The organism is Kitasatospora sp. NPDC018619, assembly GCF_044391605.1.
GTDB lineage: Bacteria > Actinomycetota > Actinomycetes > Streptomycetales > Streptomycetaceae > Kitasatospora.
The window spans coordinates 1-55,785 of the sequence record NZ_JBISAI010000033.1; the positions used below are offsets into that span (position 1 = coordinate 1).

The 55,785-nt window shown below is 73.2% G+C and carries 52 protein-coding genes, 2 tRNA genes and 1 other RNA gene (1 of these 55 only partly in view); 26 read left to right on the top strand and 29 right to left on the bottom strand.

Annotated elements, in window-relative coordinates; translation table 11 throughout:
- Positions 1-344 precede the first annotated feature (344 nt).
- Positions 345-1,019: a Crp/Fnr family transcriptional regulator gene (locus ACH5AR_RS32200; protein WP_030288117.1), complete on the top strand. Its 675-nt coding sequence runs from the start codon at positions 345-347 to the stop codon at positions 1,017-1,019.
- A 58-nt stretch (positions 1,020-1,077) separates the two neighbouring features.
- On the opposite strand, the gene ACH5AR_RS32205 is transcribed toward ACH5AR_RS32200, so the two are convergent.
- The 5 genes from ACH5AR_RS32205 to ACH5AR_RS32225 all read right to left on the bottom strand — a co-directional run bounded on the left by ACH5AR_RS32205 (position 1,078) and on the right by ACH5AR_RS32225 (position 3,743).
- Positions 1,078-1,911, bottom strand: a complete 834-nt coding sequence (locus ACH5AR_RS32205; protein WP_396305067.1) for an MBL fold metallo-hydrolase — start codon at positions 1,909-1,911, stop codon at positions 1,078-1,080.
- A complete protein-coding gene (locus ACH5AR_RS32210) occupies positions 1,908-2,081 on the bottom strand; it encodes a hypothetical protein (protein ID WP_396305068.1) in 174 nt (57 codons plus the stop codon). Before ACH5AR_RS32210 ends, ACH5AR_RS32205 begins: the two co-directional genes overlap by 4 nt.
- A gap of 57 nt (positions 2,082-2,138) precedes the next feature.
- A complete protein-coding gene (locus ACH5AR_RS32215) occupies positions 2,139-3,005 on the bottom strand; it encodes an NUDIX hydrolase (protein ID WP_396305069.1) in 867 nt (288 codons plus the stop codon).
- Between the two features lie 115 nt (positions 3,006-3,120).
- The gene (locus ACH5AR_RS32220; RefSeq protein WP_396305070.1) at positions 3,121-3,588 is read right to left on the bottom strand and encodes a RidA family protein; all 468 of its coding nucleotides are present in this window, start codon (positions 3,586-3,588) and stop codon (positions 3,121-3,123) included.
- Complete coding sequence (locus tag ACH5AR_RS32225; RefSeq protein WP_094743074.1) at positions 3,585-3,743, bottom strand: DUF4177 domain-containing protein; 159 nt, start codon at positions 3,741-3,743, stop codon at positions 3,585-3,587. The genes ACH5AR_RS32220 and ACH5AR_RS32225 overlap by 4 nt, the downstream gene beginning before the upstream one ends.
- Positions 3,744-3,955: 212 nt before the next feature.
- Here ACH5AR_RS32225 and ACH5AR_RS32230 point away from each other — a divergent pair, with 212 nt between their 5' ends.
- Positions 3,956-5,029: an ArsA-related P-loop ATPase gene (locus tag ACH5AR_RS32230; protein ID WP_396305071.1), complete on the top strand. Its 1,074-nt coding sequence runs from the start codon at positions 3,956-3,958 to the stop codon at positions 5,027-5,029.
- Entirely contained in the window at positions 5,026-6,195 is a 1,170-nt protein-coding gene (locus ACH5AR_RS32235) for an ArsA family ATPase (RefSeq protein WP_396305072.1), read from the top strand. Before ACH5AR_RS32230 ends, ACH5AR_RS32235 begins: the two co-directional genes overlap by 4 nt.
- Before the next feature lie 43 nt (positions 6,196-6,238).
- Here the strand turns inward: ACH5AR_RS32235 and ACH5AR_RS32240 are convergent, their stop codons facing one another.
- Positions 6,239-6,562 (bottom strand): WhiB family transcriptional regulator, encoded by a 324-nt coding sequence (locus ACH5AR_RS32240; protein ID WP_033333275.1) that lies wholly within the window; start codon positions 6,560-6,562, stop codon positions 6,239-6,241.
- A 501-nt stretch (positions 6,563-7,063) separates the two neighbouring features.
- Here ACH5AR_RS32240 and ACH5AR_RS32245 point away from each other — a divergent pair.
- Complete coding sequence (locus ACH5AR_RS32245) at positions 7,064-9,358, top strand: transglycosylase domain-containing protein (RefSeq protein WP_396305073.1); 2,295 nt, start codon at positions 7,064-7,066, stop codon at positions 9,356-9,358.
- Between the two features lie 245 nt (positions 9,359-9,603).
- On the opposite strand, the gene ACH5AR_RS32250 is transcribed toward ACH5AR_RS32245, so the two are convergent.
- Positions 9,604-10,056, bottom strand: coding sequence for a GatB/YqeY domain-containing protein (locus ACH5AR_RS32250; protein WP_396305074.1), 453 nt, complete (start codon positions 10,054-10,056; stop codon positions 9,604-9,606).
- Positions 10,057-10,894: 838 nt separating this feature from the next.
- On the opposite strand from ACH5AR_RS32250, the gene ACH5AR_RS32255 reads away from it, so the two are divergent.
- The 4 genes from ACH5AR_RS32255 (at position 10,895) to ACH5AR_RS32270 (ending at position 14,135) form a co-directional block, all read left to right on the top strand.
- Entirely contained in the window at positions 10,895-12,205 is a 1,311-nt protein-coding gene (locus ACH5AR_RS32255) for a helix-turn-helix domain-containing protein (protein WP_396305075.1), read from the top strand.
- Positions 12,206-12,307: 102 nt separating this feature from the next.
- Entirely contained in the window at positions 12,308-13,018 is a 711-nt protein-coding gene (locus ACH5AR_RS32260; protein WP_396305076.1) for a CGNR zinc finger domain-containing protein, read from the top strand.
- Complete coding sequence (locus ACH5AR_RS32265; protein ID WP_396305077.1) at positions 13,018-13,962, top strand: metallophosphoesterase; 945 nt, start codon at positions 13,018-13,020, stop codon at positions 13,960-13,962. The genes ACH5AR_RS32260 and ACH5AR_RS32265 overlap by 1 nt, the downstream gene beginning before the upstream one ends.
- A gap of 99 nt (positions 13,963-14,061) precedes the next feature.
- Positions 14,062-14,135 (top strand) — tRNA-Pro (locus tag ACH5AR_RS32270).
- Between the two features lie 241 nt (positions 14,136-14,376).
- On the opposite strand, the gene ACH5AR_RS32275 is transcribed toward ACH5AR_RS32270, so the two are convergent.
- Positions 14,377-17,193 (bottom strand): AAA family ATPase, encoded by a 2,817-nt coding sequence (locus ACH5AR_RS32275; RefSeq protein ID WP_396305078.1) that lies wholly within the window; start codon positions 17,191-17,193, stop codon positions 14,377-14,379.
- A 211-nt stretch (positions 17,194-17,404) separates the two neighbouring features.
- On the opposite strand from ACH5AR_RS32275, the gene ACH5AR_RS32280 reads away from it, so the two are divergent.
- The 4 genes from ACH5AR_RS32280 (at position 17,405) to ACH5AR_RS32295 (ending at position 22,452) form a co-directional block, all read left to right on the top strand.
- Positions 17,405-17,782 carry a nuclear transport factor 2 family protein gene (locus ACH5AR_RS32280; RefSeq protein ID WP_396305079.1) on the top strand — a complete coding sequence of 126 codons (378 nt, stop codon included), beginning with the start codon at positions 17,405-17,407 and terminating at the stop codon, positions 17,780-17,782.
- 161 nt (positions 17,783-17,943) lie between these two features.
- Entirely contained in the window at positions 17,944-19,518 is a 1,575-nt protein-coding gene (locus tag ACH5AR_RS32285; protein ID WP_396305080.1) for an MFS transporter, read from the top strand.
- Positions 19,519-19,978: 460 nt separating this feature from the next.
- The gene (locus ACH5AR_RS32290) at positions 19,979-21,835 is read left to right on the top strand and encodes a S9 family peptidase (RefSeq protein ID WP_396305081.1); all 1,857 of its coding nucleotides are present in this window, start codon (positions 19,979-19,981) and stop codon (positions 21,833-21,835) included.
- The gene (locus ACH5AR_RS32295; protein WP_396305082.1) at positions 21,832-22,452 is read left to right on the top strand and encodes a hypothetical protein; all 621 of its coding nucleotides are present in this window, start codon (positions 21,832-21,834) and stop codon (positions 22,450-22,452) included. The genes ACH5AR_RS32290 and ACH5AR_RS32295 overlap by 4 nt, the downstream gene beginning before the upstream one ends.
- 26 nt (positions 22,453-22,478) lie before the next feature.
- Here the strand turns inward: ACH5AR_RS32295 and ACH5AR_RS32300 are convergent, their stop codons facing one another.
- From ACH5AR_RS32300 to ffs, 10 genes are all read right to left on the bottom strand, one after another.
- Positions 22,479-23,276, bottom strand: coding sequence for an SURF1 family protein (locus tag ACH5AR_RS32300; protein ID WP_396305083.1), 798 nt, complete (start codon positions 23,274-23,276; stop codon positions 22,479-22,481).
- A gap of 116 nt (positions 23,277-23,392) precedes the next feature.
- Positions 23,393-24,484 (bottom strand): hypothetical protein, encoded by a 1,092-nt coding sequence (locus ACH5AR_RS32305; RefSeq protein WP_396305084.1) that lies wholly within the window; start codon positions 24,482-24,484, stop codon positions 23,393-23,395.
- Between the two features lie 271 nt (positions 24,485-24,755).
- The gene (locus ACH5AR_RS32310) at positions 24,756-25,301 is read right to left on the bottom strand and encodes a SigE family RNA polymerase sigma factor (protein WP_350517356.1); all 546 of its coding nucleotides are present in this window, start codon (positions 25,299-25,301) and stop codon (positions 24,756-24,758) included.
- A 324-nt stretch (positions 25,302-25,625) separates the two neighbouring features.
- Positions 25,626-26,729 (bottom strand): aspartate-semialdehyde dehydrogenase, encoded by a 1,104-nt coding sequence (locus ACH5AR_RS32315; RefSeq protein WP_396305085.1) that lies wholly within the window; start codon positions 26,727-26,729, stop codon positions 25,626-25,628.
- A gap of 60 nt (positions 26,730-26,789) precedes the next feature.
- On the bottom strand, positions 26,790-28,070 hold the full coding sequence (locus ACH5AR_RS32320) for an aspartate kinase (protein ID WP_396305086.1): 1,281 nt from the start codon (positions 28,068-28,070) through the stop codon (positions 26,790-26,792).
- A gap of 444 nt (positions 28,071-28,514) precedes the next feature.
- Positions 28,515-29,228 carry a DUF5063 domain-containing protein gene (locus ACH5AR_RS32325; protein ID WP_396305087.1) on the bottom strand — a complete coding sequence of 238 codons (714 nt, stop codon included), beginning with the start codon at positions 29,226-29,228 and terminating at the stop codon, positions 28,515-28,517.
- Complete coding sequence (gene recR, locus ACH5AR_RS32330; protein ID WP_350575393.1) at positions 29,221-29,820, bottom strand: recombination mediator RecR; 600 nt, start codon at positions 29,818-29,820, stop codon at positions 29,221-29,223. Before recR ends, ACH5AR_RS32325 begins: the two co-directional genes overlap by 8 nt.
- Before the next feature lie 323 nt (positions 29,821-30,143).
- On the bottom strand, positions 30,144-30,482 hold the full coding sequence (locus ACH5AR_RS32335) for a YbaB/EbfC family nucleoid-associated protein (protein ID WP_396305088.1): 339 nt from the start codon (positions 30,480-30,482) through the stop codon (positions 30,144-30,146).
- Positions 30,483-30,641: 159 nt separating this feature from the next.
- Positions 30,642-32,864, bottom strand: a complete 2,223-nt coding sequence (locus ACH5AR_RS32340; RefSeq protein WP_396305089.1) for a DNA polymerase III subunit gamma and tau — start codon at positions 32,862-32,864, stop codon at positions 30,642-30,644.
- Positions 32,865-32,931: 67 nt separating this feature from the next.
- Positions 32,932-33,022, bottom strand: an RNA gene (gene ffs / locus ACH5AR_RS32345) — signal recognition particle sRNA small type.
- 111 nt (positions 33,023-33,133) lie between these two features.
- Between ffs and ACH5AR_RS32350 the strand changes: the two genes are divergently transcribed.
- A tRNA-Ser gene (locus tag ACH5AR_RS32350) sits at positions 33,134-33,218 on the top strand.
- A gap of 111 nt (positions 33,219-33,329) precedes the next feature.
- Here ACH5AR_RS32350 and ACH5AR_RS32355 read toward each other — a convergent pair.
- Together ACH5AR_RS32355 and ACH5AR_RS32360 are read right to left on the bottom strand one after the other, a co-directional pair.
- Positions 33,330-33,926: an ImmA/IrrE family metallo-endopeptidase gene (locus ACH5AR_RS32355; protein ID WP_396305090.1), complete on the bottom strand. Its 597-nt coding sequence runs from the start codon at positions 33,924-33,926 to the stop codon at positions 33,330-33,332.
- Between the two features lie 3 nt (positions 33,927-33,929).
- Positions 33,930-34,379, bottom strand: coding sequence for a helix-turn-helix domain-containing protein (locus ACH5AR_RS32360; protein WP_396305091.1), 450 nt, complete (start codon positions 34,377-34,379; stop codon positions 33,930-33,932).
- A 122-nt stretch (positions 34,380-34,501) separates the two neighbouring features.
- Between ACH5AR_RS32360 and ACH5AR_RS32365 the strand changes: the two genes are divergently transcribed.
- The 3 genes from ACH5AR_RS32365 to ACH5AR_RS32375 are packed head-to-tail and all read left to right on the top strand — an operon-like array spanning position 34,502 to position 36,515.
- On the top strand, positions 34,502-34,780 hold the full coding sequence (locus ACH5AR_RS32365; RefSeq protein WP_396305092.1) for a multiubiquitin domain-containing protein: 279 nt from the start codon (positions 34,502-34,504) through the stop codon (positions 34,778-34,780).
- Positions 34,777-35,163 (top strand): hypothetical protein, encoded by a 387-nt coding sequence (locus ACH5AR_RS32370; RefSeq protein WP_396305093.1) that lies wholly within the window; start codon positions 34,777-34,779, stop codon positions 35,161-35,163. Before ACH5AR_RS32365 ends, ACH5AR_RS32370 begins: the two co-directional genes overlap by 4 nt.
- Entirely contained in the window at positions 35,160-36,515 is a 1,356-nt protein-coding gene (locus ACH5AR_RS32375; protein ID WP_396305094.1) for a ThiF family adenylyltransferase, read from the top strand. Before ACH5AR_RS32370 ends, ACH5AR_RS32375 begins: the two co-directional genes overlap by 4 nt.
- Positions 36,516-36,933: 418 nt before the next feature.
- Here the strand turns inward: ACH5AR_RS32375 and ACH5AR_RS32380 are convergent, their stop codons facing one another.
- Positions 36,934-37,056 carry a hypothetical protein gene (locus ACH5AR_RS32380; protein ID WP_396305095.1) on the bottom strand — a complete coding sequence of 41 codons (123 nt, stop codon included), beginning with the start codon at positions 37,054-37,056 and terminating at the stop codon, positions 36,934-36,936.
- 29 nt (positions 37,057-37,085) lie between these two features.
- A complete protein-coding gene (locus ACH5AR_RS32385) occupies positions 37,086-38,096 on the bottom strand; it encodes a tyrosine-type recombinase/integrase (protein WP_396305096.1) in 1,011 nt (336 codons plus the stop codon).
- Here ACH5AR_RS32385 and ACH5AR_RS32390 point away from each other — a divergent pair.
- From ACH5AR_RS32390 to ACH5AR_RS32415, 6 genes are all read left to right on the top strand, one after another.
- Complete coding sequence (locus ACH5AR_RS32390) at positions 38,050-38,862, top strand: XRE family transcriptional regulator (protein WP_396305097.1); 813 nt, start codon at positions 38,050-38,052, stop codon at positions 38,860-38,862. The two genes, ACH5AR_RS32385 and ACH5AR_RS32390, sit on opposite strands and share 47 nt — an antisense overlap.
- Positions 38,859-39,428, top strand: coding sequence for a peptide deformylase (locus tag ACH5AR_RS32395; RefSeq protein WP_396305098.1), 570 nt, complete (start codon positions 38,859-38,861; stop codon positions 39,426-39,428). Before ACH5AR_RS32390 ends, ACH5AR_RS32395 begins: the two co-directional genes overlap by 4 nt.
- Before the next feature lie 444 nt (positions 39,429-39,872).
- The gene (locus tag ACH5AR_RS32400) at positions 39,873-40,262 is read left to right on the top strand and encodes a HEPN domain-containing protein (protein WP_396305099.1); all 390 of its coding nucleotides are present in this window, start codon (positions 39,873-39,875) and stop codon (positions 40,260-40,262) included.
- Positions 40,259-42,877 carry a tyrosine-protein kinase family protein gene (locus tag ACH5AR_RS32405; RefSeq protein ID WP_396305100.1) on the top strand — a complete coding sequence of 873 codons (2,619 nt, stop codon included), beginning with the start codon at positions 40,259-40,261 and terminating at the stop codon, positions 42,875-42,877. The genes ACH5AR_RS32400 and ACH5AR_RS32405 overlap by 4 nt, the downstream gene beginning before the upstream one ends.
- A gap of 807 nt (positions 42,878-43,684) precedes the next feature.
- Complete coding sequence (locus ACH5AR_RS32410) at positions 43,685-43,966, top strand: hypothetical protein (RefSeq protein WP_396305101.1); 282 nt, start codon at positions 43,685-43,687, stop codon at positions 43,964-43,966.
- A gap of 295 nt (positions 43,967-44,261) precedes the next feature.
- The gene (locus ACH5AR_RS32415; protein ID WP_396305102.1) at positions 44,262-44,498 is read left to right on the top strand and encodes a hypothetical protein; all 237 of its coding nucleotides are present in this window, start codon (positions 44,262-44,264) and stop codon (positions 44,496-44,498) included.
- A gap of 53 nt (positions 44,499-44,551) precedes the next feature.
- On the opposite strand, the gene ACH5AR_RS32420 is transcribed toward ACH5AR_RS32415, so the two are convergent.
- On the bottom strand, positions 44,552-46,105 hold the full coding sequence (locus ACH5AR_RS32420; protein WP_396305121.1) for an MFS transporter: 1,554 nt from the start codon (positions 46,103-46,105) through the stop codon (positions 44,552-44,554).
- A gap of 267 nt (positions 46,106-46,372) precedes the next feature.
- Between ACH5AR_RS32420 and ACH5AR_RS32425 the strand changes: the two genes are divergently transcribed.
- Both ACH5AR_RS32425 and ACH5AR_RS32430 read left to right on the top strand, forming a co-directional pair.
- Complete coding sequence (locus ACH5AR_RS32425) at positions 46,373-47,365, top strand: Lrp/AsnC family transcriptional regulator (protein WP_396305103.1); 993 nt, start codon at positions 46,373-46,375, stop codon at positions 47,363-47,365.
- A gap of 79 nt (positions 47,366-47,444) precedes the next feature.
- The gene (locus tag ACH5AR_RS32430) at positions 47,445-47,846 is read left to right on the top strand and encodes a VOC family protein (protein WP_396305104.1); all 402 of its coding nucleotides are present in this window, start codon (positions 47,445-47,447) and stop codon (positions 47,844-47,846) included.
- A 7-nt stretch (positions 47,847-47,853) separates the two neighbouring features.
- Here the strand turns inward: ACH5AR_RS32430 and ACH5AR_RS32435 are convergent, their stop codons facing one another.
- Both ACH5AR_RS32435 and ACH5AR_RS32440 read right to left on the bottom strand, forming a co-directional pair.
- Positions 47,854-48,567, bottom strand: coding sequence for a helix-turn-helix domain-containing protein (locus ACH5AR_RS32435; RefSeq protein ID WP_396305105.1), 714 nt, complete (start codon positions 48,565-48,567; stop codon positions 47,854-47,856).
- A gap of 166 nt (positions 48,568-48,733) precedes the next feature.
- Positions 48,734-50,299, bottom strand: a complete 1,566-nt coding sequence (locus ACH5AR_RS32440; protein ID WP_396305106.1) for an MFS transporter — start codon at positions 50,297-50,299, stop codon at positions 48,734-48,736.
- Between the two features lie 277 nt (positions 50,300-50,576).
- Between ACH5AR_RS32440 and ACH5AR_RS32445 the strand changes: the two genes are divergently transcribed.
- On the top strand, positions 50,577-51,341 hold the full coding sequence (locus ACH5AR_RS32445) for a TetR/AcrR family transcriptional regulator C-terminal domain-containing protein (RefSeq protein WP_396305107.1): 765 nt from the start codon (positions 50,577-50,579) through the stop codon (positions 51,339-51,341).
- Positions 51,342-51,460: 119 nt separating this feature from the next.
- On the opposite strand, the gene ACH5AR_RS32450 is transcribed toward ACH5AR_RS32445, so the two are convergent.
- The gene (locus ACH5AR_RS32450; protein ID WP_396305108.1) at positions 51,461-52,264 is read right to left on the bottom strand and encodes an isocitrate lyase/phosphoenolpyruvate mutase family protein; all 804 of its coding nucleotides are present in this window, start codon (positions 52,262-52,264) and stop codon (positions 51,461-51,463) included.
- Positions 52,261-53,667 (bottom strand): hypothetical protein, encoded by a 1,407-nt coding sequence (locus tag ACH5AR_RS32455; RefSeq protein WP_396305109.1) that lies wholly within the window; start codon positions 53,665-53,667, stop codon positions 52,261-52,263. The genes ACH5AR_RS32450 and ACH5AR_RS32455 overlap by 4 nt, the downstream gene beginning before the upstream one ends.
- Before the next feature lie 175 nt (positions 53,668-53,842).
- Here ACH5AR_RS32455 and ACH5AR_RS32460 point away from each other — a divergent pair, with 175 nt between their 5' ends.
- Entirely contained in the window at positions 53,843-54,682 is an 840-nt protein-coding gene (locus ACH5AR_RS32460) for an ArsR/SmtB family transcription factor (protein WP_396305110.1), read from the top strand.
- A 52-nt stretch (positions 54,683-54,734) separates the two neighbouring features.
- Here the strand turns inward: ACH5AR_RS32460 and ACH5AR_RS32465 are convergent, their stop codons facing one another.
- Together ACH5AR_RS32465 and ACH5AR_RS32470 are read right to left on the bottom strand one after the other, a co-directional pair.
- Positions 54,735-55,244, bottom strand: coding sequence for a DinB family protein (locus ACH5AR_RS32465; RefSeq protein WP_396305111.1), 510 nt, complete (start codon positions 55,242-55,244; stop codon positions 54,735-54,737).
- A 60-nt stretch (positions 55,245-55,304) separates the two neighbouring features.
- Positions 55,305-55,785 carry the 3' portion of a VOC family protein gene (locus ACH5AR_RS32470; RefSeq protein WP_396305112.1) on the bottom strand. Its footprint extends 317 nt past the window's final position, so the window shows 481 of its 798 coding nt (coding positions 318-798); its start codon lies beyond the right edge, outside the window; the stop codon is at positions 55,305-55,307.

Here is a 55,785-nt window from a genome sequence, read left to right on the forward strand (position 1 = left end):
GCCCGTGTGCGCCTCACCAGCGGGATCGAGGTCACCGCTTACATCCCGGGCCCCCCGCCGTCCGCCGCGGCGCCGGCCCCGCACCGCCACGCCACCGCCGCCGCCACGCCGACGAATCCCTGTTCGGGCAGGGCGGACGGGCGTTCGCCGGACCGGTCCCGGAGGGCTTCCACCACCGGCCCCGGCCGGTGGCCCGCCGGTACGAATGGCCCCGCACGGCACCCCTCGGCACACCCCCTCCTCATATGATCGGAGCGACATGCGCCATGCTTGGTGACGCAGGACACTGAACGGAACTTGCGCCGGACGGCCCACCAGCCGTTCGGCCGAGAAGGAGGAAGCACGTGGACGACGTTCTGCGGCGCGCCGCACTCTTCGCGGCACTCGACGACGAACAGGCCGGCGAGCTGCGCGCTTCCATGACCGAGGTCACCCTCGCCCGTGGGGAGTCGCTGTTCCACGAGGGCGACCCGGGCGACCGGCTGTACGTCGTCGCCGAGGGCAAGGTCAAGCTGCACCGTGCCTCGCCGGACGGCCGCGAGAACATGCTGGCCGTGCTCGGCCCCAGCGAGATGATCGGCGAGCTGTCGCTGTTCGACCCGGGCCCGCGCACCGCCACCGCCAGCGCGCTGACCGAGGTCAAGCTGCTGGGCCTCGGCCACGGCGACCTCCAGCCCTGGCTGCACGCCCGCCCCGAGGTCTCCATCGCGCTGCTGAGGGCCATCGCCCGCCGTCTGCGCCGCACCAACGACGTGATGTCCGACCTGGTCTTCTCCGACGTGCCCGGCCGCGTCGCCAAGGCGCTGCTGGACCTCTCCCGCCGGTTCGGCGTGCAGTCCGAGGAGGGCATCCACGTCGCCCACGACCTCACCCAGGAGGAGCTGGCCCAGCTGGTCGGCGCCTCCCGCGAGACGGTCAACAAGGCGCTCGCCGACTTCGCCGGCCGCGGCTGGCTGAAGCTGGAGGCCCGCGCGGTGGTCCTGCTGGACGTCGAGCGGCTGTCGCGCCGATCGCGCTGACGCCCGCGAACGCGCAGGGGCCCGTCCGATCCGGACGGGCCCCTGCGCGTTCGCCGGATCAGTCGGACCCGGGGATCAGCCCGTGGCCCTCCAGGTACTCCAGCTGGGCCCGCACCGACAGCTCGGCGGCCGGCCACAGCGCCCGGTCCACGTCGGCGTACACCCGGGCCACCACCTGGGGCGCCGTCCGGCAGCCCGCCTCGACCGCCGTCTCCACCTGGGCGAGCCGGGCGGCCCGGTGGGCCAGGTAGTAGTCGACGGCGCCGAGCGCGTCCGCGAGCACCGGGCCGTGGCCCGGCAGCACGGTCCGCACGCCCTGGTGGGAGGCCATCGCGTGCAGCCGGCGCAGCGAGGCCAGGTAGTCGCCGAGCCGCCCGTCGGGGTGCGCGACCATCGTGGTGCCGCGGCCGAGCACGGTGTCCCCGGTGAGCACCGCGCCGTCGTCCGGCAGGTGGAAGGTCAGCGAGTCCGAGGTGTGCCCCGGGGTGGCCACCACCCGCAGGTCCAGGCCGCCGACGTCCAGGCGCTGGCCGCCCACCAGACCCTCCGAGCCCAGCCGGTGCGCCGGGTCCAGCGCCCGTACCTCGGTGCCGGTCAGCTCGGCGAAGCGGGCCGCGCCCTCGGAGTGGTCGGCGTGGCCGTGGGTGAGCAGGGTCAGCGCGATCCGCTTGCCCCGCTCCCGCGCGAGGTCGACCACCCGGCGCAGGTGGCCCTCGTGCAGCGGCCCCGGGTCGACCACCACCGCGAGGTCCGAGCCCGGCTCGGAGAGCAGCCAGGTGTTGGTGCCGTCCAGCGTCATCGGCGACGGGTTCGGGGCCAGCACGCACAGCGCCCGAGGGGTGGCCTCGCCGCCGACGACGGCGGCGGGGTCGCCCGGCAGGAGCCCGCTCACCGGCCGCCTCCGGTGTCCCGGTGCAGGGCCCGCGTCGGCAGCGCCCGGACGAGGGCGCGCGGGGCCGCCTCCTCGTACGGGGCCTGGCCGGCGCAGGCGGGCTCACGGGGCGTCAGGCGGCGGGCGGGCAACTCGGGTGCCGTCCGGCGCGCCACGTCGTCGTGGGTCATCGGGCGTCGGTCCTCTCTCTGCGTCGGTACGGGGCCGCGGGGCCGCTCGGTGAACGGTCAGGCCCCCGCGGGGAACTCCCCGTCGATGGTCAGCTCCTCGTAGCCGGGCCAGCGGACCGTCAGGCGGTCGCCGCGGACCTCGGCCCGGCCCAGCACCGGCGTCAGCGGGCGGTCCGCGGCCGCCGCCAGGGCCTCGGCGGCGGTGCGCACCGAGGACAGCTCGCGCAGCACCGTCACGGTCGGCGGCAGCATCCCGAAGCGGCCCTCCCGGTGCCCCCGTACCGCCTCGGCCGGGGCCAGCCAGGCGACCCGGTCGGCCTCGCCGACCTCCAGGGCGGCGCGCTGGCCGGCCGGCAGCGCGGCGACGAAGAACCAGGTGTCGTAGCGCCGTTCCTCGAACTCCGGGGTGATCCAGCGGGCCCAGCCGCCCAGCAGGTCGCTGCGCAGCACCAGTCCGTGGTCGCGGAGGAACTCCGCGAAGGACAGCCGGTGCGCCTCCAGCGCGGCCCGCTCGGCGGACCAGTCGCGGGGCGCCGCCACGCTGTCGGCGTCCGGGCCGGCCAGCAGCACGCCGGCCTCCTCGAAGGTCTCGCGGACGGCCGCGCAGACCACCGCCCGGGCGGTGCCGGCGTCCACGCCGAGCCGCCGCGCCCACTCCTCGGGCGCCGGCCCGGCCCAGCCCGGCTCGACCTCGGCGTCCCTGGGGTCCACCCCGCCGCCCGGGTAGGCGTACATCCCGGCCGCGAAGGCCATGGAGGTGCGCCGGCGCAGCAGGTAGGCCTCCGGCCCCCCGGCGGCGTCGCGCAGCAGCACGACGGTCGCGGCGGCCCTGGGCACCGGCGGGGTCACCGCGCCGGATGCGACCGCCCGGATCCGGGCGGGCCAACCGGGCGGCATCGGGAGCGTCGTCGCTCGATGGTCCATGCCCGGATGCTAGGGCGTGCCCGGCGATTCCCGCCAGGCTCCCCGGTCGGCCGGGCCCGCCCCGGCAGCACGGAGGCGGGGCCGGACGGTCCCGGCCCCGCCTCCCACGACAGGCTCAGGCGGCCTCGACGCGCACCACGAGCTCGACCTCGACGGGCGCGTCCAGCGGCAGCACCGCGACGCCGACGGCGCTGCGGGCGTGCACGCCGGCGTCGCCCAGCACCCGGCCGAGCAGCTCGCTGGCGCCGTTGACCACGGCCGGGACACCGATGAAGTCGGGGGCGGCGGCGACGAAGCCGACGACCTTGACGACCCGCTCGATCCGGTCGAGGTCACCGATCACCGACTTCACGGCGGCCAGCGCGTTCAGCGCGCAGATCTGCGCGAGGTCCTTGGCCTCCTCCGGGGAGACCTCGGCGCCGACCTTCCCGGTGGTCGGCAGCTTGCCGTCGACCACCGGGAGCTGGCCGGAGGTGAAGACGAGGTCGCCGGAGTGCACGGCCGGCACGTAGGCGGCGACCGGGGCGGCCACCGGCGGCAGGGTCAGGCCCAGCTCGGCGAGCTTCTCCTCGACCCTGCTCATGCGTTCTTCTCCCGCTTGAAGTAGGCCACCAGCTGCTCCGGGTTCGGGCCGGGCACGACCTGGACGAGCTCCCAGCCGTCCTCGCCGAAGTTGTCCAGGATCTGCTTGGTGGCGTGCACGAGCAGGGGCGCCGTCATGTATTCCCACTTGGTCATGGCCAGACTCTAGACGAGCCGCCGCGGCGATCCGCGCCGCCCGCCGCGAGGCGTGTGAGGTGGGGCACAAAGAGGGCATGATCGGGCCTGACGGCCCAGGTGCTCCGGGCATCCGGTGCGCTCCCTGGTTACGCTCGCGGGAGGGCACCCTGGTGAGGGGCACCCTCGTCAGGAGGGGACGCCCGTAGGACGGAGACGGACGGAGACGGAGCGTGGCACGCACCCCCGGCCAGGCGGCCCGGCGCGACCCCGACTGGGAGGGCGTCCGGCTGCACGTGGTCAGCGGCAAGGGCGGCACCGGGAAGACCACGCTGGCCGCGGCGCTGGCCCTGGCGCTCGCCGCCGACGGCGGGCGGGTGCTGCTGATCGAGGTCGAGGGCCGGCAGGGCATCGCCGAGCTGTTCGGGATCGCCGCGCTCCCCTACGAGGAGCGCCGGATCGCCTCGGTCTCCCGCGCCCAGCTGGGACTGCCGCCCGGCCCGGGCGGGCCCGGCGAGGTCTTCGCGCTGGCGATCGACACCGAGCTGGCGCTCCTGGAGTACCTGGAGATGTTCTACAAGCTCGGCCGGGCCGGGAAGGCGCTCCAGAAGGTCGGCTTCGTCGACTTCGCCACCACCATCGCGCCCGGCGTGCGGGACGTCCTGCTCACCGGCAAGGCCTGCGAGGCGACCAGGCGCAAGGACCAGGACGGGCGGCGGCGCTACGACGCGGTGGTGATGGACGCCCCGCCGACCGGGCGGCTGACCCGCTTCCTGAACGTCAACGCCGAGGTCGCCGGGCTGGCCCGGATCGGCCCGATACACACCCAGGCGCAGGCCGTGATGCGGGTGCTGAAGTCGCCGGAGACCGCGGTGCACCTGGTCACCCTGCTGGAGGAGATGCCGGTGCAGGAGACGGTCGACGGCATCGGGGAGCTGCGCGAGGCGCGGCTCCCGGTGGGCGGGGTGATGGTCAACATGGTCCGGCCGCCGGTGCTGGACGCGGCGGCGGTGGCCGCGGTGGACGGGGACCACCGCGAGGAGGTCGCCCTGGCGCTCGGGGAGGCCGGGCTCGGCGGCCGCAGCCGCACCGGGGAGAAGGTCCGGGCCGCGGTGGAGCCGCTGCTCGACCCGCTGCTGGAGCAGGCCAGGGAGCACGCCGAGCGGGTCGAGCTGGAACGCGCCCAGCGCGCCGACGTCCAGCAGCTGCGGCTCCCGACGTACGAACTGCCGCTGCTCGGCGAGGGCGTGGACCTCGGCGGGCTGTACCGGCTGGCGGGCGAACTGAAGCGGCAGGGGGCGGCATGACCTCGAACGGGGTGCGGAGCACCGGACGGCGGCTCGCGGTGGACGAGCTGATCGACGACCCGAAGACCAGGATCATCGTCTGCTGCGGCTCCGGCGGCGTCGGCAAGACCACCACCGCCGCGGCGCTCGGCCTGCGGGCGGCCGAGCGCGGCCGCAAGGTCGTGGTGCTGACCATCGACCCGGCCCGCCGGCTCGCCCAGTCGATGGGCCTGACCGAGCTGGACAACACCCCCCGGGTGGTCAAGGGGGTGAACGGCACCGGGGAGCTCCAGGCCATGATGCTGGACATGAAGCGGACCTTCGACGAGGTCGTGCTGGCCCACGCCGAGCCCGAACGGGCCAGGGCGATCATGGAGAACCCCTTCTACCAGTCCCTGTCGGCCGGCTTCGCGGGCACCCAGGAGTACATGGCGATGGAGAAGCTCGGGCAGCTGCGCGCCGCCGAGGAGTGGGACCTGATCGTCGTGGACACCCCGCCGTCCCGCTCGGCGCTGGACTTCCTGGACGCGCCCAACCGGCTCGGGTCCTTCCTGGACGGCCGGGTGATCCGGATCCTCACCGCCCCGGCCAAGGTCGGCGGGCGCAGCGCGATGCGCTTCCTCAACGCCGGGGTGGGGCTGCTGACCGGCACCCTGGGCAAGATCTTCGGCGCCCAGCTGCTCACCGACGTGCAGACCTTCGTCAGCGCGATGGACTCGATGTTCGGCGGCTTCCGGGAGCGCGCGGACCGCACGTACCAGCTGCTCAAGGCGCCGGGCACGGCGTTCCTGGTGGTGGCGGCACCGGAGCGGGACGCGCTGCGCGAGGCGGCGTACTTCGTGGACCGGCTGGCCGCGGACCGGATGCCGCTGGCGGGGCTGGTGCTCAACCGGGTGCACGGCACGGGCGCACCGCAGCTCACCGCGGAGCGGGCGCTGGCGGCCGCCGAGGCCCTGGAGGAGAACGGCTCGGAACACGCCTCGCCCGAGGCGGAGCTGCTCGCGGCGGGGCTGCTGCGGCTGCACGCCGAGCGGATGCAGATCCTGGGGCGCGAGCGCCGTACCCGCGACCGCTTCGTCTCGGTGTACCCGGACGTGCCGATCGTGGAGGTGCCGGCCCTGCCCGGGGACGTGCACGACCTGGCCGGACTGCGGGCCGTCGGGGACCGGCTCAACGGCGCGGCGTAGGGCCTGGGGGCCGACGGGCCCGGACCGCGCGGTGCGGCCGGGCTCAGCCCGCCTGGGCGTAGTCGGTCAGTATCACTCCGGTCGCGAGGGACTCCTCGTACTCGGTGCGTGCCGTCTCCAGCAGCCTCCGCCACGACATGACCGTCGGGCGGCGGCGCAGCAGCGCCCGGCGCTCGCGCTCCGTCATCCCGCCCCACACCCCGAACTCCACCCGGTTGTCCAGGGCGTCCGCGAGGCACTCCGTCCGGACGGGGCAGCCGCTGCACACCGCCTTCGCGCGGTTCTGCGCCGCCCCCTGGACGAACAGTTCGTCCGGATCACTCGTGCGACAGGCGGCCTGCGCACTCCAGTCGTCAACCCAGCCCATGCCGGCGCCGTCCTCTCCCGTATCGAGGCTCCCCCACGGCGGCAACGGCATATTCACCGTTGCCAGTTGAGGACGTTACGGAAGAACGACAGCTTGCAACAGCCCCTTCGGGCTCAATCTCGCATGACCCAATCGGACTATGGGTGGCCATCAGCTCACTCGTTGGAGTGATCGCAGGTCGCGCGCCTTGCCAAAGGCCAGGCCCCCACTCTCGCCGCAGGCGTCATCACGGAGTGCAACCGGCCACACGGGTACAGCAGGCCACAGCTGCCTCAAAACCCCGCCATCAACGGGCAATCCGGGCAAGTCTTGTCGCCCACAGGAGTGATGGATGTTGACGCACCGAAGCTGTCGCAAGCTTGTGACAAGCCTAGGCGAACACCTGCCCCGGTGTGCGGTAATCCGCGACGTAGGGTTCTCCTCATGGCACCGAAGCGCCCCCAGGCATCCCAGCCCCCAGGCAACACCGGAGCTCCGCGCGGCAGGAGCGGCGGATCACCGATGGAACACGCCGGCAACGGCGTGAAGTTCCTGGGCGTCAGCGTGCTCTCCGGAGTCCTTCTGGCCGGCCTCGCGCTGCCCGCCGTCGGCGCCATCGGGCTGACCGCCAAGGACACGGCGGAGAGCTTCGACAACATCTCGGACGACTTCAAGACCCCGCCGCTCACCCAGGCCACCCAGATCTTCGACGCCAAGGGCGGCCTGATCGCCAAGGTCTACGAGCGCGACCGCACCGTCATCACCGCCGACCAGATGTCGCCGTTCATGCGCCACGCCCAGGTCGACATCGAGGACGCCCGCTTCTACGAGCACGGCGCCGTCGACCTCAAGGGCGTGCTGCGCGCGATCAGCAAGAACGCCGAGAGCGGCACCGCCTCCCAGGGCGCCTCCACGCTGACCCAGCAGTACGTGAAGAACGTCAACGTGGAGAAGGCCGGGGACGACCAGGCGGCGGTCCTGGAGGCCCAGCGCAAGACCCTGGGCCGCAAGATCCAGGAGCTGAAGGTCGCCATCAAGCTGGAGGAGGACCTGTCCAAGGACCAGATCCTCACCAACTACCTCAACATCACCTTCTACGGCCACCAGGCCTACGGGGTGGAGGCGGCCTCCCAGCGCTACTTCAGCAAGAGCAACAAGGACCTGACCATCGCCGAGGCCGCCACCCTGGCCGGCATGGTGCAGAACCCGTCGTCCTACGACCCGGTGCGCTACCCCGAGAACACGGTCAAGCGCCGCAACGTCGTGATCGACAAGATGCTCGAGAACAAGCACATCACCCCCGAGCAGGCCCAGGAGGCCAAGGCCGCCCCGCTCGGGCTGAAGTACAAGGACCCGCAGAACGGCTGCATCACCGCCCAGGCCGGCATGGGCTTCTTCTGCGACTACGTCCGCCACGTGATCAAGCAGGACCCGGTCTTCGGCAAGAACGCCGACGAGCGCAAGAAGGTCTGGAACACCGGCGGCCTGAACATCTACACCACGCTGGACCCGGACAAGCAGGCCGCCGCCCAGAACGCCGTCACCAAGAAGGTCAACGTGACCGACCAGGTGTCGGCCGCCGCGACGATGATGGAGCCGGGCACGGGCAAGATCCTGGCGATGGCCCAGACCCGCCCGTACGGCCTGGACCCGAACAAGAACCAGACCGTCGTCAACCTCAACGTGGACGCCGCGATGGGCGGCGGCAACGGCTTCCAGACCGGTTCGACGTTCAAGCCGATCCTGGCCGCGGCCGCGCTGGAGTCGGGCATGTCGAACACCCAGGCGTTCCCGTCCGAGAACAAGATCGAGTACCCGCAGATGTCCACCTGCTCGGGCACCTGGAAGAACACCGTCAAGCCCAAGGAGACGGTGAAGAACGAGCAGGACAGCGAGGTCGGGCCGTACCAGCTGAAGGAGGCCATGGCCCGCTCGGTCAACACCTACTTCGTCCAGATGGAGCAGCAGGTCGGCCTCTGCGCGATGAAGCAGATGGCGAACAAGCTGGGGATCACCCAGTCCGCCAAGGGCGACGCCTTCCAGGAGGTGCCCTCGATGGTCCTCGGCACCCTGGAGCTCTCCCCGCTGACCATGGCGAACGTCTACGCGACCTTCGCGGCCCGGGGCAAGTACTGCACCCCGATCGCGATCAACAAGATCACCACGGTGGACGGCAAGGACGTCCCCGTCCCGCAGTCCCAGTGCAGCCAGGCCTTCTCCGAGCAGACCGCGGACTCGCTCAACGCCGTCCTGCTGAACGTGACGGAGAAGGGCACCGCGGCCGCGCTGACCATGGACGACGGCCGCAAGATCGCCGGCAAGACCGGGACCACCGACGAGAAGAAGGCCGCCTGGTTCAGCGGTTACACCCCGTCGCTGGCGACCGCGGTCTGGCTCGGCGGCCCGGCCGGCGGCGTCAAGATGAAGAACATCACCATCGGCGGCAAGTACTTCCCCGAGGTGTTCGGCGCCGACGGCCCCGGCCCGATCTGGGCGATGGCGATGAACCAGGCGCTCAAGGGCTCGCCGCTGGAGCCCATCCAGACCGCCAACATCCCGGACCCGCAGCCGGCCGCCCCCACCCCGGGCGCCACCCCGCCCGCCGACCCGAACGCCCAGCCGCCGGCGGGCAACCCTCCGCCGCCGCAGCAGGGCGGCGCGGCCGGTCAGCCCGGCGGTCAGCCCGGCGGTCAGCCCGGTGGCGGCCAGCCGGGCGGTCTGCCCGGCGGCCTGCCCGGCGGGTTCACCTTCCCGGCCTTCCCCGGGAACGGGAACGGGAACGGTGGCCGGCACGGCGGCGGCAACGGGAACGGCTGACCGGGCTTCCGGCTGACCGGCCCCGGCGGGTCGGCCTCGGCGGGCCTGGGGATCGGCGGATCGGCGGCGGGCCTGCGGGCCTGCGGCCGAGGAGCAGATGACGAAGGGGCGCCCTCCGTACGGGAGGGCGCCCCTTCGGCGTGCTGCCGGAGCCCGGCGGCGGGGTGGCGACGGGCAGCGGCGGGGCAGCGGTAGGGCGGCGGCGGGGTCGGGCCGGGGCGGCCTCCACCGCCGCTACAGCGGGGTCAGGCCAGCGCCGCCTTCACCGCGGCGGCGACCCGGCCGCCCTCGGCCAGACCGTCGACCTTGGGCTTCACCAGCTTCATGACGGCGCCCATCGCCTGCGGGCCGCTCGCGCCGCTCTCGGCCACGGCGGCCGCCACGATCGCGGCCAGCTCCTCGTCGGAGAGCTGCTTGGGCAGGTACGTCGCCAGCACCTCGCCCTCGGCCAGCTCCCGGGCCGCCTGCTCCGTCCGCCCAGCGGTCTGGAAGGCCTCGGCCGCCTCCCGGCGCTTCTTCGCCTCGCGGCCGATCACCTTGAGCACGTCGGCGTCGGACAGCTCGCGCTTCTGCTTGCCCGCCACCTCCTCGCTGGTGACGGCGGACAGCGTCAGCCGGATGGTGGACGCGCGCAGTTCGTCGCGGTCCCTGATGGCAGCCGTGAGGTCTTCTTGCAGTTGCTCCTTGAGCGTTGTCATTTCCTCTTCTTATCCTTCGGCTGTGGGTGGGCTCAACCGGTTTCCCGTCGGCGTCCACCGGGGTTTCCGCAGTTGAACGAGTATCTCCCGAACTCCCGACCACCCTCGCCGCTTGTCACCCGGGCCGCCGTACGGACCGCGGCCACCGGGTGCCCGCGGCCTCGGCGCCGGCGGCGGCGCCAGGGTTCCGGGGTGGCCCGGAGCGGCCCCGGGGTGGCCCCGGGGTGGTCCCGGAGCGGCCCCGGAGCGGACCGGACCGGAGGCCGGAGCGTGCTCCAGGCCGCAGCCCGGACCGTGCACCATGTCGAATCCGTGAACAGTCGATGGCCCGGACCGGGAAACCGGCGGCGGGATTCGGCCACCGTGGCCGATAACGTCCGGACAATCTCGGTCGAAATGCCGAGAATTTCCGGATCCGGAGCGAAGTTGCCGGTACCGGAGGGGCAAATCGAACGTTGCGACTGCTTCTTCGAAAATACTCCGCGTAGTACACTCGTTCGCGCATCGCCGGAGCGGCCCGAAGACGGCGGCACCTCACCGACGAATCATCATCGAATCCCCATCGAATCACCGCCGAAGGTCGCTCCGAGCAGCTGCGGTAAACCGTCATCAGTCCTCGATTCATTATTCCACAGCACTGACCCACTGCCGCCCGGACGCCTCGCGGCCCCGCCGCCTCGCACCCCGGGCGCCTTGCGGCCGCTGCCCGGTGCGGGCGCTCACGCCCGTGCTCCAGCCGGACGGCCGGCCGCGCCGCCTGGCGGAGTGATGGGCGCCGCACGGCGGTGCATCGAGTTCTGACTTTTATTCTGCTCACGACGGCAGGAAGCGCGGGGGAATGGACAACAATCAGCTTCGCTCGATGTTGGTGACCCAACGGAAGATGGTCGGATGGAGCCAGGAGCAATTAGCCGAGCACTCCACCGTCAGCGTCCGCACCATTCGCAACCTGGAAACCGGCGCCATCAAGAACCCGCGGCGCAGTTCGGTGGAACTCCTGGTGGGGGCGCTGTTCTCCGCGGCGACCAGCCGGGAGGACCCGCTGCTCTCCCGGGCCGTCCGGGCGGGCGGGCCGGCCGGGCTGCTGCCCGCCCGCCCCGACCCGGAGCCGTCGACGCGCGTCACCGTGCTCCCGGAGAACGCCCGGTGGCAGGGCCTGCGGCCCAAGACGGACAGCACCGTCGGCCGCCAGGCCGACCTGCTGCACGTCGTGACGGCGCTGCGGCCGGGCCGTCCGCTGGTGCTCACCGGTCCGGCCGGGGTCGGCAAGACCCGGCTGGCGCTGGACGCGGCCGCCCACCTGCTGGACCGCTTCCGGGACGGCGTCGTGGTCCTGGAGCTCGGCTCGGTCACCCCCGAGGGCGTCGACCCGGCGGCCGCCGCGACCGAGGCCCAGCGCGCGCTCGACAGCCTCTTCCGGGGCCTCGACCGCGACCCGAGGACCAACCCCGAGCTGCGGATGCTGCTGGTCGTCGACAACGCCGAGCACGTCATCGACACGGTGGCCCGGCAGGTCAGGGCGCTGCTGGCCCGGCACCCCGCGCTCCACATCATGATCACCTCGCTGCGGGCGCCCGCCGGCGTCCCGGCCGACCTGTGGGAGGTCTCGCCGCTGTCGGTCGACCACCCGGACGGCCCGTACGGCTGCCCGCCCGCCGCCGAACTGTTCTGCCGGCGGGTGCACTCGGTCGTCCCGACCCTCGACCTCGGCGACCAGATGCCGCAGGTGGTCGAGGTCTGCCGACGCCTCGGCGGCCTGGCGCTCGCGATCGAGAACGCCGCCGTACGGATGCGCTCGGTGCCCCTGCACGTCCTGGTGGACGAGTGCCGGGTGCTCCCGATCCTCGGCCAGGAGGAGGTCGGGGGGCTCTCCCACCACCGCTCCCTGCACCGCAGCCTCGCCTGGGCGTACGGGCTGCTCGACGAACGGCAGCGCCGGGCGCTCAGACGGCTCGCGCGGTTCCCCGAGGAGTTCTCCATCGACGACGTCCGGCGGGAGCCGGTCGACGGCGGCCGGGAGCCCTCCCGCAACCTCGACGTACTGGCCGAACTGGTCGACTTCTCCGTCGTCCAGGTGAAGCGCGGCCACCAGTACGCGTACCGGGTCCCCCGGATGATGCGGGAGTACGTCAACGCCATCCCGGCCTGAGCCGGGCGCCGGCCCGGGGTGCGGCGCCCCGGGCCTGCGGGCGCACCGCTGCGGACCCTGATCCGGTAACCCCTTGAGCCGGTTACTCCTATCCTGGGCCGCATGACCGACGCAGACGACGCGGCTCCCGGAGGCCCCGCCCCCGCCGCCCCGCCCGGGCTGGTCCTCACCACCCCCGCCGGCGGCCGCTTCCACTTCGACCCCGGCGCCCTCTGCCTGGAGCTGCTCACCACCGGCGGCCCCGGCCCGTACGCCCGGTACGAGGTGCTGCACCGGCCCGCGGACCTCGCCGCCTGGCTGGCACCGTCCCGGCTGCGGCTGCCCGCCGACGCGGTGCGGATCACCCCCGCCCACCTCGCCGCCGCCCGCACCCTGCGCGACGCCCTGTGGCGCCTGGCCGCCGCCCGCGCCCACGGCGTCCCGGGCGGGCCCGCGGACCACGCCGTCCTCAACCGGGCCGCCGAGCACCCGCCGCTGGTCCCCCGGATCGCCCCGGACGGCACCGCCGCCGCCCCGCTGCCCGCCGACGGCGCCCAGCTGGTCTCCACCCTCGCCCGGGACGCCATCGCCCTGCTCACCGGCCCGCACGCGGACCGGATCCGGGAGTGCGGCGCGCACGACTGCCAGCTGATCTTCGTCGACACCTCCCGGCCCGGCCGGCGCCGCTGGTGCTCGATGGAGCGCTGCGGCAACCGCCACAAGGTCCGTGCCCTGCGCGCCCGCAGGGAGTCCGAGGACGCCCCGCCGACCGCCCGCGCCACCGCCGGCTCCGGGCGTGCGCGGGCTGACCGACCGTCTGAGAGCATGGCCTGATGCGACCGCTGTACTCCGTTCCCCTCGGCATCGCCGCCACCGGCGCCGCCTGTCTCGCCTACTCCGTCGGGTACGAGGTCCGGGCCTTCCGCCTCCGCCGGATCGAGGTCCCCGTCCTCCCGCGCGGCGCCCGCCCGATCCGGGTCCTCCAGGTGTCCGACATCCACATGGTGAGCGGGCAGGGCAAGAAGCAGCGCTGGCTGAAGAGCCTGGCCGGGCTGCGCCCCGACCTGGTGGTCAACACCGGCGACAACCTCTCCGACCCGCTCGGCGTCCCCGCCACCCTCGACGCGCTCGGCCCCCTCATGGACTTCCCGGGCGTCTACGTCTTCGGCTCCAACGACTACTACGGCCCGGCCCGCAAGAACCCGGCCCGCTACCTCCAGGCCATGCGCAGCGGCGCCCACGGCATGAACAACCCGGACGGCACCGCCCGCCGCGGCATCACCGGCGCCGTCCACAACCCGTGGGAGAAGCTCCGCGACGGCTTCGACGCGGCCGGGTGGCTCGACCTCACCAACGCCCGCGGCCGGCTCACCGTGAACGGGCTCGACCTGGAGTTCACCGGCCTCGACGACCCGCACATCCGCCGCGACCGCTACAGCGAGGTCACCGGCGGCCCGTCCGCCGACGCCGACCTCTCCCTCGCCGTCGTCCACGCGCCCTACCTGCGCGTCCTCGACGCCTTCACCGCCGACCGCTACCCGCTGATCCTGGCCGGCCACACCCACGGCGGCCAGCTGTGCATCCCCTTCTACGGCGCGCTGGTCACCAACTGCGACATCGACACCCGCCGGGTCAAGGGCCTCTCCACCCACACCGCCGGCGGCCACCGCTCCTACCTCCACGTCTCGGCCGGCTGCGGCACCAACCGCTACACCCCCGTCCGCTTCGCCTGCCCGCCCGAGGCCACCCTCCTCACCCTCACCCCGGCCCCCCGCTGACCCCACCGGACGCCCGCTCGAAACCGGATTTCGTGTCTCGGCGAGCGTCCGGTAGAGTTCTACTCGTCGCGAAGGAGACGGAGCGACAAACCGCAAGACCGGGGTGTGGCGCAGCTTGGTAGCGCGCTTCGTTCGGGACGAAGAGGCCGTGGGTTCAAATCCCGCCACCCCGACCCAGTACAGAGGGCCTGCCGGAGAAGTCCGGCAGGCCCTCTGTCGTTGTATGCGCCGGACCGGGTGACCTCGTCTCAGGCGACGGGCGGGCCCGCCCGGCCGGACGCCGTGTCGCGGCGGTGGGCCCGTGGGGACGACCCGGGCGCCCGTGGGCCGACGGTGTGCGGGCGGCCGTGCGACGCCAGAGCCCAATCCCTGCACCGGCCCGCCGGGTTGCCCGCGGGGCGCTACGGGGTGGGGTCAGAGGGTGGTGGGGAGGTCGGTGCGGGAGGTGATGTTGAGCTTGGGGTAGGCCTTGTAGAGGTGGTGGGCGACGGTGCGGGGGCTGAGGAAGAGCTGGGCGGCGATGTCGCGGTTGGTGAGGCCCCGGGCGGCGAGGCGGGCGATCTGGAGCTCCTGGGGCGTGAGGGGGGTCTGCGGGGGGCCGGCGGGGGTGGCCGGGGCGGGGGCCGGGGTGCCGGTGGCGGAGAGTTCGGTGCGGGCGCGGTCGGCCCAGGGGTGGGCGGCGAGGCGGTCGAAGGTCTCCAGGGCGGCGCGCAGGTGGGGGCGGGCGTCGGTGCGGCGGCGGGTGCGGCGCAGCCATTCGCCGTAGAGCAGGGCGGTGCGGGCCTGTTCGAAGGGGCGGTGGGCCGTTTCGTGGTGGGCGAGGGCGGCGCGGTAGGAGGCCTCGGCGAGTTCGTCGGGGCCGAGCAGGGCCTGGCAGCGCAGGCGCAGGGCCTCCGCCCAGGGGCGGTCGGCGGCGGCCGTCCAGCGGGCGAAGCGTTCGTAGGCCTCGGCGGCGCGGTCCGGGGCGCCGAGGCGGACGGCGGCCTCGACCAGGTCGGGCACGGCGCGGGTGGCGCTGACGTGGTGGCGGTGCGGGCCGCTGGTGAGGGTGTGCAGCCGGTCGACGGCAGCGCCGGCACGGCCCTGGCCGAGGTCGAGCAGGGCGAGCGCCCACTGGGCCCAGGGCAGTCCGGCGGCGGGCGCGGCGCTCTGCGGGCCGGTGGTGGCGAGGGCCGTCGCGGCGAGGTCGGCGCAGCGGTCGGCGCGGCCGTCGAGTGCGGCCAGGAGGGCGAGCAGCGCGGCGAGTTGGCTGACCCACTGGTGCTGGCCGGTGTCCCGGGCGAGGTCGAGGCCCTCGGTGGCGGTGAGTTCGGCGTCGCGGTGGCGGCCGTGGAAGAGTTCGGCCTCGGCCAGGAAGAACTGCAGGGTGGGCATCACGCCGACGGTGCCCTTGGCGCGGGCCTCGGCGGCGAGTTCGTGGGCGAGCTCGGCGGTCTCCTCGTCGCGTCCGAGGACCAGGGTGGCGCCGCACAGCTGGACCAGGTCCACCGGGCTCTCGGCCCCGGCCCGGCGGGCGGCCTCGGCGGCCTCCCGGACGGGCGGCAGCGGCCCGGCGGGCCGGCCGAGGGCGGGCAGGACGGCCGCGGGCAGATGGCGGGCGACCGGGGCGAGGGGGTCGTCGGCGGCGAGCGGCAGGGCGGCCAGGCGGTCCAGGACGGCGGCCACCGGCTCCTCCCCCGCGTACCAGGCGGCGTGAAAGGCCTGGAGCAGCATCCGGGCGGCGTACGGCGGGTCGATGGCGGTGCCGGCGGCGTCGAGCAGCAGCCGGTGGGCGGTCGGGTACGCGCCGCGCCAGAAGTGCGCGGTGGCCCGGACCTGGTCGAGCAGGGCGTGCGCCAGGACGTCGTCGGTGCGGCCGGCCACCTCGTCGGCGAGCACCTCGGCCCGCGCCAACTCGCCTTCCTCCGTGGCGGCTTCGGCGGCGAGGACGAGCCGGCGGGTGGCGCCGTCGCGGTCCGGGGTGAGCCGGGCGGCGCGCTCGTACGCGGCGGCGCCGCCGTGGCCGCCGTGGCGCCCGGCGCGGACGGCGGTCCGTTCCAGGGCGTCGGCGAGGCCGGCGTCGGGGCCGGTGGCGGCGAGGGCGAGGTGCCAGGTGCGGCGGTCGCCGTCCGGCAGCGCCCGGGCGACCGCCCGGTGGGCCGCCGTCCGCTGGTGGTGCGGGGCCCGTTGGAGGATCGCGGAGCGCAGCAGCGGGTGCCGGAAGGCGATCCGGCGGTCGGCCGTGACCGTCACCAGGCCGGACTCCTCGGCGGGTGCGAGGTGTTCGGCGGCGGCCCCGAGGGCGGCCGCGGCGGCCAGGACGGTGTCCAGGGCCCCGGCCTCCTCGGTGGCGGCGACCAGCAGCAGCGTCTGGGTGGCTGCGGGCAGGCCGGTGACCTGGCCGTGGAAGGCGATCAGCAGCCGGCTGGTGAGCGGCAGGCCGGTGCCCGGCGCGGACGGCTGCGGCCCGGCGGCGACCGGGAGTTCGGTGAGCGCGAGGGGGTTCCCGGCCGCCTCGGCGAGCAGCCGGTCGCGGACGGCGGACGGCAGGTCGGGGCCGACCCGTCGGGCCAGCAGCCGGGCGGCGTCGGCCTCGGCCAGGCCGGTCACCTGCCGCTCGGGCAGGCCGAGTGGGCGCTCCGCCGGGCCGTCGCCGACCCCGGACGGGCCACCGGTGCGGGCGGCGAGCAACAGGACGACCGGTTCGGCCCGCAGCCGCCGGGCGGCCAGCAGCAGCGCCTCCAGTGAGGCCCGGTCCAGCCACTGCACGTCGTCCATGACGCACAACAGCGGGCGTTCGGTGGCGAGTTCGGCGAGCAGCCCGAGCGTGGCGAGCCCGACCAGCAGCCGGTCGACGCGCCGCCCTCCGACCGCGGACGGGTCGTGGGCCCCGGGGGCCCCACCATCGGCGGGCCCACCCCCGGCCCGAACGCCCCCGGCAGGACCGTCCTCGGCGAGCCCGAACGCCGCCTCCAGCGCCCGCCGTTGCGGCCCCGGCAGGGCGTCCAGCCGGTCCAGACCGGGCACGAGCAGCAGGCTCAGCCCGGCGTACGGCAGCTCGGCCTCGTACTCGACGCCGGCCGCCCGGATCACCCGGAACCCCTCCCCGGCCCGCGCCACGGCATCGTCCAGCAGCGCGGTCTTGCCGATGCCGGCCTCGCCGCGGAGCAGCAGGACGCCACTGCGGCCGGCTCGCGCGCCGTCCAACAGTCCGTCCACGGCGGCCTGTTCGCCTTCCCTCCCGTACAGCATCCCCCGACCCTACCCAGTCGGGCCGCACCCCGGCGCCCACCGCCCCCGGCCCGCCCCCGGCCCGCCGCCGGCGCCGGTGCCGGTACACCTCCGCGCAGGCTACGTACCCCCGTACCGATACGTGACGGATTCGCCGCCCGCCGCCCGTCCCTACCGTGGTGAGCACCGGGAACGGCCCGGCCAAACACCCACCGGAACACGGGAGATGACGATGACCGAGCACACCACCGGCGCCCTCCAGCAGCTCGCCGAGCGCTACCTCGCGGTGTGGAACGAGACCGACCCGGCGGCGCGCCGCAAGCTGGTCGACGAGGTGTGGGCCGAGGACGGCCGCTACACCGACCCGCTGGCCGCCGTCGTCGGCCGGGAGGCGATCGACGCGCTGATCGGCGCCGCCCAGGCGCAGTTCGCGGGGCTGGAGTTCACCCTCGGCCCGGTGGACGCCCACCACGACGTCGCCCGCTTCACCTGGAACCTCGGCCCGGCCGGCGCGGAGCCGGTGGTGATCGGGTTCGACGTGCTGGCCGCCACCCCGGACGGCCGGATCGGCGCGGTGTACGGCTTCCTCGACCGCGTCCCGGCCGCCTGAGCCCCCGGCCCGCCGCCGCCCCTGCCGAGGGGCGGGCGCTCCCACCCGCGGCCCACCCGCATCCCGTCCGCGCTCCCACCTGCGGCCCCACCCGCGGCCCCGCGGCCCCGCGGCGCCCCGCCCCCGGCACCGGCCACCGACCCCTCCGAGGAGAGCCCGAGATGAGCACCGCCCTGAACGGCCGACGGCCCACCCCGGCCGCACCCGAGGCGACAGCGACGACAGCGCCCGCACCAGCACCAGCGCCGAAGGCCCCCAAGGGGCTGCTGCCCGTCCTGCTGACCGCCACCTTCATGACCGCCCTCGACATCTTCGTCGTCAACGTCGCCCTCCCCTCCCTCCAGGGCGAACTCCGCGCCGGCCCGGCCGCCGTCCAGTGGGTGATGGCCGGCTTCAGCCTGGCCCTCGCGGCCGGCCTGGTCACCGCCGGGCGCCTCGGCGACCGGTACGGCCGCCGCCGGGTCTTCGGGCTGGGCCTGGCCCTCTTCACCCTCTCCTCCGCGGCGTGCGGCCTCGCCCCCACGGCGGCCGCGCTGGTCGCCGCCCGGGTGGCGCAGGGCCTGTCGGCGGCGCTGATGGGCCCGCAGGTGCTGGCGATCCTGCGGACCGCGTTCAGCGGCGCCGCCCAGGCCCGGGCCTTCGCCCGGTACGGGCTGACCATGGGCGTCGGCGCGGTGTTCGGCCAGCTGATCGGCGGGCTCCTGATCCGCGCCGACCTCTTCGGCCTCGGCTGGCGCAGCTGCTTCCTGGTCAACCTGCCGATCGGCCTGGCCGCGCTGCTGCTGGTCCGCCGCAGCCTCCCGGAGTCCCGCGCGCCGCGGCGGCCGGGTCTGGACCCGGTCGGCGTGCTGCTGGTCACCGCCGCGCTGACCGGCCTGGTGCTGCCGCTGATCCAGGGGCCCCAGCTGGGCTGGCCGCTGTGGACCGTGCTCTGCCTGGGCGCCTCGCTCGCCCTGCTGGCCGTCTTCGCCGTGCACCAGCACCACGCCTCCGCCCGCACCGCCTCCGCCCCCGCCCGCACCGCCCCCGCCCCCAACGCCCCCGCCCCCAACGCCTCCGCCCCCAACGCCCCCGCCCGTACCGCCTCCGCCCCCGGCTCCGCCACCCCGCTCGTCGACACCCGGCTCTTCCGCAGCCGCTCCTTCAGCGCCGGGCTGCTCGCCCAGCTCGCCTTCTGGCTCGGCCAGGGCTCCTTCTTCCTGGTCCTCGCCCTGCACCTCCAGTTCGGCCGCGGCCTGGACGCGCTCGGCGCCGGGCTGGTCTTCACCGCGATCGGCCTGGGCTACCTGGTCACCTCCCACACCACCCACCGCGTCACCGCCCGCCTCGGCGAGCGCCGCACCGTCGCCGTCGGCGGGCTGCTGATGGCCCTCGGCCTCGGCCTGCTGGCCCTGACCGCCTACGGCACCCCGGTCGGCGGTCCGGGCGGCGGCGCCTGGTGGCTGGCACCCGGGCTGTTCGTGGACGGCCTCGGCATGGGCCTGGTGATCGCCCCGGTGACCTCGGTGGTCCTGGCCGGTGTCGAGCCCGGGCTGGCCGGCTCGGCGGCCGGGGTGGTGTCCACCGTGCAGCAGGTCGGCGGGGCGCTCGGGATCGCGCTGATCGGCCTGGTCTACTACGGCGCCGACGACCCGACCGCCGCCTTCGGGCGCAGCGTCCTGGCCCTGGCGGTGCTGGAGCTGGTGCTCGTGGGCCTGGTCCGGTTCCTCCCGCCCGGAGCGCCGCGCCAGGGGTGACCCGGGCGCCCGGGCACTACCGGGCACGGCCACCGGCACGCCCCGCCGCCCGGTCCGGACCCGGAGAACCCCGGGCCCGGACCGGGCGTTCGCGGACGCCCCTGGCCGCGCCCCCGGCGCCTCGCCCCACCGGAACCCGCCCGCGCGCCCCACCGGAACCCGCCCGAAGCCCGCCCGCGCCCCACCGGAACCCGCCCGCGCCCCACCGGAACCCGCCCGAAGCCCGCCCGCACCCCACCGGAACCCACCGGAACCCCGCCCGCGCCCCACCGGAACCCGCCCGAACCCCGCCCGCGCCCCACCGGAACCCGCCCGAACCCCGCCCGCACCCCACCGGAACCCACCGGAACCCCGCCCGCTCCCCACCGGAACCCGCCCGAAACCCCCGGCGGAACGGGCAGCCGGCCCGAAGCCCACCCACCCGTTCCCTTCCCTCCCCCCGATCGGGTTGGATGGTCGGATGAGCGAGGAGAAGAGCGCCGTACCGGCGTGGGAGCAGCGGTTCAGGGCGGCCCGGGTGTCGCTGCCCGACTGGGCCGAGGACGCCCCGGACCGGGCGCTGTATGTGTCCAACGCGACCGGCACCTACGAGGTCTACGCCTGGGACCGCGCCACCGGCGCCCACCGCCGGGTCACCGACCGTCCGAACGGCACCACCGACGCCGAGCTGTCGCCCGACGGCCAGTGGGTCTGGTGGTTCGACGACCACGACGGCGACGAGTTCGGCGTCTGGCGCCGCCAGCCGTTCGCGGGCGGCCCCGACGAGGAGGCCGTGCCCGGCCTCGCCCCCTCCTACTCGGCCGGCCTGGCGCTCGGCCGGGACGGCACCGTGGTCGTCGGCCGCTCCACCGACGAGGACGGCACCACCCTGCACCTGCTCCGGCCCGGTGCCCCCGGGCCGGTCGAGATCTACCGGCACGAGGAGTACGGCGGCGTCGGCGACCTCAGCCACGACAGCACGCTGCTCGCCATCGACCACACCGAGCACGGCGACGCGATGCACTCCGCGATCCGGGTGGTGCGCATCACCGGCGACGGCGGCGTCGAGACCGTCGCCGAGCTGGACGAGGTCACCGGACGGGACGAGCCGCGCGGCGTCGCCTGCCTGGGCTTCGCCCCGGTCGACGGTGACACCCGCCTGCTGGTCGCCCACCAGCGCACCGGCCGCTGGGAGCCGATGATCTGGGACGTCGCCACCGGCGCCGAGACCGCCCTCCCGCTGCGCGACGAGCAGGGCCGCGAGCTGCCCGGCGACGTCTCCGCGCAGTGGCGCCCCGGCGCCGACGCCCTGCTGGTGGAGCACGAGTACGAGGCGCGCAGCGAGCTGTTCACGTACACGCTCGCCGACGGCCGGCTGACCCGCCTGGACACCCCGCGCGGCACCGTCGGCGGCGCCACCGCCCGTCCGGACGGCACCGTCGAGTACCTGTGGTCCTCCGCGGCCGAGCCCTCCGCCGTCCGCTCCACCGCCGGGACGGTCGTGCTGCGGGCGCCCGGGCCGGTTCCGCCCGGTTCGGTGCCGGTCGAGGACGTCTGGGTGGAGGGGCCCGGCGGGCGGGTGCACGCCCTGGTGCAGCGGCCGTCGACGCCGGCCGAGGGCCCGTACCCGACCGTGTTCGAGATCCACGGCGGCCCGACCCACCACGACAGCGACTCCTTCGCCGCCGGTCCGGCCGCCTGGCTGGACCACGGCTTCGCAGTGGTCCGGGTCAACTACCGCGGCTCGACCGGCTACGGCCAGGCCTGGACGGACGCGCTGCACGAGCGGGTCGGCCTGATCGAGCTGGAGGACATCGCGGCGGTCCGCGCCTGGGCCGTCGACAGCGGGCTCGCCGATCCGGACCGGCTGGTGCTCACCGGCGGCAGCTGGGGCGGCTACCTGACCCTGCTCGGCCTCGGCGTCCAGCCCGACAGCTGGTCGCTCGGCCTCGCCGCCGTGCCGGTCGCGGACTACCACACCGCGTACGCCGACGAGATGGAGGCGCTCAAGTCGCTGGACCGCACGCTCTTCGGCGGCACCCCGGAGGAGGTCCCGGAGCGTTTCACCGCCTCCTCGCCGCTGACCTACGTCGAGCAGGTACGGGTGCCGGTGCACATCAGCGCCGGGGTCAACGACCCGCGCTGCCCGATCCGGCAGATCGACAACTACGTCGAGCGGCTGGAGCAGCTCGGCAAGCCGCACGAGGTGTACCGGTACGACGCCGGGCACGGGTCGCTGGTGGTGGAGGAGCGGATCAAGCAGCTGCGGCTGGAGATCGACTTCGTCCGCCGGCACCTGGGCGTGGCCGGGCGCGGCGGAGACGGAGAGACCGCGTGAGACGCCTGGTGATACTCGCGGGGGCGGTGGTGGCCGGGGCCCTGGTGCTCACCGGCTGCTCGGGCTCGCAGCGGACCACCGCCGCCTGCCCGCCGCCGAGCGGCCCGCCGCTGCCGAGCGCCACGGCCGTCGTGCCCACGGGCTCCGCGGTGCCGGCGGTGCCCATGAGCTCCTCGGCGCCGGCCGTGCCTCCCGGGCCGGCCGCCACGCCGCAGGCGACGGCCACCAAGGCGAGCGCCCCGGGCACGGGGGGCGCGCCGGCCGCGGGCGCCGCGGTCCGGCCGGCGGCGTACGAGCCGACCGCCGGCACCGACGGCACCGTCGACCTCGCGAAGGGGTCGAAGGGGTCCAGCGGTTCGAAGGGCTCCTCGGGCTCGAAGGGCTCCAAGGGGTCGAAGACCGGCCGCACCGTGCACCACCACATCGATCACTACGACTCCGCCGACCGCAACGGCAGCGGCAGCGGCAGCGGCCACTGCTACGGCGACCCGACCCCGCCGCCCGCCGGCTCGCCGTCCCCGGTCCAGCCGCTGCCCCCGGCGCCGACGCCGACTCCGACGCCGCCCCCGCCGGCGGTCAAGCCGACACCGGCACCGGCCCTGCCGACCAAGCGCTGAGCCGCCGGCCCTGGACCGGGCCCGGCTCAGTCCAGGACCGGGTCCAGCCCGAGGGCCCGGTCCTGCTCCGCCTCCGCCTCACGGCGCATCAGGCGGTACCACATGAAGACCACGAAGCCGCCGAAGACGAACCACTCCAGGGTGTAGCCCAGGTTCTGGAACGCGCGCAGGGTGAGACCGTCCCCGCCCTGCGGCTGCACGGTCGGTACGGAGGCCAGCCCGGCGGGCGCGTCGTCGGCGGCCACCCAGCCGTCGTACCAGCCGTCGTACTCCAGCACGTTCAGCAGCGACGCCCGGTTGATCATGCCGAGCTGCCCGGCGGGCAGACCGCCCGCCACCGCACCGTTGCTGCCCACCGACTCGTTGGCCTGGAGGCGCCCGGTGACCGTCACCTGCCCCGCCGGCGGCGGCCCGGCGGCGGCCGGCGGCCCGGCGGCGGCCGGCTCCCCGGCCGCCCAGCCACGCACCACGGCGACGGCGTGTCCGTCGGCGGTGCGCAGCGGGGTGAGCACGTAGTAGCCCTGCTTGCCGTCCACCACCCGGTTGGGGACGAGGAGCTGGTGCTCGGTGTCGTAGCTGCCGGTCACCGAGACGGTCTTGCCGACGGTCTCGGTGCTCACCTGCGGGGTCGCCTGGTTGAGCAGCTCGTCGATCGGCCGGGCATCACCCGAAGCGGTGACGGCCTGCTTGGCCTCCTGGTGGGTGGACACCCGGTCCTCGAACCGGCCGAGCTGCCAGGAGCCCAGCCACAGGCACACCGCCACGGCCGCCACGGCCACGACGGTGCCGCCGAGCCAGCGCGGAGTCAGGAGGAAGCGGTACACACCCCCCACGGTAACCACTCCTCACACCCGCCCGGCCCCCGGGCCCCGAACACGGCGGCCGCGGCGGCCGCGTTCCCGGCCCGACCACCCACCGGCCGCACGGCTGCCCGCCGCCGCTACCCCGCCGCCGGCGTGCCCGACGGCTGCGGCGCCGGACCGCCCAGGCCCTGGACACCGCCGCGGTAGACGGTCCCGCTGCACGAGACGGGCAGGGTCGCCGTGGCCGCCACCGGGCTGCCGGGGGCGGGGGTGTGGGCGATGGTCACGGCGGGCGGCGCGGTGGTCGGGTTGCCGGAGGGCGTCGCGGTCGGGCTGGGGGCCGTGCTGGGGCCGGCCGACGGGGAGGAGGAGGCCGGCGGGTTGGCGCTGGCCTCACTGGTGGGGACGGTCGCCGGGGCGCCGGACTCGGCCGCGGGGGCGCCGGCCCGCAGCGCCGCCTGGTTGACCCCGTTCGCCTGGACGTTCGAGGTGCCGGAGCTGGTGCAGCCCTGGTCGGGGACCCAGGCGAACGGCACTCGGTACCCGGCCCGCGGCGCGAGCACCGGCGGCTCGGCGTTCATCGCGGGCAGGCCGCCGGCCGGGTCGCCCGGGGCGTGGTCGGCGGTGCGGACGCGGCCGCGGTCGCCCCCGCTGACGGCGGTGACCGCCACCGAGCCCGGCCCGCCGAGCCGGCAGCTGCGCCCGGAGACGTTGTAGACGGTGAACGAGCCGTAGATCCGCCCGTCGCCGTCGGCCGTGCCGACCTGCGCGAGGCCCTCGCCGAGGTCCGTCCGGCTGCAGAGCGGGACGATGCCGCCGTCGCCGGCACCGGAGGTCCCGGAGGGCGCGACGCCCCCGTCGGTGTGCGGCGACCCGCCGCCGGGCGAGTGCGGGGCGGAGGCCGTACCGGACGACGGGGCGGTGTCGCCGGTGCCGCTCGGGTTCGCGGACGGGGCCGCACCGGTGCCGCCCGCGGTGCCGGTGGCACCGGGGTACACCGCGGACGGGCTTTTGGCCGCGGCCGAGCCGGGGCCGCCGGAGAGCCCGAGGTGCTCGCCCTCGTGCAGGACGGGCAGGCCGATGGCGACGACGAAGGCGAGCGCGGCGGCCCCGGTCCAGGCACCGCGCCGGGCGGCCCGGCGGCGGGGCACGGCCCGCCGGATCCGCGGCAGCCCGCCGGCCGCGGGCTGGATGCCGGAGACGGCGCCGTGCAGCAGCTCGCGCAGCACCCGTTCCTCGGCGGAGAGGTCCAGCAGCTCCGGGACCTCGTCCTCGGACCGGTCCGTCCGGGGCCTGCCGGGAGTGCCGGTTACGCCGGACGCACCGGAAGTGCCGGGTACGCCGGGTACGCCGGACGCCCCGAAAGTTCCGGACCCCCCGGGAGTGCCGGGTACGCCGGGAGTGCCGGGAGTGCCGGAACGGGACGCCTCACGCCGCTCGGCCCCGGGCAGGCCCTTACCCGAGGCGCCCTCCTCCGCCCGCCGCCGGCCGCCGTCCGCCTCAGCCATGCCCGGCCTCCATCTGGACGCGGAGGGCGGCGAGCCCGCGCGAGCCGTAGGCCTTCACCGAACCGAGCGAGATGCCCAGGGTCTCGGCGACCTGCGCCTCCGTCATGTCCACGAAGTAACGCAGCACCAGAACCTCCCGCTGACGGCGTTGCAGACCACGCAGCGCGGCCTTCAACTGGTCGCGCTCCAGGGCATCGTAAGCACCTTCTTCTGCACTGGCCATGTCAGGCATGGGCTTCGGCAGGAGCCGCAGCCCGAGGATGCGGCGACGCAGCGTGGAGCGGGACAGGTTGACGACCGTCTGCCGCAGGTAGGCCAGGGTCTTCTCGGGCTCGCGCACCCGGCGCCGGGCGGCGTGCACCCGGATGAACGCCTCCTGGACGACGTCCTCGCAGGTCGAGAGGTCGTCCAGGAGCAGCGCCGCGAGCCGCAGCAGCGAGCGGTAGTGCGCCTGGTAGGTCTCGGTGAGCAGGTCCTCGCTGGTACCCGCGTCGGTACCGGCACCGGAGTCCGCCGCACCGGGTGCGGCCGCCGTCATCTGGTCTTCTTCCGGCCTACTCGCAGGCCACGGGGCGCGCGACGGGAAGGACACCGCGGCTCTCGCCGGGATCCCCGCCCTTGCCCCCACCATCACGTTCGCCACGCACGTTGGACACTCGATCCCCTGTCATGGTTGCCCGGCCCGGGGGCCATTCTTCCGCATCGGTGGAAGGGGCCTCCAGGGGATTCCCACGGGATTCCGGACAGATTGTGTCGAGGAGCGGACACAGGTATGGACACAGCTCCGGACACAAGCGGGCACATCGGAAAGCGCCGGAAGGGCCCGGCGCCGCGTGCCCGACAGGGATCCGCAGGTCAGGCGCTACTCGGACGGCCCGTCGGCCGCGACCGGCCCTTCGTCCTCCGCCGGCTCCCCCGCCGTCAGCTCCGCCGCCACCAGCTCGGCCAGCTGCAGCAGGTTGAGCGCCGACCCCTTGCGCAGGTTGTCCCCGCACAGGAAGAGGTCCAGGGCCTCCGGCTCGTCCAGTGCCCGCCGGACCCGCCCGACCCAGACCGGGTCCGTCCCGACCACGTCGTTCGGCGTCGGGAACTCGCCCGCCGCCGGGTCGTCGTAGAGGACCACGCCGGGCGCGTCCCGCAGGATGTCCTGCGCGTGCTCCTGGGTGACCTCGCGTTCGAACCGCGCGTGCACGGCCAGCGCGTGGGTGCGGACGACGGGGATGTGGACGCAGGTCGCCGAGACCTTCAGGCCGGGCAGGCCGAGCACCTTGCGGGACTCCTCGCGGATGCCCGCCTCCTCGGCGGACCAGCCGCCCTCGCGCAGCCCGCCGGTCCAGGGCACCGCGTTGAGCGCGAGCGGGGCGGCGAACGGCCCCGGGTCCTCGACCAGCGCGCGCAGGTCGCCGGTCTGCCGGCCGACCGCGGTGCCCGCCACCAGCCCGGTCTGCGCGCCCAGCGCCGCCTCGCCGTCGCGGCCCTCGCCGCCGGCGGCCTGGTAGGAGGCGACCACGAGCTGCTCCAGCCCGTACTCCGCGTGCAGCGCGCCGAGCGCGGCGACCATCGCGAGGGTGGTCCCGGCCGGGCTGGCGACGATGCCGCGCGGGCGGATCCGCAGCGCGGCCGCGTTGACCTCCGGGACGACCAGCGGCACGTCCTCGGCGGTGCGGAAGGCGGCCGAGCCGTCGACCACCACGACGCCCTTGGCCGCCGCGATCGGCGCCCACTGGGCGCAGACCGGGCCGGGGACGGCGAACACGGCGACGTCGACCCCCACGAAGGCCTCCTCCGCCAGCGGGACGACCCCGACGGCCTCCCCGCGCACCACCGCCGTACGGCCGGCCGAACGCGGGGAGGCGACGAGCCGGACCTCGCCCCAGACGTCCTGGCGGAGGGAGAGCAGCCCGAGCAGCACCTCGCCGACCGCGCCGGTGGCACCGACGACGGCGAGGTTCGGACGCCGGGTCACCGCCCGGCGTCCCGGCCCGGTGCCCGGGTCATCGCCCGGGGCTCCCGCTCCGCTCCCGCGTCATCGCCCGGTGCCGCCGTAGACGACGGCCTCGTCGCTCTCGCTGTCCAGGCCGAAGGCGCTGTGCACGGCGCGGACGGCCTCCGGGACGTCGTCGGCGCGGGTGACCACCGAGATGCGGATCTCCGAGGTGGAGATCAGCTCGATGTTGACGCCCGCGGCGGACAGCGCCTCGAAGAAGGTCGCCGTGACACCCGGGTTGGAGCGCATGCCGGCGCCGACCAGCGAGATCTTGCCGATCGCGTCGTCGTAGCGCAGCGACTCGTAGCCGATGCCCTCCTTGACCCGGCCCAGCGCGTCGATGGCCTTCTGGCCCTCGGCCTTGGGCAGGGTGAAGGAGATGTCGGTCAGGCCGGTCGACGCGGCGGAGACGTTCTGCACCACCATGTCGATGTTCACCTCGGCGTCGGCGATGGCGCGGAAGATGCGCGCGGCCTCGCCCGGCTTGTCGGGCACGCCGACGACGGTGACCTTGGCCTCGGAGGTGTCGTGGGCGACTCCGGAGATGATGGCCTGCTCCATCTCGCCCCCTTCGGGCTTGTTCGGGTTGTCGTTGCTGACGATCGTCCCGGGAAGACCCGAGAAGGACGAGCGTACGTGAATCGGGATGTTGTAGCGACGGGCGTACTCAACACACCGATCGAGCAGCACCTTGGATCCCGACGAGGCCAGCTCCAGCATGTCCTCGTAGGCGATCCAGTCGATCTTGCGGGCCTTCTTCACCACGCGCGGGTCGGCGGTGAACACGCCGTCCACGTCGGTGTAGATCTCGCAGACCTCGGCCTTGAGCGCGGCGGCGAGCGCCACCGCGGTGGTGTCCGAGCCGCCCCGGCCCAGCGTGGTGATGTCCTTGCTGGTCTGGGAGACGCCCTGGAAGCCGGCCACGATCGCGATGTTGCCCTGGTCCAGGGCGGTGCGGATGCGCCCGGGCGTCACGTCGATGATGCGCGCCTTGTTGTGCACGGAGTCGGTGATCACACCGGCCTGGCTGCCCGTGAAGGACTGCGCCTCGTGCCCCAGGGATTTGATCGCCATCGCCAGCAGCGCCATGGAGATGCGCTCTCCAGCGGTCAGCAGCATGTCGAACTCACGGCCGGCAGGCAGTGGTGACACCTGCTCGGCGAGTTCGATGAGCTCGTCCGTCGTGTCGCCCATCGCGGACACCACGACGACGACCTCATGGCCGGCCTTCTTGGCATCAACGATTCGGCGGGCCACGCGCTTGATGCCTTCGGCATCCGCAACGGATGAGCCGCCGTACTTCTGCACGACAAGGCCCACGTGCGCTCCTCGACTCGAAGTCTTTTCCGGGGGCTACGGGCCCCCGTACCCCCCTGGGGAGAGGGGGGTGCGGTCGTCGTCAGTCTACCGAGCAGGGGTGCCCCGACCGGCGCTTTCCATATGGTGAGACGGTCGTTTCAGCACGTGAGCGGCCGTCCGGGCGGCCCCGCCGTCAGGTCTGCGGGCGATTCGGCACCGCTCCGGAGAATCGCCGGATCGGGGGACGGCGGTCCGGTCGGATTTCCTTTTCCGGGCGGGCCGCTGAGGCATTCGTCACATTCCGGGGGCCAATCCCGGAATTCCGCCTACCGGCAGGGCGGGGACCCGCCGACCGGGGGACCACCGCGCCCGGGGGCTGCCGTGGGGGACCACCGCGCCCGGGGCTTGCTGTGGGGACCACCGCGCCCGGGGGCTGCCGTGGGGCCCCTCGTCCTCGCCTCGGCCTTACCGTCCCAGGCCGAGCTCGGCCGCCATCAGGTCGCCCGCCTGCTGCTCCAGCTGCTCGTCGGTGAGCCCGTCGTCGTCCGTGTCCGCGCCGTCCGGCACCGCGCCGATCGGGCTGTCCAGCCGGACGTGCGCGATCAGCGACTGCAGGGCCCGCAGCACCGCCGTGCAGGTCGTGCCCCAGTTGGAGAGGTACGAGAACTGCCACCACCACAGCGCCTCGCTGACCCGGCCCTCGCGGTAGTGGGTCAGGCCGTGCTGGAGCTCGCTGACCACTCCGGCCAGGTCGTCCGAGATCCGGAAGGCGTTGGGCTTCTCCGGCGGGCCGTACGGGTCGAAGACCTCGTGGTAGACGTCGATCGGCGCGAGCAGCTCGGCGAGGCGCTCGCGCAGCTGCTCGCCGTCCGGCTCGGGACCGGCGTCGGGTTCGAAGCGGTCCTCCGGGACGACGTCCTCGATCGCACCCAGCCGGCCGCCGGCCAGCAGCAGCTGCGAGACCTCCAGGAGCAGCAGCGAGACCGCGCTTCCGGGCTCGTCGCCCTTGGCGACCTCGGTGACGGCGAGCACGAAGCTCTCCACCGAGTCGGCGATCTGCACGGCGAAGTCGTCCGGCTCCGAACCGTGGCCGTGGGTGTGCGGGGCGTGCGCCCCCGTTTCCCCGTGGGACAGCTGGTGGGGGGTGTGGGGCTGCTGGTTGATCGTCCGGTCAGACATCGAGCAGTCGTCTCCCTTCGAAGGCGCGGCCGAGGGTGACCTCGTCCGCGTACTCCAGATCCCCGCCGACGGGCAGGCCGCTCGCCAGACGGGTCACCTTCAGGCCCATCGGCTTGCAGAGCCGGGCCAGGTAGGTGGCGGTCGCCTCCCCCTCCAGGTTGGGGTCGGTGGCCAGGATCAGCTCGGTGACCGTGCCGTCCGCGAGGCGCGACAGCAGCTCGCGGATGCGCAGATCGTCCGGGCCGACGCCCTCGATGGGGCTGATCGCGCCGCCCAGCACGTGGTAGCGGCCGCGGAACTCGCGGGTGCGCTCGATGGCGACGACGTCCTTGGGCTCCTCGACCACGCAGATGACGGCGAGGTCGCGGCGCGGGTCCAGGCAGACCCGGCACTGCTCGGCCTCGGCGACGTTGCCGCAGACCACGCAGAAGCGGACCTTGTCCTTGACCTCCAGCAGCGCGTGCGCGAGCCGGCGCACGTCCGTCGGGTCGGCCTGCAACACGTGGAAGGCGATCCGCTGGGCGCTCTTGGGCCCGACGCCGGGCAGCCTGCCCAGTTCGTCGATCAGGTCCTGAACCACGCCCTCGTACAACGTCGCGCCTTCCCTCGGATGGTCGGTGGTGCCGGACGGCGGCCGGAGGCGCCGTACGGCTGGGGTGCCGGGTGTCCGGCGGTGCTGCCGGACGGCCGGTGGTGCCGGATGGCCGGTGGTGCCGGATGGCCGGTGGTAGCGGATGGCCGGTGGGTGGTGCCGGAGACCGGGTACCGGACGGCTGGTGTGCCGGACGGCCGGTGGTGCTCCGGTGCCATCATCCAACGAATCGGGCGTCGGACACAGCGCCCGACGCCCGACTCCCAGATAAATCACATGGGTCGGTCGTCTGAACTTCAGACCTTCCGAACGTGGGACCGCCCTTAGAACGGCAGCCCGGGGATGCCGCCGCCCAGGCCCTGGGTCAGCGGGCCCATCCGCTCGGCCTGCATCTTCTGCGCGGTCTGGGTGGCGTCCCGGACGGCCGCCAGGACCAGGTCGGCCAGGGTCTCGGTGTCCTCCGGGTCCACGGCGGCCGGGGCGATGGTCAGCGCCACCAGCTCACCGGCGCCCGTCACCGTCGCCTCGACCAGGCCGCCGCCCGCCGTGCCGTTCACCTTGGTCTCGGCCAGCTCCTGCTGGGCCTTCGCGAAATCCTGCTGCATCTTCTGCGCCTGCTTCAGCAGCTGCTGCATGTTGGGCTGGCCACCACCGGGGAACACGGCTGTCTCCTTGCTGTCACGGCTGTCGTGCCCTGCTTCGTCCGTCACCGCCGAGCCTACGTGCTGCCCGCCGGTCCGGGCCCCGGGGAGGGCCCGGATCAGGGTCGACTCAGGGACCGCCGGGGCCGCCGGGCCCCCTGACCGCTGCCGGGGCCCGGCTCAGGAGCCCTGGTGGTGGATCTCCTCCAGCACCGTCGCCCCCAGCTCGCGGATGATCAGCTCCTGGCCGGAGAACACGTCCTCCTTGAGGTCCGGGTCGTCCGCCTCCGGGATGTCGTCCTCCGGGGCCACCGACCGCACCGGCCCGGACGGCACCGCGGCGGGCGGCGGGGCCTGCACCGGAGCGGTCCGCACGGGGGGAGCCTGGACGGGCGCCGGCGCGGCCTGGACGGGCGGGGCGCTCTGGACCGGCGGAGCCTGCACGGACGCCGGCACGGGGGCGGGCGCCGACGGCGCGGCCGCCACCGGACGCGCCGGGGCTCCCCAGCCCCCGCCGCCCTGCGGAGCGCCGCCCTGGGGGCCGCCCGGCGCGCTGCCGCCCGGGCCCGCGGTGCCGCCGGACGGGTCGATGATGCACTCGATCCGCCAGTCCACGCCCAGCGCGTCGGACAGCGCGGCGCGCAGCACGTCCTCGCTGTTGCTGCCGACGAAGCTGTCCCGGGCGCCGGCGTTGATGAAGGACACCTGGAGCACGCTGCCGTCGAAACCGGCCACCTGGCCGTTCTGGCTGAGCAGGATCCAGGTGAAGCGGCGGCGGTTCTTCACCGCCTCCAGGATCTGCGGCCACAGCTGCCGGACCTGCGCGGCGCCCTGCTGCGCGGACGCCGACGGCTGCCCGCCGGGAGCCACCGCCGGGGCGGCCGGCGCGGGGACGGGAGCGGGGGCGGGGGTGGGCGGCGGCACCGGGGCCTGGGCCTGGGCGGCCGGCGACGGCGCCGCGGCAGGCGCCGCAGGAGCCCCGGCTGCGCCGCCGGCGGGCGGGAAGCTGCGCGGGATCGGCCAGGCCCCCGGCGCCGGCCCGGCGGGCGCGGCAGCCGGCGGCGGGGCCTGGACCGGGGCGGCCTGCACGGGGGCGGCCTGTACGGGGGCGGCCTGTACCGGCGCGGGCGCCACGGGCACCTCGGCGACCGGGGTGCCCGCCGTCGGAACAGCCGCCGGAGCCGTCACCGGCGCCGCCGTCGGCAGGCCCACGGGGGCGCCCATCGACGCGGCGAACCCGCCCGCGGCCGCCCGTCGCTCCAGCTTGTCCAGCCGCGCCTGCAACGACAGCTCGTCGCTGTACGCGCCCGGCAGCATCACCCGGGCGCAGATCAGCTCCAGCTGCAGCCTGGGCGCCGCGTTGCCGCGCATCTCCGTCAGCCCGGTGTTGACGAGGTCCGCGGCCCGGCTCAGCTCGGCCGCGCCGAACGCGTCCGCCTGGGCCTGCATCACCGCGACCCGGTCGGCCGGGGCGTCGATCAGCCCCTTCTCCCCCGCGTCCGGCACGGTGGCCAGGATCACCAGGTCGCGCAGCCGCTCCAGCAGGTCGGTGACGAAGCGGCGCGGGTCGTGCCCGCCCTCGACCACCCGGTCGATCACCTGGAACACCGTCGCCCCGTCGTGCGCGGCGAAGGCGTCCACCACCTCGTCCAGCAGCGCGGAGTCGGTGTACCCGAGCAGCGCCGTGGCCATCTGGTACGTGACGCCGCCCTCGGCGGCCCCGGCCAGCAGCTGGTCCATGACCGACATCGAGTCACGCACCGACCCGGCCCCCGCCCGCACCACCAGCGGGAACACGGCGTCCTCGACCTGGATCCCCTCCCGGCCGCACACCTCCGCCAGGTAGTCGCGCAGCGTGCCGGGCGGGACCAGCCGGAACGGGTAGTGGTGCGTCCGGGACCGGATCGTCCCGATCACCTTCTCCGGCTCGGTGGTCGCGAAGATGAACTTGAGGTGCTCCGGCGGCTCCTCCACCACCTTGAGCAGCGCGTTGAAGCCCGCCGAGGTCACCATGTGGGCCTCGTCCAGGATGAAGATCTTGTAGCGGCTGTGCACCGGCGCGAAGAACGCCCGCTCGCGCAGCTCACGGGCGTCGTCCACACCACCGTGCGAGGCGGCGTCGATCTCGATCACGTCGATCGACCCGGGCCCGCCGGTCGCGAGGTCCCGGCAGGACTGGCACTCCCCGCAGGGCGTCGGCGTCGGCCCCTGCTCACAGTTGAGGCAACGGGCCAGGATGCGCGCGCTCGTCGTCTTGCCACAGCCGCGCGGCCCGCTGAACAGGTACGCGTGGTTGACCCTGTTGTTGCGCAGGGCCTGCTGGAGCGGAGCGGTCACGTGCTCCTGCCCGATGACCTCCGCGAAGGTCTCGGGGCGATAGCGGCGGTACAGGGCTAGGGACACACCACCGACGATATCGGGACGGACCGACAAACGCGTCGCCCCTCACCCCCGCCGGCCCCGGGAACGCAAAGACCCCCCGCGCACCCGCCAGAGCCCTCCTACCCTTGCTGCCTTCCGGCCCTGGGGGGGTTCAGAGAGATGACGCCACACGAGGGGCTGACCCCCACACTACCGGATCCCGGGCCCGACGATCCACAGGCCACCCCCACCCTCCTGCCTGCGAGACAGGTGGTCGCGACCACCCCGAAACATGTACTAAGCTCTCCCTCGGAGGATTCGCCTAGAGGCCTAGGGCGCACGCTTGGAAAGCGTGTTGGGGGCAACCCCTCACGAGTTCGAATCTCGTATCCTCCGCCTTTGCCTAGCAAGGCAGTTGAAGGCCCCGACCGGGTTCCCGGTCGGGGCCTTCTTCGTGCCCTGGTCTCAGTTCCGATTTTTGGACCCCCGTGGCCGAGCCGCCGCCTGCTACCCCGCTCCGGAGCGGCGTTGCTTGGCCCGGGCACGGGACACGATCGTCCGCGCACCGGACGCGTTCATGCGCATACGCGCGAACTCGATGCTCACATCGAACCGCGTCGCCACCTGCTCGTCGGTCCAGTCCCTGAAGGCCACCTCGATGGCAGCCTTCATAGGAACCAGAAGTTCGCCCGACAGCGCGAGGGCCTGCGCCTCCTGCGTCTTCACGACCGGGTCCAGGTTCCGGCACCCCCCGTCGGTGAACACGACACTGCTGAACTCGTGCTCCAGCAGTAGGTGTGCCATCTCGTGCGCGACGTTCGACCGGCGACGCTGCGCATTGTGCGAGCTGTTCTCAACGATGAAGCGCGCTGTACCTACCGGAACTAGAGCCGCAGACCAGGTGCCCGCGCGCTCGCTGGCAAAGTACTCCAGAGTCTCCGCCGGGCAACCCGAGTCGCCGAGCTCGCTCAGCGGGTAGACCGGGATGCCGTACTCATCCGCGAGGCGAGCAAGATCGATGGGCTGATGAAGCCCGACCTGGATGCGGGCCCGCTCTTCCAGAGCCAGGTCTTCCAGCGCCTTCTTCGTCCATCGCTGCCCCACGCCTCACCTCGAACCGGACTCTCGGTCGGCGGCAAACCGACGCACGGCCGCCCCGATCAGCTCTTCCAAGTGCTTCACATCTGCCTCGCCCAAGTCGGAGCGAGCTCGCAGTAGCGGGGCAAGCTGCACAAGAAGCTCAGGTTGTTCGGGGACTTCACCCGGTCGGACGCCCTCGTCCACCATGAAGCTCTCGGCCGGCTCGCCGAGCCAGCTCACCAGCGCGGCAAACGCGTCCACGTCCGGACGGTTGCCATTGGCCAACCGCGTCATGGTCGACGGGCTGACGCCCACCTGAACAGCCAGCTGCCTCCACGAAAGGTCCCTCGACGCCCTTGCGGCGTCCAGCGCCGCGTAGAGGGCGGCCACGTTCACCTTCGTCCGGGCCATCGCCCTCCTCCTCGGTCTCTGTTCCCCTACCTCCTTTCTATCAGTGTTTGACATCTCAAACACCACGGCTTACCTTGATCCTCGAGAGATGTTCGATATCTCAAACAGTTACGCCATCTCGACACGTCCATGCCGGGTGCCCGAGCAGTCCCAGGAACAACACCATCAAGATCGGAAAGAGGTGCCCGATGGAAACCCCCATCGACACGACCACCAAGACGGACCCCCACCAGCACGTCAGGGTCACCGTGAAGGTCAACAACCAGGACGTAACGCTGCCGGACCGCGAGGTGACCGGCCTGGAGATCAAGCAGGCCGCGCTCTCGCAGGGCCTGCCGATCGACGTGGGCTTCCAGCTCTCGGTCAAGCGCAGCCATGGCCGGTACGAGGTCGTGGACGACGATGAGCCGATCCGCGTCCACACCCACCAGGAGTTCCTCGCCGTACCGCCGGACGACAACTCGTGACCTCCCCGACTCCGGCAATCGCCGAAGCCGTCGAGGCCGTCCGCGCCCAGTTCGCCGGTCATCCGGTCGAGGTGGTCCCGGACGGCTCCGGCGGGGTCTACGTCATCGTGGAGGGGGTCGAGATCGGAGCGGCCTACGTGCCGTCGACGACCTGGCTGGGCTTCCAGATCAGCGCGGCGTACCCGGACGCCGATGTCTACCCGCACTACGTCGGTCCGCTCGCCCGCACGGACGGAGGAGGCCACGGGCAGGCCATCCAGTCGGTCACGTGGCGGGACAGGCCGGCCCTGCAGATCTCGAGGCGCTCGAACCGCCGCGACCCGAACATCGACAGCGCCGCACTCAAGGCCGAGAGGATCCGCCAGTGGCTCGCCGACCAGTGAACCCGCCCGCCACGGGTTGGAGCCTCACCATTCCGCCCAAGATCTGGGACCGTCTGTCGGATCACGTCCTTGGGTCCGCCGCCCGCGGCGCTGTCCTTCTCGCCGGCCGCGCCGACGGGCCGCGCGGACCCCGGCTACTCGCCCGCGAGCTGATCCTCGCCGACGAGGGCACGGACTACGTCCCCGGCGAGTTCGGCCACCGGGCTCTCGCCCCGACCTTCGTCCGCGACGCGGTGATCAGGGCCCGGGACGAGGGGCTGGCGTACATCGCTGTTCACGCCCACCTCGGACGCGACCACGTGGGCTTCTCCGAGATCGACCTGGCCAGCCACGAGCGCGGCTACCCAAGCCTCGGCCAGATCAGCGGCCAGGTGGTCGGAGCACTCGTACTCACCGACCAAGCCGCAGCCGGAAATCTCTGGCTGCCTGACGGCCGCCGGGAAGAGCTAGCAGAGACGATCGTCCCGACCGGGAACCTGCTGCGGCTGCGCTCCCAACCGGCAGCGGAAGAGTGCCCGGATTCCCTGCACGACCGCCAGGCACGCCTCCTCGGCGACCTGGGCCAGGAGACGCTTCGTCGGTTGCGCGTGGCCGTCGTGGGGCTCGGCGGTGTCGGCAGCATCCTCGTCGAGGAACTCGCCCGGCTGGGCGTGGGTGAGCTCGTACTGATCGACGACGAGGCCGCCGAGAAAACGAACCTTCCCCGGCTCGTGGCTTCTGAGCTCGGGGACATCGGCCGGCTCAAGACCGAGCTCGCCGCGCGCAACGCCCGGCGCGCCAACCCGGACGTCCGCCTGACCGAGATCGCCCAGCGTGTGGAGCGTCCGGAGTCGCTCGAAGAGCTCGTTCGCTGCGACTGGATCTTCCTGGCCGCCGACGGTGACGCTGCCCGCCATTGGGTAAACGCCGCCGTTCAGCAGTACCTCGTCCCGGCCACCCAGGTCGGAGTCAAGGTTCCGCTGACCCCTCAGGGGGAGGTGGGACAGATCCACACCGCCACTCGCCTCGTGCTGCCCGGCTCGGGATGCCTGTGGTGCAACCGGCTCGTCGATCCGACCCGCTTGGCCATCGACATGCACCCCACCGAGGAACGCGAGGCAGCGCAGTACATTCCCGGGGTCCCCGCACCGAGCGTAATTACCCTGAACACGCTCGCGGCCGCGGAGGCGGTCAACCACTTCGTACTCTCGGTGGCCGGCCTCCACGACGAGGAGGGTGACCACGCCTCGGTCATCCACCGACCTCGAACGCGCCAGCGCGATCTTCAGAATCCTCGTCAGGATCCGAGCTGTCGCTGGTGCACATCGAGCGGGCAGCTCGGGCTCGGACGGCGGGGAAGCACGCCGTTCTGAGCAACAGCACGATCGAGTTCTACTGGTTGGGCCACTCGGAGGCGTTCCAGCAGTTCGGGAACGCCTCCGACCCGTTGGTAGGGCGCACCAGCCGGGCGCAGGGGAGGTGCTCTCACTGGAGAGCACGGTCTCGGCGTCGGCGAGATCCCGGTAACAGGCGGAGCGGCCACCGGGGGCGGCGTAGGCACAGGCCCGGCGCGGTGTGCATGGGCGAGATCAAGACGGAGTTCGCCGTCTCGGGGCCGACCATCACTCGCGATGGCATCGGCCGCCACCACGGCACCTGGCGGGACGCCACTCTCGTTGAACGTCGCAGCCCCAGCGTCGGCTGACCGGGACGCCGCCGTCACTCGCGCCGAGGGCCCGACTGCGATGCGGTCGGGCCCTCGGGCATCAGGCGATCTGAGCCGACGCTCGCTCAGGCCGCGTCTTCGTCGGGCTCGTCTGGGCCAGATCCGACGTCGCCCCACAGAGCCGCGCCGATCTTCTTGCCGACATCGTTGAGCATGGGCGCGGTGACGTGCTGGTAGCGCTGGGCCATCGAGGTCGAGGACTAGCCCATGATCGCCATCACGATCCGCTCCGGCACGCCGAGCAGGAGGAGGACGGTCGAGGCGGTGTGGGGGCGTCGTGGAGGCGGCCGTCACGGATGCCGGCCTCGCGCAGGAGCCGCTTCCAGCGGTAGTAGTCGGTACTGGGGTTGAGCGGCTCGCCGGTCTCCGAGGTGAAAACGTAGCCCTTGTCCGTCCAGAGGTCGCGGGCGAGGGCCCGCTCGCGGTCCTGCTCCTCCTTGTGCTGCCGGAGGATCACGACGAGCTGCTCGGGCAGCGGCACCGCGCGTCGCCCGGCCCGGGACTTGGTGTCCTTGGTCTCGCGCCGGATCGGCTCCTTCTGCGGGCAGAAGCCGGGCTTGCGCCCGCAGCGGTCGCCGCAACCGTGCCGGTACTTGGGCCGCAGCCGGCCGCGCTTGACCCAGGCGACGCCTCGGGCGAAGTCGACGTCCTTCCACTGGAGCCCGAGCACCTCGCCCTGACGCAGGCCGAGGGCGAGCGCGAAGATCCAGCGGGCGGAGTTGCGGCGCTTGCGCGCCGTGTCCATGAGCGCCTGGACCTCCTCGATCTCGAACGGCTCGACCTCCGCCTCTTCGAGCTTCGGGGCCTTGGCGATCGTGGCCACGTTGCGGGTGAGGTGGTCGCGCCGCAGGGCCTCACCGAGGGCGACACGGATGGTGCGGTGGGCCTGGTGGGCGGTACCGGCGGCGCTGCCAGCGGCCTGCATCTTCTTGTAGAAGCGCTCCAGGTGCTCGGGCTCCAGCTTCTCCAGGCGGTGCGCGCCGACGCCGGGGACGAGGTGCACGCGGACAGCGACCTCGTATCCGGCGTACGTGTTCTCGCTGACGGTGCCCGGGACGATCTCGGTGATCCAGTGGGTCAGCCACTTGCCGACCGTCCACTTCTGGCCGGCCTTGGGCACGGTGCCGTTGTCGCGCAGCTTCTCCAGCTTGCGGACCTTGGCCGTGACCTCGGGCCGAGTCTTGAAGCCGACCGAGGACTTCGGTCGCCGCGCCGAGGAGATCCTCAACGCGGGCAAGGCCATCTGGAAGCGCTGGCTGGAGTACGAGGCCGCCAAGTCCCGCACGGCGCCGTCCCTGGCCCCACCGGCACCGCGGCGGCCCGAGCAGCCGTACGCGACGGGCTTGGCGATCGTCGTGGCGCACGACGGCGCGCGTCTGGACTTCGACGGCTGCCAGTACCGGCTGACGATGCGCCGGCTGCTGCGAAATACCGGCAGCGAGCCGATCACCCGTTACTTGATCCGCATCAGCGTCGACCGCTACCCCGGCGAGCCCGAACGCTCCAACGCCCACTACCGCGAACACCCGCTGACCTGGGACGAGCTTGCACTGACCGCGACATGCCGCGGGGAGCCGATGAACTGGCAGGCCAAGCACGACCGGGACGCGTTCAAGGAAGTGTGGCTGCTGTTCGAGAACGAGCAGGGCCGCTTCCCGCTCTACCCGGGCGAGGAGGTCTGGATCGAGTACGCCTACTCGGTTGGCGAGGAGAAATGGGGCCGCTGGTTCCAGCGCGCGGTCCGCCTGCCCACCGAGCACCTGGAAGTCGAACTCGCCTTCCCAGCCGACCTCGACCCAGCGGTGTGGGGCATGGAGACGTCCATGACGGCCGAGGCGGCGCCGCTGCGGACCGCACCTATCCGGCGAGAGGAGGAGGGGATGCGCGTCTTCTCCTGGAGCGCGTCCACGCCGACCCTCCACGCCCGGTACCGTCTGGAATGGCGGTTCGGGGCCCGACCCGAACGCGACACGACCCAAGGGGAGTTCAGGTGATCCAGGTGCGGCCCAGCGAGCAGATGCGCGACCTCGGCGTCGTCCAGGAGGGCGCGCCCATCCTCGCCGAGTCCGCCCGACCGTTCGACCTTCCGACCGAGCGCGAGGCCGCCGAGCAGGTCATCGAGAAGCTGTTCACCGCGATGGAGCGCATCGGCCAAGTCCACCCTTTCGCCAAGGGCATGGGTATCGCCGCACCGCAGATCGGCATCGGCCGCGCCGCTGCCATCGTCCAGCCTGCTGCCCCGGACGCTCCGGCGATCGTCCTGCTGAACCCGCGGATCACCGACCTCTCCGACGAGACGGACGAGCAGTTCGAGGGCTGCCTGTCGTTCTTCAACGTTCGCGGCTTGGTCCCCCGGCCACTGCAGATCACCGTGGAGACCACCACCCTGGACGGCCAGGTGGCCACCACCACCTACGAACGCGGACTCGCCCGCCTGATCCACCACGAGATCGATCACCTCGACGGCCTGCTCTACACCGCACGCATGGCCGCCGGCGTCGAGCCCATCCCCGTCGAACAGTACCGGCAGACCGGCCAAGCGTGGTCCTACGGGCGGTGAGCGCCAGCACAGCTCGCGCTGAGCGCTTATGGTCAGTGATGCCAGCTGGTCGCCTACGCCCCCTGCGAGAGGGCGACGCGCACACGCCGCTGGGCAACCGGGCACAGGACGTTTCGCTCGATGTCAACGAACAGCCGCGGTGTGCCGCGTGTCGTCCAACCGGCCGTCCCGGAACCTGGAGCCCTCCAGGAGGCGCTTCCAGGTGTCGTAGTCGGTGCTGGGCTCAGCGGCCCACCAAAGGGCGAGGTGAAGACGTACCCGCTCTCGCGCCACTTGGGACCGGCACAGGCGCGTTCCCGCTCCTGCTCCTCGCGGTGCAGCTCCAGGAGGCGGATAGGTTCGTCGGGCAGCCGATGACGCGGCGGCTGGCGCGGGACTGTGTGTTGGCCGTCTCCCCGTTCCGCGTGAGGGATAGACTGCCAAGATCACAGTAGGGGGCCAGACTTGCTAGATGATGCAGCGCGCGCGAGACAGCGAGAGTCGAAGCTTCTGCGCGAACACGGATTCATGTGCGGCGCTGTCTATCTATCGGGGTACGTGGTTGAGTGCAAACTCAAGGCTTTGCTCCAGAAGAGTGGCAAGTCCTTCCCTCGCTCGGGGGCAGAGGGCCATAATCTGCGGGGCCTTTGGGATGCGGCCGGGCTGCGCAGCCAAGACCTCTCCGGCCACAAGCGGGAGTTTCTGGATCTCTGGACGACGAGTCTTAGGTACAATGCGGCGCTGCCAGAAGGAAGCTCGGCTGAAGATCTGCTGCGCGGGGCGCAGGAACTCGCGTCAATGGTGACTCGCAGAATTAGGTATGCTCGGCCTGGAAATAGAGGAGTGCGGCGATGAGCGGCGACAATGAGCAGATTCAGGACATTCGCCGGAGGATCGTCGAGAATCTAGAGAATTCAGGCATGGTCGAGCCGCGAGTTCACATCGCCGCAGATGGCCGTGGGGCTTTTCTCGTACGCGTGGTTCACCCGGAGCTGGAAGAATTGACAGAGGTTGAGCGGCAGGAACTCGCACTTGCTGGCGCCAAAGACAAGATCTCTCTCGCCGAATTGATCTCGCCGAGCGAAGAAGCGTGGTATGGCCCACCATTTAACGAGCATGTTGAACAACTGCCACTTTGGCCAGAAATTCTCTCCAGCCCCCATAGTGACGAAGAACTCACGTTTGCAACTGATCTCGACCAAGATATCTCGCTCCCGACGGTCGTCACCTTCTATTCCCTGAAGGGCGGCGTAGGGCGAACCACTGCACTCGCATCAGTAGCGCGCATCTTGGCTGAGCGCGGACGGAGCGTTCTGTGCGTGGACATGGACCTGGAAGCCCCCGGACTTTCCACACTCCTTGGCTGTGAAGAGCCAGGAGAAGACCAGGGAGTACTTCCGCTTCTCCTCTCCATCGAGCGAGGGGAAGGAGTCGAGATTCGGGACCACGTACAACGCGTCAGCGAAGGGCAGGAACTCTATTGCCTTCCCGCTGGCCGACTTGGAAGTGATTACGCGGAGCGCTTGCGGCTGCTCGATCCGGAGATTTGGTACAGGGAATCAGACAATCCGCTGCACCAGCTCCTTGATCTGGCGAAGTCGTCATCGCTCGCCCCGGAGTTGATTCTTCTCGACTCGCGCACCGGCATCTCCCCTGTCGCAGCCCCACTGCTGTTCGATGTTTCGGATCTTGCAGTGATCTGCTTCTTCCCTCACCCTCAGGCTCAAAGGGGCACTGAACTCCTGGTGAGATCTTTGCTGTCGGCCAAGTCCCGAAGGTCTACATCCGACTTGCGTCTCACACCGGAGCCCAGGTTCCTGGTTTCTCCCGTGCCTCCGGGGCCCTCGGCCGAAACAGTGCGAGATCGAGCGATCGGCTGGATTGATGAGTGGATTGCGGATGCGCAAACACGCAGGCCGGCGGGCTTCGATGCACTGCGAGCAGACGAAATCACTCATGTCATTGGCTACTCGCCTGAGACGGCCTTCCGCGACAAGGTCCCCGTCGGTGGAGGGAGCCTGGATGCCTACAAGCCAGTCGCGGACTGGATGGAACTGCTACTGCCCCAAGCGGAAATGTTGTCAGTTTCGGGAAGGCAGCACAAGCGGGATGTCCTCGCGGAACTCGATTTTTCAACGGGAACCGCAGAGAACCAGGAGAGCCTTCTTTCTGACTTCGTTCACACGCGAGTAGTCCAGCAAGCAATGGATTCCAAATTCCCGCTTGTCGTGGGCAGAAAGGGCACTGGGAAAACTGCTGTCTTTCGCTGGCTGATGGAGAAGCATGCGGAAGGGGAGGAGCCAATCCCAGTATTCTCTCCGCACGCCTTTAGGCGGAACCTCAAGTGGAGCCTCGGCGCAGAAGCATTGGCAAACGTCGAGGAATCTTTCGCTGGCAAGCCGGCTTGGACCACATTCTGGCCCTGCTATACAGCGTTGGCTGCCTATTTCACACTGCCGGAGGAGCAGCGCGTAAGCCCTCCCGAAAGGTTGGGGCTCACTACTGACTTGCTCGGCGGTGTTTACGACGAACTTTCCACGCTCGACGTTGTCATCCAAATGACCCAGGCTCAAATGGCCGGGGTCCTTGCCTCTCGATGGCTCAGAGACATCAATGATCAAGTCACTCGAAAGCACATGCTGCTCTTCGACGGCCTTGACACTGGCTTCGGGAACGACGCAGAGAGTCGCAAGAGGCGGACGCGTGCCGTGTCTGGCTTGATGACCTACTTGACCGAGACTGAGGGCCAAATGCCACGGCTTCCGTTCAAGGTCATGTTGCGCTTCGACATCTGGCAGGATCTGCGTTTCGAGAACAAGAGTCATCTTTATGGCCGTTCCGTGCAGCTCATGTGGCGCGATCCGAACGACTACTTCAAAACGGTCCTCAAGCAGGCTGCGAGGAGCGCTGCCTTTCGGCAAATGCTTGAGGAAGTCCGAGCGGGAGAGAAGGTGGACGACTGGGGGGATGAGGAAGTTAGGCGGGCCTGGAATCTCCTTGTCGGAGAGCGCATGAAGGGTGGCAAGACTGCCTTCACGCGAAACTGGGTCTGGAATCGCCTGGCTGACGGGCAGGGTGACCACGGTCCCCGATCCCTTTCTCAGCTCTTCCACGAAGCCGTCCAGTGGGAGCGACGTGAGGAGGCGCGCAGCAGTTACGACCGCAGCATCATGCGCCCTCGTGCGCTCGTGCCCAGCTTGGACAAGATCAGCGAAGAAGCGCTGCAAGCTCTGCAAGAGGAATTCCCCGAACTCGAAAGCCTCATTGAGACGCTGCGCAGCTTGCGTCGAACCCCGATTGATGCGGCAGACATCGCCGCGAACGATGAGACGGCGCTCAGTCGAATCGATCTCGCGTTGGAAGTTGGGCTACTCGCCATCCATGAGGGAACTCATGATGACGTGCGGCGCTATCGAGTTCCAGATCTCTACCGTCTGGCACTTGGGCTCACACGACGTGGGCAGGCGTAGCGCGTTAATGGTTGATTGACGGCTCAGGCCGATCCGGCCCGCTGGTACGTCATGATGCGTCGCCGAGGCTGTCGGATCGGCATGTCGCAAGGTGTCCCTGATGTCCCCGTTGATGCTCTGAGCTGGGAAGACACTGAGGGATGCGGTGACATCCAGGACGGGGCACGGGCCAGTCTCTGTTTGACCACTTGTTTTTGATCAATGTGGTCAAGCAGGGACCTCCCTTGCCGGACGCCTCTCCTGACTCGGTGCCCTGGCGACACTCCGAGGGGCCGACGACACACCGTGGCCGATGTCGAGGGGATGGGCTCCGACCACCGGATCCTGGTCGGTACGGTCAGAGTGGTCTGAGCAGCACCACCCGGCTGGCCCGGTCGGCGCCTCAATGGTGAGGCCCGCACGTCTCCGGGGCCTGCCGGGCTCGGTTGAGGAGCGGCAGTTGCCTGGCGGTGGTCTCAGTTCGGGTCTCATTCACCCCAGTCCAGCACTGTTCGCCACCGAGCTGTCGGGCCACTCAGCCGCAGGTCAGGGCCCCTACGGGCGTCCCCGGACGGCCGGACGAACATCTGGAAAGCGTGTTGGGGGCAACCCCTCACGAGTTCGAATCTCGTATCCTCCGCCTTCACGAAGGCCCGGACCGTCTCGACGGCCCGGGCCTTCGTCGTTTCGTGATGGGGTGCGGACCGACGTCGACCGGGCGACGGGAGCACCTCCCGGCCGGCGTGGTCTCTGCGGTCCGAGCGGCCGCACGGTCCGTACTCGACGGGGAGGGACGCGGAAGTGCACGAGGATGTGACCCTCGCGCGAGTGGTGCAGACCTCCGGGGGTTGGCCGTCGCAGTGGGATGCCTGGACGACCACGGGTCAGTACCTGTACCTGCGGTACCGGCACGGCGAGGGGACCGTCGAGCAGCACCCGAGCGAGGACGTCGATACCCGGGACGGCGAGGAGTCGCGGCTCCGGGCCAGCTGGGACGAAGGGACCGGCGGCGGCCGGACCGACCTCGCCGGCTTCCTCGCCTCGGCCGGCCTGCGGCTGGCCCCGGACGCCGAGGTCCACACCACACCGCCGATCGACCCGAAGGCCTGAGAGCGATGGTCACGCACCCCAGCGGCGACTACGCGATCACCGCGTTGTACTCCCTGGCTGACGACGCCTGGTACCTCGAACTGGACCTCGTCCGGGAGCAACGGGCCGTGGTGACCGCGGTCGTCCCCGACGAGGACCCGGCGCGCGAGCCGACGGTGTGCTTCGATCCCCAAGGACAGCACCTGGACATCCCGTACGAGGTCATGCGCTGGTTCATGGACCGGGTCGCGGACGAGATCCGGACGTCCCGCGCCTGGATGCGGCTGCGGCCCGAACTGGTGCGGTCGTCCACGGCTTGCGCCGGGAGTACCGGGGCGCCATCGACGACGCCGACTTTCCCGGCGTCCTCGCGGAGCTGCGCGCCGCCGTCCCCGAGGCCGATCTCCCCGCCGTTCTCGCGGCCGCGTTCGGGCTGCACCCCGTTGGCACGCCGGTGGAAGGCGTGCAGGCGCTGCGGCCCGTCGCTGCGGGGGCGGGGGGAAGCGATCGCCGTCCCGCCGCCCCCGCGTCCGAGGTCAGTGGCTCGTACTGAACCGGGGCGAGCCCCACCGCGCAGGAGCTGCGGCGCACGTGGTCAGGAAGGCGTCACGGCGTGCGGGCCGGCCGGCGGTCGGTGGTGCGGTCGATGGTGCGGTCGGCGGGGGACGGAGCGGATGCGGGGCGGGCGGCGGGCGCGGCGGGGCGCAGGAGGAGGGCGCAGGCGAGGGCGGCCAGGAGGGTGAGCGAGGCGGACACCAGGAGGCAGAGCCGCAGGCCGTCGAGGAAGGAGCTGCCGAGCGCGGCGAGGGCCTGGTCGGTGGCCGCGCCGAGATCGAGTCCGGCGACGGCGGCCAGCCCGTGGTCGCGGGCGGCGTCGAGGACGCGGCCGCCGGTTTCCGCCGGCACGCCGGCGTCCGCCAGGCGGCCGGGCAGAGCGTCGAGGGCGCGGGTGGTGAGCAGGGTGCCCAGGACGGCGGGGCCGAGGGCGCCGCCGACCTGGCGGAAGGCGTTGTTGCCGGCCGCCGCCATGCCGGCCAGGTGGTGCGGGACGGAGGAGACGGCGGAGGCCGTCATCGGGGTGAGGACGGCACCCAGGCCCAGGCCGAGCAGGACCAGTCGCCAGGCGAGCGAGCCGTACGGGGTGTGGGCGTCGATGCCGGTGAGCGACAGCAGCGAGCCGGACGTCAGCACCAGCCCGGCGGTGATCATGACGCGGGCGGACACCCGGTGCATCAGCCGTCCGACGGGGACGCTGGCCACGAGGGACGTTCCGGCCATCAGGACCATCCGCAGACCGGCCTGGAGCGTGGTCAGGTGCTGCACCATGCCGAAGTACAGGCTCAGTACGAAGAAGAAACCGATCAGCCCGAGGAAGCTGATCATCGCGACCAGGGCGGTGGCCGTGAACGCCGGGCTGCGGAACAGGGCGAGGTCGAGCATCGGGCTCGCGCTGCGGCGCTCCACGGCGACGAACGCGATCGCGCTGAGCACGCCCAGCACCAGGGCCACGACCACGGCGGGCTCGCCGAAGCCGTTCGCGCCGCCCTCGATGACCCCGTAGACCACCGCCGTGACGGCGACGGCCGCGCTGATCTGGCCCGGCCAGTCGAGCCGGCGGCCGTGCGGTGCGCGCGAGTCGGGCAGCAGGGAGACCGAGACGACCAGCACGACCAGGGACACCGGGACGGGCAGGAGGAAGATCCACCGCCATGCGACGTGCTCCAGCAGCGCACCGGCGATCAGCGGGCCCACGGCGAGCGAGGCCAGCAGGGACATCGCCCACAGCCCGATGTACCTGCCGCGCTCACGGTGGTCGGGGACGGCGTGGCTGATCAGGGCCAGCGTGGTGGGCAGCAGCGCCGCCGCACCCAGTCCGGAGACCGCCTGCCCGGCCCACACCTGCCGCACCGAGTCCGCCGTCAGGCAGACCGCGGCCCCCAGCGCGCAGAAGGCCATGCCCGCCTGGAACACCCGCTTGCGGCCGTGGACGTCGCCCCACACCCCGGTGGTCAGGATCAGCGCGGCCATCGGGAGCACGAACGCGTCCGGCACCCAGGCCAGTTGGGACGTCGAGGCGCCCAGTGCCCGTTGGATCGCCGGCAGGCTCACCGAGACGGTGGTCACGGGCAGGTAGGCGACGAAGACTCCCAGGCAGGCCATGACGAGCGTGGCGGCCCGTCCGGCCCTGGGGCCCTGCGTCGTGGCGGTCGTTGCGGAGTTCACGGGAGCTGTCCTTCGACTGCGGGGTGCCTCGCCGGCACCGGCTGCTGACCGGGCGCCGCCGTCCGGCACGCGCCCCGCTCCGGGGCCGGGCGCACCGGCGGAGCCGCCGACCAGCTTCGGCCCCCCGTACGGCGATCCCCCAAGCGATCCCGGCCGGTGTCACGGAACCCTCGGTGCGCCGGGCGGACGTGTGATGATTCCGCCATGCCGGACGATTTGGACCACAGGATCATCCACGGACTCCACTGCGCGCCCCGGGTGTCCTTCCGCCGCCTCAGCGAGGTCGTCGGGGCGTCCGAGCAGACCGTGGCGCGCCGCTACAACGCGCTGCGCCGCGACGGGGTCCTCCGCGTCGTCGGGCTGAGCAACCCGGCGGCGGACGGCCGGGCGGAGTGGGTCGCGCGGCTGCGCTGCCGCCCCGACGCCGTGGGGCCCCTCGCCGACTCGCTCGCCCGCAGGCCCGAGGTCGCCTACGCGGGCCTCGCCTCGGGCGGATCGGAGATCATCTGCGTGATCCGGTCGCCCGCCGGCACGGCCCGCGACGACGTCCTCCTGCGCCGGCTCCCCAAGGCCGCCTCCGTCCTCGACCTGAGCCTCGACCTCCTCGTCCACGCCTTCGGCTCGCCCGGCACCGGCGGCTGGACCGGCCGGGAGGGCTCGCTCACCGACGACCAGGTACGGCGGCTGACCGAGGGCCGCCCCACCCCCACCGGCCGCCCGCTCCCCCCGCCCGACGAGGACCGGCCCCTCCTCGAAGCCCTGGCGGAGGACGGACGCGCCTCCCACACCCGCCTGGCGGAGGCCACCGGCTGGTCCTCACCCCGCGTCGCCCGCCGGCTGGAGGCCCTCGAAGCCGCCGGCTCCCTCGTCTACGACGTCGACACGCTGCCCGAGCGCCTCGGCTACGAACTCAACGCCACCCTCTGGCTGCAGGTCGCCCTGCCCCGGCTCCAGCAGGTCGGCGAGGAGCTCAGCAGCCACGCCGAGTGCGCGTTCGCCGCGGCCACCAGCGGCAAGCACAACATCATGGCCATCGTCATCTGCAAGGACACCCCGGACTTCTACCGCTACCTCAGCAGCCGCGTCGCCCGCGTCGAGGGCGTCATCGGCTACGAGATCAGCGTCCGCGTCGGCCGCCTCAAGCAGGCCGCCTCTCTCATCCACCGCGGCAGGCTCGTCCACCCCTCCCTCGCCTGAGCACCGGGCCGGAATGTCGTCGGTGGGGGTGTCCGATTCGTTCAAGACCGGGCGGGCGGGGGTGGTTAGCGTGGCGGGCATGGAGAGCACTGGTGTACCGCGGTTCGCGTTCGTCGGGTTGGTGGTTGCGGATGTGGCCGCCTCGGTGGGGTTCTACCGGCGGTTGGGGGTGGGGTTCCCGGAGGGGGCCGAGGGGGAGGCGCACGTCGAGGGCGGGGTGCCGGGCGGACCGCTGCTGGTGCTCGACTCCGAGGACACCGTCCGGTCGTTCCATCCCGCGTGGCGGCCGCCGAGCGGCGGTGCGCGCAGTGCGTTGGCGTTCCGCTGCGGGAGCCCGGCGGAGGTGGACGCGCTGTACGCGGAGCTGACCGGAGCCGGGTACCACGGGGAGTTGGAGCCGTGGGACGCCTTCTGGGGGCAGCGGTACGCCGTGGTGCACGACCCGGACGGCAACGGGGTGGATCTGCTCGCCCCGCTGTAGCGGAGGACTACGGGCGCAGCAGCGCGGTGACGGGCATCCCGGCCAGCTCGCGGACGTCGCGGGCCAGGTGCGCCTGGTCCGCGTAGCCGGTCCGGGCCGCCGTCTCGGCCAGCGGGGTGCCGGCGCGGGCGAGGGCCAGGGCGCGCTGCATGCGCAGGATCCGGGCGAGGGTCTTGGGGCCGTAGCCGAAGGCGGCGAGCGAGCGGCGGTGGAGCCGGCGCGCTCCGAGGCCGGCCGCCGCGGCCGTCTCGGCGACGGAGCGGCCGGCGGCGAGCGAGGCGACCACGGTGCGGATCACGGGGTCTTCCGGCGGTGCCCCGGCGGCCAGGCGCAGGGCCAGGGCCTCCAGGGCGGCGGCCCGGTCGGGGGCCGCGTCGATGCGTTCGGTGAGCCGACGGACCTCGGCGGCGGGCCGCAGGTCGGCCAACTCGACTCGGCGGTCCAGCAGTTCGTGGGCGGGGACGCCGAGCAGGCCGGGGGCGGTGCCGGGGCGGAAGCGTACGCCGACCCACGGGCCGTACCGCTCCGGCCCGGGGTGGAAGGCACGGGTGTCCGGCCCGGCGACCAGCAGCCGCCCTTCCGTCCACAGCAGGTCCATGCAGCCGTCGGGCAGGACGGGCCCGGCCTGCGCCGCGCCCGTCCGCCCGAGGGGCTGCTTCGTCCAGACGACCGCGCCGGGCAGTCGGGACGCGCGCTCCAGGTACGGGGAGGACGGGGCCATGACGCGAGGCTAACGCGCCACGGGGCGCCCGCGCGCACGGCCAAGGCCCCGGCCGCGTGGAGCGACCGGGGCCGACGGAGGGAGAGGACCGGGCAGGACGGCGGAGCGGGCAGGACGGGCAGGACGGCGGAGGGGGCAGGACGGGCAGGGGCAGGGCGGGCGGGGCTCAGGCGACCGGCTCGGCCCCCGCCGTCGTCGGGGCCTCGGCCGACGGGGTGGCGGTCTTCCGGGCGTCGCGCATCAGCACCAGGGTGAGCGCCGCGGCGGCGAGGACGGCGATGCCGCCCACCGTGAAGGTGGTGGAGGTGGCGGTGCTGAACGCCTCCCGCGCGGCCGCGACCAGGCCGCTGTCCCCGGTGGAGCCGGCCACGGCGAGGGCGCCGGTCATGTCGTGGCGGGCGGCGGCGGGGGCGGCGGCGGGCATCGCGCCGGTGAAGGTGCTGGAGAGCACGGTGCCGAGGATGGCCACGCCGAGCGCCGCGCCGGACTGCTGGATGGTGTCGTTGAGCGCCGAGCCGACGCCGGCGTGCTCGGCCGGGATGGCGCTCATCAGCGCGTTGGCGGCGGCCGGCATGCCGAGGCCGGAGCCGACGCCGAGCACCAGCATGGCCAGGGCGACCTTGGTGAAGCCGTCGCCGACCGAGAGGGTGGCCAGCAGCGCGAAGCCGCCCGCGATGATCAGCATGCCGGTCGAGGTGAGCACCCGCGCCGGGACCTTCTTGCCGAGCGCCGCGCCCAACCCGTTGAACACCAGGGAGGCGATGGCCAGCGGGATGAAGGCGAGGCCGGTGTCGGTGGGCGAGAACTCCAGTACGAACTGGAGGTGCTGGGTCAGGACCAGCATCAGGCCGCCGGTGGCGAAGGTCAGCAGGACGAGCGAGAAGCTGGCGCCGGTGAAGACCCGGTTGCGGAACAGCTTGAGCGGGACCATCGGCGAGTCGGTACGGACCTGCCGGACGGCGAAGCCGACCAGCGCGGCCACCGCGAGGAGGAGCGCGCCGAGGGTGCCGGCACTGGTGAAGCCGTCCCGGGGCAGCACGATGATCGCCCAGACCAGCGCCGTCATGCCGATCATCGAGAGCGCCATGCCCGGCAGGTCGGGGCGGCGCCACGGGCCCTTGGACTCGGGCATCAGCACCACCGCGGCGATGACGGCCACCACCGCGATCGGCACGTTGAGCAGGAAGACCGCGCCCCACCAGAAGTGCGCGATCAGCGCGCCGCCCAGCACCGGACCGCCGACCAGACCGATCATGGCCACCGCCGTCCAGGCCGCGATCGCCTTCGGGCGCTCCTCGTCGTCGAAGACGGTGATCAGGATGGAGAGCGTGCTCGGCATGACCAGCGCCCCGCCGACGCCCATCAGGACGCGGCCGGCAATGAGCTCACCGGGACTGGAGGCGTACGCCGCGACCAGTGAGGCCGCGCCGAACAGCACGAGCCCGATGATCATCACCTTCCGTCGCCCGAAGCGGTCGGAGAGGCTGCCCGAGGTGAGCAGCAGGCCGGCGAAGACCAGGATGTACGAGTCGATGATCCACTGGATGTCCTGAGCCCCGGCCTTGAGGTCCTCCGCGATCGGCGGGATGGAGACCGTGAGCACCATGTTGTCGATCACCAGCACCAGGCTGCTGAGGCAGAGCACGACCAGGATGAGCCAGCGCTGCGGATGACGCGCCACCGCTTTTCCCCCTTGTGAGACGTCGAGCTTCGAGCGCAGGACATCGGACATCGGACGTGAGACATCGGACGTCGAGCACCGAGCTTCGGATCGGGCGCGGGTTTCGGCCGCGCGGAAGTCGTCGCGGGCACACCGCTCTCCGTCCCCAGGGGGTACGGTGTGCGCCGCTCCGAACACTGTACGGACACCGCACACCGTTCGCAACGCCGTACGCCGTTCGATCTCCGCACGCCGTTCGCCTGGCCGTACACTGTTCGTAGCAGCCCGTGGCGAGCTGCTCGGGACCGGACCGGACGACCGGCTCCGGACGACTGGTGAGGAGGGCCCGATGGCGGCCAAGTCAGAGGACGGACCGACCCTGGGCATCCCGATGCCCTGGAACCGCCCCCAGCGGCGACGCGAACAACCCGCCCTCAGCCGCGAGCAGATCGTCGCCGAGGCCTTCGCGCTGCTGGACTCCGACGGCATCGAGGCGCTGAGCATGCGCAAGCTCGCCGCTCGGCTGAACGCCGGTGCCACCTCGCTCTACACCCACGTCGCCAACAAGGACGAACTGCTCGCGCTGCTCGTCGACCAGGTCTTCGGCACCCTGCCGCTGCCCGACGCCGAGGGCTCCGAGGACCCGAAGGTCTGGCGCGCGGCGGTCCTGGAGTGCGCCGAGAGCATGCGCGCGGCCGTCGTCCGCCACCCGTGGATGGTCTCGGTGATCGGCGACGTCGGGATGATCTACCTCGGGCCCAACTGGATGCGGCTCTCCGAATCCCTGCTGGCCGTCCTTGACACGGCCGGGTTCGAAATCAGCGAGGCGAACGACGCGATGAGCGCGGTCATGGGCTACACCATCGGGACCGCCTGCGTGGAGGCCTCCTGGCTGAGCGCGCTGGCCCGCAGCGGCCAGGACGAGCAGGAGTGGATGAACCAGCTCCTGCCCGCCGTCACCGAGGCCACCAAGTCCTTCCCGCGACTGCACCGGCTGTACACCAGCGAGGTCTCGGCCGAGGTCGCCGCCGGCCGGGACAGCAGCTTCACCCGGGGCGTCAATGTCATCCTGGACGGGATCGAGGCCGCCCTGGCGGCCGGCGGACGGCGCTGACGGCGCTGACGGCACGGGGCGCAGCGCACGCCGGGCGCGCGGGGCACGCGGGGTACGGCGCGCGCGGAGCACGCGGGGCACGCGGGACACGGCGCACGCGGGAGAGCCGGAAGCGCCCCTCAACTCCCGCTGAGCGCCCGCACCTGCGCGTACCCCGGCACCGGGCCGACCGGCTCGCCCGCGGCGACGGCCGCCGCCGTGGCCACCGCCGCCGCCAGGGCCGCGCGGTACAGCAGCGAGCCGAGGCTGACCCGGGCCACCCCGAGCGCGGCCAGCTCGGCGAGGCCCGGGCCGGTCGGTGTCCAGAGGACGTTGAGCGGGACGGCGAGCCCGGCGACCAGCCGTCCGATGGCCGCCGGATCGGCCAGCCCGGGGACGAACACGCCGTCCGCGCCCGCCTCCTGGTAGGAGTCCAGGCGCCGGAGCGTCTCCGGCCCGGGGGCGCCCTGCCCGGGGGCGCCCTGCCCCGGGGCTTCCTGGCCGCACCAGTAGGTGTCGGTACGGGCGTTGACGAACAGCTCCGGCGCGGCCGCCTTCACCGCGGCGATCTTGGCGGCGTGACGGTCGGACGGGCTCAGCGTGCCGTCCGCCCGGCCGTCCTCCAGGTTGAGGCCGACCGCCCCGGCCTCGGCCAGCTCCACGGCCAGGGCGGCGACTTCGTCCGGATCGTCACTGAAGCCCGACTCGACGTCGACGCTGAGCCAGAAGCCCTCGCGCCCGAGCCGGTGCGCCAGCCGTACGGTCTCCGCACGGGTGGCGGCGGCACCGTCGGGCAGGCCCGCGGCGGCGGCCACGCCCAGGCTGGTGGTCCCGATCGCGGCGTAACCCTGGGCGGCGAGGGCGACGGCCGAGGCGTGGTCCCAGGCGTTGGGGAGCAGCAGCGGACGGCCGGGGCGGTGGTGCAGGGCGGTGAAGGGGGTCATCGGGTCGTCTCCACCGGTTCGTCGGTACGGCTGCCCGCCGCGTCTTCGGCCGTGGCCGGGCGCCCGACCGAGTCCGCGTAGTAGTACCCGGCTTCGGCCACGTGGCAGACGATCTGCCGGAAGCTCCAGCCCGTCCCCGGCGAGTCGTCCAGTTGGGCGTCCGACAGCGCGGCGACCCGCCGGGACCAGATCCCGGCCAGCCGGGTCAGCCGGCTGCGGGCCTCGTCCAGGTCGGCGGTGGTGAACGGCGCCAGGTCGGCCGGGGTGGTGGCCCGGGAGCCGTGCCAGTGGTCGGGTTCGGTCGGCTCGCCGGCCAGGCGCGCCTCCAACTCGGCCAGGTGGTCGAGGAGATGGTCGGCGATGCGGCGAACCGCCTTGTGTGGGGCGTAGGTCCGGCCGTCGCCGTTGACGACCGGGCGGCCGTCCCAGGCCGTCCAGCCGGCCGCCTGGTCGAGTACGTGACCGACCATCTCCGGTACCAGAGCCGCGAGTTCGTCCTTGCCGCGGTCGAGCGCGGGCGGGGCCGAGGCCTCCCCGGTGTCCGCCGGATCCGAGGCGCCGTACAGGATCCCCTCGGCGATCACCAGGGCCTGCGCACGGCCCGGGCAGCTCCGGGGCGCGGCACCGAAGGTGAGCGCGACGCCCTCCGGCGCGCCGGCCTGGGCGGCCGCGACATCGAGCAGGACCGGCGTCCCGGCCGGCACCGCGACGCCGCCGATCCCGGTCCCCCGGACGGCGAGCCGGCGCATCGTCCGGACCGGCGGGTCCGACCGCAGCACTCCGGCCAGGCCGTCCGGGTGCCGACGGGCGCCCTCGACCAGCGCGGCGGTGGCGTCGCAGGCCTGGACGAGCAGGCCGATCCGGTTCGCGGCCGTCTCCTCGTCCGGGTCCCCCATCGCGGGCAGCAGCCGGGCCACGGCCGCGTCCGCCGCCGGGCCGTCCGCGGCGTCCACCGCGTCCATCGCGTCCACCGCCTCCGCCGCGCCCACCGCGTCCACCGCCTCCGCCGTCTTCGTCGCCGGGTCGTCCGGCCCGGCGGCGAAGTACGCCCGGGACACCGCCGCGATGTCGCGTGCCACCGCCTCCGGGTCGGCGAGGCCCAGCCCGGCCGCGAGCACCCGGACCACCCGCAGCCGGGTGTCGGGCTCGAAACCGGCGGCAGCGGCCACCCGCAGCTGGTCCGGATCCAACCGTTCCAGGTCGGCCAGCACCAGAGCCCGCCGCCGGGCGTGCGGTTCGCCGGAGCCGAACCGGGCGACGGCGGACCGCAGCCAGGCCACCGTGCCGGGGGGCGCACCGGGCTGCGCGGGCAGCGGGACCAGTGCCGGGTCGGCCAGGGCCGCCGTCACGTCGTCGTACCGGGAGAAGGTCATGGGGCCGGAGGCCACGGGGGTTTCGCTCATGCCGCCATCGTGGCCCCGGGTCGTTTCGGCGCCGACCGAACCGTGCCGGGGCGAGCCTGGAGGCATGCCCCCGGTTCCGTCCCCCCACGCGGCCCCGCCGCTGCGACCGCTCCGGCCGTGCACGCGGCCCCTCCCCGCGCGCCCGCCCGCACCCCCGTGCCCCGACCATGGAGGCATGACACTCGCCGCCCTCGCCGCCCTGCTCGCGGACCCGACCCGCGCCGCCGTCTGCACCGCGCTGCTCGACGGACGCGCCTGGACGGCCGGCGAGCTGGCCCGGCACGCACGCGTCGCCCCGTCCACGGCCAGCGAGCACCTGTCCCGACTGATCGCGGGCGGGCTGCTGGCGGAGGAGCGGCAGGGCCGGCACCGGTACGTCCGGCTGGCCTCGCCCGCGGTGGCTGCCCTGATCGAGGACCTCACCGCCTTCGCCGGGTCCGGCCCGAGCGCCGAGTCCGGCGCCGATGCCGCGTCCCGGTCCGGCGAGGGAGCCCGCTCCGACGAAGTCTCCGGCACAGGCGTCGGCGCAGGCGCAGGCGCCGACGCCCGCTCCGGCGCAGCCACCCGCTCCGGTGAAGGCTCCGGCGCTACTCGCGCGCCCCGCAACCTGGCCGAGGCCACCCGGCGGAGCGCCGAGGCCCGCGCCCGCACCTGCTACGACCACCTGGCCGGGCGCCTCGGCGTGGCCGTCTCGGACGCCCTGTTCGCCCGCGGCCTGGTCACCGACGAGGGCGGGCTGGCCGTCACCGCGTACGGCCGGGACTGGCTGGCCGAGCAGGCGATCGGCCTGCCGCCGCGCGGCGGGCACCGGAGCGGGCGCCCGCTGGTGCGGACCTGCCTGGACTGGACGGAGCGCCGCCACCACCTGGGCGGAGCACTGGGCGCCGCACTCTGCCGGGCCGCCCTGGACCGAGCCTGGGTGGAGCGGATCGGCTCGGGCCGGGCCCTGCGGATCACCCCGGACGGCGGCCGGGCGCTGCGCGAACTCCTCGGCGTGGAGCTGCCCGAGCGCTGAACGGCGGCCCCGCGCCGCCGGAGCCCAGGCCCCGCCGGAACCCGCCCGCCGCTCAGCCCATCGACTTCGCCCCGTCCAGCGACTCCCGGATGATGTCCGCGTGCCCGGCGTGCTGGGCGGTCTCGGCGATCACGTGCAGCAGCACCCGCCGCGCCGACCAGGCCGTGCCCGGCGGGAACCAGGGCGCGGCGGGCAGCTCGTGGGCGAGGTCGAGGTCGGGCAGGGTCAGGACCAGCTCGTCCGTCTCGCGCGCCACCCGCTCGTACTCGGCGAGCAACCCGGCCAGGGTGTCGCCCTGCGCCATCCGGAACTGGGCCGCCCAGGTCTCCGCGTTGCCGGGGCCGTGCTCCCCCTCCCGGCCCCGCATCGCCTCCGCGCCGCCGGTGATGAACCGCACCCAGCGCGCCTCGACCGCCGCCACGTGCTTGATCAGACCGCCGAGGGACAGCTCGCTGGCCGTGGTGCGCTCGGCCGCCTGCGCGTCGGAGAGGTCCCGGACGGTGCGCCGCAGCAGGCCGCGGTGCTTGTCCAGGGTCTCGACCAGTTCCTCGCGCTCACCCATCGTCCGCTCCCGCCCGTCGCTGCTCGCCCGCCCCGGTGGGCGTACCCCGCCGCCGGGCCCTCACTCGTCCACCGTCGTCGGTTGCTCGCCGACCGTCCGCCCGAGGTCAATCAGCCCGAAGGCCGCGCCCTGCGGGTCGCCGACCGCCGCGAACCGGCCGAACGGGCTGTCCACCGGCCCGACGTACACCGTGCCGCCGCGCGCCGTCAGCCGTCCGATCGCGGCGTCGACGTCGTCCACCGCGAAGTAGACGCTGATGTACGAGGGCGCCCCGGGCGGCAGGAAGTCGCCCTCCGCTCCCATCCGGCCCAGCACCGGCCGGTCGCCGACCTGGAACAGCCGGTAGTCGAAGTCCCCGCCCGCCATCTTCTTCACGCCGTACGGGAAGACCGCCGGGAAGAACGCGTCCGCCGTCGCGGGCTCGCGGGTCACCAGCTCGGCCCAGCTGTACGCGCCGGGCTCGCCCTGCTTCTCGAAGCCCTCGTGCCGCCCGGCCTGCCAGACGCCGAACGTCACGCCGGCCGGGTCCTTGGCGATCACC

Coding starts and splice junctions, on each gene's coding strand:
- ACH5AR_RS32265 (WP_396305077.1), top strand. CDS start 13,018: ATGCGACCGCTGTACTCCGTTCCCCTCGGCATCGCCGCCACCGGCGCC.
- ACH5AR_RS32250 (WP_396305074.1), bottom strand. CDS start 10,056: ATGACAACGCTCAAGGAGCAACTGCAAGAAGACCTCACGGCTGCCATC.
- ACH5AR_RS32255 (WP_396305075.1), top strand. CDS start 10,895: ATGGACAACAATCAGCTTCGCTCGATGTTGGTGACCCAACGGAAGATG.
- ACH5AR_RS32280 (WP_396305079.1), top strand. CDS start 17,405: ATGACCGAGCACACCACCGGCGCCCTCCAGCAGCTCGCCGAGCGCTAC.
- ACH5AR_RS32240 (WP_033333275.1), bottom strand. CDS start 6,562: ATGGGCTGGGTTGACGACTGGAGTGCGCAGGCCGCCTGTCGCACGAGT.
- ACH5AR_RS32245 (WP_396305073.1), top strand. CDS start 7,064: ATGGAACACGCCGGCAACGGCGTGAAGTTCCTGGGCGTCAGCGTGCTC.
- ACH5AR_RS32465 (WP_396305111.1), bottom strand. CDS start 55,244: ATGGGTGAGCGCGAGGAACTGGTCGAGACCCTGGACAAGCACCGCGGC.
- ACH5AR_RS32310 (WP_350517356.1), bottom strand. CDS start 25,301: ATGACGGCGGCCGCACCCGGTGCGGCGGACTCCGGTGCCGGTACCGAC.
- ACH5AR_RS32365 (WP_396305092.1), top strand. CDS start 34,502: ATGGAAACCCCCATCGACACGACCACCAAGACGGACCCCCACCAGCAC.
- ACH5AR_RS32275 (WP_396305078.1), bottom strand. CDS start 17,193: ATGCTGTACGGGAGGGAAGGCGAACAGGCCGCCGTGGACGGACTGTTG.
- ACH5AR_RS32435 (WP_396305105.1), bottom strand. CDS start 48,567: ATGGCCCCGTCCTCCCCGTACCTGGAGCGCGCGTCCCGACTGCCCGGC.
- ACH5AR_RS32210 (WP_396305068.1), bottom strand. CDS start 2,081: ATGACCCACGACGACGTGGCGCGCCGGACGGCACCCGAGTTGCCCGCC.
- ACH5AR_RS32215 (WP_396305069.1), bottom strand. CDS start 3,005: ATGGACCATCGAGCGACGACGCTCCCGATGCCGCCCGGTTGGCCCGCC.
- ACH5AR_RS32405 (WP_396305100.1), top strand. CDS start 40,259: ATGAGCGGCGACAATGAGCAGATTCAGGACATTCGCCGGAGGATCGTC.
- ACH5AR_RS32260 (WP_396305076.1), top strand. CDS start 12,308: ATGACCGACGCAGACGACGCGGCTCCCGGAGGCCCCGCCCCCGCCGCC.
- ACH5AR_RS32445 (WP_396305107.1), top strand. CDS start 50,577: ATGGCGGCCAAGTCAGAGGACGGACCGACCCTGGGCATCCCGATGCCC.
- ACH5AR_RS32425 (WP_396305103.1), top strand. CDS start 46,373: ATGCCGGACGATTTGGACCACAGGATCATCCACGGACTCCACTGCGCG.
- ACH5AR_RS32220 (WP_396305070.1), bottom strand. CDS start 3,588: ATGAGCAGGGTCGAGGAGAAGCTCGCCGAGCTGGGCCTGACCCTGCCG.
- ACH5AR_RS32325 (WP_396305087.1), bottom strand. CDS start 29,228: ATGTCTGACCGGACGATCAACCAGCAGCCCCACACCCCCCACCAGCTG.
- ACH5AR_RS32460 (WP_396305110.1), top strand. CDS start 53,843: ATGACACTCGCCGCCCTCGCCGCCCTGCTCGCGGACCCGACCCGCGCC.
- ACH5AR_RS32430 (WP_396305104.1), top strand. CDS start 47,445: ATGGAGAGCACTGGTGTACCGCGGTTCGCGTTCGTCGGGTTGGTGGTT.
- ACH5AR_RS32455 (WP_396305109.1), bottom strand. CDS start 53,667: ATGAGCGAAACCCCCGTGGCCTCCGGCCCCATGACCTTCTCCCGGTAC.
- ACH5AR_RS32235 (WP_396305072.1), top strand. CDS start 5,026: ATGACCTCGAACGGGGTGCGGAGCACCGGACGGCGGCTCGCGGTGGAC.
- ACH5AR_RS32290 (WP_396305081.1), top strand. CDS start 19,979: ATGAGCGAGGAGAAGAGCGCCGTACCGGCGTGGGAGCAGCGGTTCAGG.
- ACH5AR_RS32420 (WP_396305121.1), bottom strand. CDS start 46,105: ATGGCCTGCCTGGGAGTCTTCGTCGCCTACCTGCCCGTGACCACCGTC.
- ACH5AR_RS32450 (WP_396305108.1), bottom strand. CDS start 52,264: ATGACCCCCTTCACCGCCCTGCACCACCGCCCCGGCCGTCCGCTGCTG.
- ACH5AR_RS32440 (WP_396305106.1), bottom strand. CDS start 50,299: ATGTCCGATGTCCTGCGCTCGAAGCTCGACGTCTCACAAGGGGGAAAA.
- ACH5AR_RS32380 (WP_396305095.1), bottom strand. CDS start 37,056: ATGGCCCAGCGCTACCAGCACGTCACCGCGCCCATGCTCAACGATGTC.
- ACH5AR_RS32285 (WP_396305080.1), top strand. CDS start 17,944: ATGAGCACCGCCCTGAACGGCCGACGGCCCACCCCGGCCGCACCCGAG.
- ACH5AR_RS32225 (WP_094743074.1), bottom strand. CDS start 3,743: ATGACCAAGTGGGAATACATGACGGCGCCCCTGCTCGTGCACGCCACC.